This is a genomic window from Oscillatoria nigro-viridis PCC 7112, from assembly GCF_000317475.1.
Lineage (GTDB): Bacteria > Cyanobacteriota > Cyanobacteriia > Cyanobacteriales > Microcoleaceae > Microcoleus > Microcoleus nigroviridis.
This window is the reverse complement of sequence record NC_019729.1, coordinates 7088628-7146298: the sequence shown is the minus strand read 5'-3', so window position 1 is coordinate 7146298 and position 57671 is coordinate 7088628. Positions and strand designations below refer to the sequence as shown.

Genomic DNA, 57671 nt, shown 5'->3' with positions numbered 1-57671 from the left:
CGGCATTTAATTCTATTTCGCCTGCTGAAACAATCATTTCTCCTGGAATCATCTTTTCCTCCTATGAGTATCTGCGGTTGATTTTTTTAACGGATCGGATCGTGCACTGTTACCAACTTAGTGCCGTCTGGAAAAGTCGCCTCAACCTGGACTTCATGCACCATTTCTGGTATCCCTTCCATCACATCTTCCCGCGTCAGGAGAGTTGTTCCGTAACTCATTAAATCGGCGACTGTGAGGCCATCTCTTGCTCCTTCTAAGATGGCTGCAGAAATGTAGGCTAGTGCTTCTGGATAGTTGAGTTTTAAACCTCTTTGTTTCCGGCGCTCTGCTACCAGGGCGGCGGTGAAAATCAGCAGCTTGTCTTTTTCTTGGGGGGTGAGTTGCATTTTTATTCGGGTAAGGGCGATCGCATTATTTGGTTATGATATCGTTTACGGTTGTTTCTGAATGATTAAACCGCAAAGGGCGCAGAGGGCGCCCAGGAAGAGCAGAGAGAGATGAATAATCTAGTTAGGAGGGCAACTATACATTGAAACTCAAAGATCGTCCTATTTTATCCAAACTCTGGGCAAACAGCAAGGGCGTTGTGAAAAAGACAAGCGCAGCAACTGCCAAATGTTGACAAACCAGTCTCTAGCTGCGGTTGTGGATGTACCGCGATATCGGCACAGCAAACCGTTAGGAATACGAGTCACGCCGACGGTGGAATTACCAGGATAAATTGTTGCCTCAGATGGCAAATCTCGCACTTTTTCCACGAATTCAGCGGTTACGGGTTCGCCTACCCAAGCGAGGGTGGCGACTACGGGTTTTCCTGCGAGACCGTGAGGACTTTCGAGCATTTTTTCTCCACCTTTGAGCAATTGTCTGTCAATCCATAAAGGGCTGTTTTCTTGCCAGACTTCGGTGTGCGATCGCCATTCTCCAGACAAGAAGTTTTCGCCCCTAGCACTGCGTCCAAATCGGGTGATTTCCCACAGTAAAATTCTCGCTGTTGGTGCTAATTCTACCCGCAAATTTTGCCGATATATTGCGCCGTCAAAAACTATTGTTTCCTGTGGCAGCCATTCTAAATTAGCACCAGTATCTAACTGAATGTCAATATTTTGTTGTGATTCTAGTCCGCTGCTGCGATAGATTTTACCAGCGGCGGCCGTGGTAATCAAGGCTTTGGCGTTGGGTTGGAGGTGAAAATGGCCCGAAAGTCGATCGCCCCCGACAACTCCACCAGCCGTGTGCAAGATGACGCTGTGACAAACGTCTTTCCCTTCAGGATAAAACGGGCGCTGCACCTTGAGGGGTGCTTGCATTTGATTGTGAATGATTTGAGTTGCACCGGATCGGTTGGCGTAGGCTAAATTCAGGCGACCGTGCCATGCAGTTTGAATGTTGTTTGTAGGTGTTTCAGTCGAGTTTTGAATCACAATTTTTTTGGATTTAATAATAAAGATTATTAACAATATAGTATTACTATCCGCTACCCAACATTCCGCCAGGGAATGAATTCCCTGGCTCACAGCTAAAGTCCTCTGAAAGAGGACTAAATACATAGCATAACAGAAAATTTTAGTTCAACACTTAAAAAAAATAACATTTTCTTTTCAGTCCTCGACCGAGGACTTTAGCTATTAGACAGGGACTTCAGTCCCTGGCGGGCCGGGCGCAGGACGTAGAAATCAATTCTACTCTCTTGAAAATTAAAAGCTGCAGCAACCTATGAGAAACGCATAGAAAAAAGCAGCAAACAAGGTCAAACTTAATCTCAAAAACAATTAATTATTTTTTGAGTTTTTGGCTAGAATGACATAATCATCAAGTGCATAACTTAAGTCATAATGTAACTTAAAATGCTCGCGGAAAAGTGGACTGATAAATTTCTGGACAGGTAGATTTTCTCTAGCAAACTTTCCAAAGTTATGATGGGATGTCCTGCTTCCGGTTGAACTTAAATATTTATACCAAACCAAGTTTAATCCCAGGTTAGCAACAAATTGTTTAACTACACTTAGCTCCTGTTGGCAATCATCAACTAGACGAACATTGTACGGTGCAAGCAACTTCTTTTCTTGAATAATTAGCAAAGCGTAACCCGAATCATTCAGGCTGTTTGTAAATATATCCTTGTAAATCTGAAGGGATTTTTCTCTTCTATCCTCATCGTTAAAAAAACAGTGAGAAATCACTATAAAATCAAAGAATTTTTTCGGCACTCTTTTAGATTGACTTTCCCCATCAAAGATGCTAGAAGTGTCAAAACGAAAGTAAGCATTCATCGCCTGCGGTTCCATGTACTGCCGCCAAAACTGGAGGCCGCGATATTGAAAAGCTTTTTGCTGTTCCAGAGAGTAGTAGGATATGTGCATTGGTGGCATTGAAAAAAAGTTGCTACTGCTTTGCAACAACAAACCGAGTCCGTAAGCAACAGTACCCGGCCCAGCAGCAATATCGAGGATATTAACTTTAGTTGGCAATAATCCTGCTTTGTAAATCAGGAACCAAGCTAAATATGTACAATAGACGTTATCTAGGAAATACCTGATTAAATAGATGTGAGGACTGAGTTCAAAATTGTATTGAGGATCTTCTCCTTCTTTCAGCTTTTGAATATCGTCAATAGCTTGCTGAAGTAAATAATCTAAATTATTTTGTTGGCGACCAAAATTATTAATCTCGTTCTTGATGAAGCCAGCCAAATGTTGTTCAAATCCATTAAATACTTGGTCGTCAATGCCTGTGCATTGAATCATACTTGCATCGCATTCTGTCATTGTAAAACGATTTTCAATATATTCAATAAACTTGGTGTCTGGAAACAAGGTTAATCGATCGCTCCGCGCCAGCGAATCGTCAAGTTGCCCGAAGCTTAGTTGCATTTCTAATTCTTCTAAATGACGCTCGGCTTCTTTGATGCGGTCATTTTTTTTATGCAATAACTTCTCAAGCTGTACGCGCTCTTTAAATAGCTTCTGCTGCCATGAGAGTTTTGCCCCGGAATTTTCTATTTGTTTTAACAGTTGTTTGGCAACTAGATTATTTTGACTCTTAACGGCTTCGTTAAACTTATGGGAACGCCACCAATTTACTAGCGGATTACTCATAGCCAAATCCCTCTTTACCTTCCATGATTTCAACCCCCGGAAGCATCGCCTTTAGTTTATTTTTAAACTTGCGATAACTCTGCTGTTCGGTATTGTACCACCAAGCGTACTTTTGTTTAAGAGCTAATGCTTCCGATCGCGTTGACGCAATTAGCGATCGATCGTTGCTGGCATGAAAATCCTGAATCACCACCCGATCTGCAACTTCCAGCTTGCTAATAAAATTAGCTTCATCTTCGGGTAAGGTAGGGAGTAGTGGCGTCACAGTTATAGAAAATCTGACTTCGCAATTTTCTTGGTAAGGAAAGCTGTATTTCAGTTTGGCAATAGCTTTGAGTCTCGCAGGAATACTAGGCGATTTAGGCTCAAAATCTTTCCTCACTTTTTCGCTACCTGTGGGAATACTCATGTTAATTCGCAATCGTTGAAATTGCTGTAAAATATCGATATCTCTAGTTATCATAGGACTGCGAGTTTGGATAACTAATGTCGGTTGATAGGGAATCATCACTTCTAACAAGTGCCTAGTTAGTTGTTCTTTAGATTCAATTGGCTGATACGGATCGGTGACACTACTCATGTAAATGCTAGGCGGTCTATCGGGTTGCTTTTTGTACCATCTTTGCAACTCTTTATTTAGAAGTTCCGCTGCATTTTGCTTAATGATTACCCAATTTCCCCAATCCTGCCGCATCTGTGAATTCGGGCTAAAAGCAGCAGCATAACAATAGCTGCATCCGTACTGACAGCCGCGATAAGGATTCAGCGTGAAATCGTAAGCACTGATAAATCCAGTAGCTTTGTTAAGCACTGACTGTGCATTTTGTGCATACACTTTGGCACTTCCAAAGTTTTCTCGGAGTAAAACAGTGTGTTTTCCGGCGGAATATCCCTCATACTGATACTTTACCATGATTGAACCTGCTACTGTATTAAAATGGCAAACGTTTAGGAATGAAAAATGCGATCGCGCTTCGATCTTGCTACTTCACTGTACCGCACTCAACAAATGTCAGCCAAGCAGTGGGGAATTACTCAACTTTACAATAAATTTTTTGAAGAGCCAACAAGTCAGCTATTTAAACTCCACGCTAAGCTCGATCGCGAAGTAATGCAAGCTTACGGATTGACTGACAGCGACGATATTTTAGCAAAATTGCTGGAACTAAACCGAGAACTGGCAGAAAAAGAAAAACGGGGAGAACCGGTAGTTGGGCCTTGTGTCCCAACTGACTGCAAATACTAATCGCTGTTATCAGAAATTTTGTAAATTTGGGTATAATCACATAGATTGTTGATGGAGATCACAAACACTCTAGTCTAAAAAGAGAGATACTAGGGGGAGGGTTGAGTATTGAGGGGTGAGTTTTGAGCTAAAAAATTCAAAATTCAAAATTCAACACTCAAAACTGCTTTCGACCTTCAGCATAAGTGCATTCTGCTTTTCTTCGCTGCTCAATTACTCCTGATTGTTTTGGGAGGAACTTTCAATGTTATTATTTACCCACACTCAGTCCAAGAATAGCAAGGTAGAGCAAGAGCACTATTCTCAAAAACATTTGTTAAAAACTTCAACTATTAATCTAACTGCACTCAAGCCCGAATCAAAATATTTGCGTATCGGTCAAAAGATTAGCTATGGCTATGCTTTAGCTATTGGAATAGCGATTTTGGGAACTGGTGCGGGACTGAAATTGGGAGACTACTTTCGCAAGCAAGCTTTAGTTCAGGTAAATGTTGCTGGGCAGCAGCAGCAAATGCTGCAAAATTTGCAAAATACGGTATTTGAAGCCCGATCGCACGCGGCGAGATTGCCAGTCGTTTTGGGAAACTCTGTGGCGCTGAAATACGAACACGATCGGTTTTTAGGGCAAATCACTCAGGCGAAAATCCTGATTTCAGAAATTGAATCTTTCGCACGAGAACATCCCAAGAGACTAGCAACAGAAGATGCAGCATTGCACGCTATATTGAAGAAATCTGCCCTGGTCATTGATTACTACGCTCAGCTAATTAAATTGCAGTTAAAAGAAGCGCAAGTTTGGAATTTGCCGCCCAAGAGCATCGAGTCCGCACAGCTACAAATGTTGAGGACTAGCAGCGGCCAAGAGGCGATCGTACTAGATAACCTTGCTCAAAGTTTAACTGACCTAATTTCTACCGTAGAAATTCACAAACAGGAAGGAACCCAAGCATTAGAAGAATCTGAAAATTTGCGAAACCGAATTATTCTCGGGAGTATGCTAATTTCAGCACTCATCGCCGCCATGCTAGCGGACAAAACCAGCCGCGCGATCGCCGAACCCCTCGAAACCGTTACTAATGTGGCTCAGCAAGTTGCTCGCGAATCGAATTTTAACCTGCAAGTACCAGTCACAACCGACGACGAAATCGGAGTTTTAGCTGTCTCTTTCAATCAATTGATTCAGCGAGTTAGCGAGTATACAAAAGAACTCAAAGAAACTCAATCCCAATTAATTCAAACCGAAAAAATGTCATCTCTCGGTCAAATGGTTGCAGGGATAGCCCACGAAATCAACAATCCTGTCAACTTCATCGGGGGCAACATTGACTATGCCAACCAATACATCGAAGATTTGGCAGGTTTGGTAACTCTCTATCAAGAATATTATCCCAACCCACCAGATGCCATTGTAGAGCGCATCGAAGACATTGAACTCGAATTTCTCAGAGAAGATTTACCAAAAACCCTCTCTTCGATGAAAATGGGAGCCGATCGCATTCGCGAAATTGTCGTATCCATGCGGAATTTTTCGCGATCGGACGACGGAAAAATGAAATCAGCCGACATTCACGAAGGAATTGATAGCACCCTCGTAATTCTCAATCATCGGCTCAAACAAGGTATTCAAGTTATTAAACAATACGGCAAGTTGCCTGCGGTTGAGTGCTATCTGGCGCAACTCAATCAAGTATTTATGAACGTGATCTGCAATGCAATAGATGCGCTGGAGGAGGTGAAGAAGGAAGACAAAGGCTATTCTCCAACGATTTGGATTAGCACGGAAATTACGGCCGAGAATACTGTCACCGTCAAGATTCGGGATAACGGGCCCGGAATTGCGTCCGCCAGTGTCCAACACATATTTGACCCATTTTTTACCACAAAGTCGATCGGCAAAGGTACTGGATTGGGATTGGCTATTTCCTATCAAATCCTTGCCAAGCATCAAGGCAAAATTGAGGTAAATTCTCAAATAGGACAGGGCACGGAATTTGTGATTACTTTGCCAGTTGCTGCGTAATATCACGCGGGGCGATCGGGATGAACATAAAAAATGGGTTCCCACCGTCGCCCAATTTCCCAAACCAACCGACTTGCTCAACCAGTTGAAGACCCGACGTAAAAAGTCGGGGGCGAACTTGGCAGAGATAGAGGCGCTTTTGGACATAGTAGAAAACCATTAGCGCGAAAATAGAGCGGAAAACAGAACTATTGGTGACAATAAATCTGAAACCGTTGGATCGCAAATGGATCGCAAATGATTGAAATGGATGGGGGCGGAGGGACTTGAACCCACACGACCGTTTCGGGTCAACGGATTTTAAGTCCGTAGCGTCTACCATTCCGCCACGCCCCCCTTTGGTTAAGCTGCTGTGGTTTTGAGCCACTAACAGCAACAGCCTTTTATTCTACAGCCAAAACCCCAATTTACGCAACCCCTAATCAAAAAATTCCCAAAAGTCGCGCTGGATCTCCCCAAGCGGTACAATAGTTAACCAGCTAACGGAGCGTGTCAACTGACTTACCCGTGTTATTATTCCCCTAAAGCAAATCTATGTATATTACCTTACTGCTTTACGCCGTCTTGGCAGGAACCTACCTCCTGGTAGTACCCGCGGCCACCTACGCTTACCTGAACAGCCGCTGGTACGTCGCCACCTCTTTTGAGCGCGGCTTCATGTACTTCTTGATGTTCTTCTTCTTCCCAGGTATGTTTCTCCTAGCTCCTTTTTTGAATTTTCGGCCCAAACGGCGGCAGATTGAAGCCTAAATGCGACGTATTGACGTAATTGGAATCAGTGTCGGCTTTTTTGTAGCAGGTGGGTTGGTCTACTTGCTACTGCAATTTGCCGGACTCGACAGTATGAATGCAGGGATTTGGAGTCAGTTATTTTTGGTCGCCGGCTTGATTGGCTGGCTGGTGACTTATTTATTTCGAGCGCTGACTCAAAAGATGACCTACAGCCAGCAATTGCAAGACTACAAAGAAGCTGTCTTGCAGAAGCAGCTCGATGAACTCACTCCTGAAGAATTAGCCAAACTTCAAGCCGAAATAGAGCAGGAAAAAGATAATTAGTCAGTGGTTAGTTGTCAGTTGTCAGTTGTCAGTTGTTAGTTGTTATATCATATCCGGTCGAGCGACCGAGATTTTTGTAAGGGCGGGTTCACCAACAATACATCCCAACAATCTCCAAGCTCAAAAACCCGCCCCGACCGGGATATTATGGTTAATCGATCGGACATGATATTAGTTGTTATTAGCTAATACAAACTGCTAACAACCAACTGCCAACAACCAACAACCAACTGCCAACAACCAACTGCCAACAACCAACTGCCAACAACCAATGACTGATGACTAATAACTAATGACTATTTCTAATTGTTTTGAAACGTTACGCAAGAACCACCAATGTGCATTGATTCCTTTTATTACTGCAGGCGACCCAGATTTGGAGACAACGGCTAAAGCACTGCAAATTTTGGATGATAACGGTGCAGACGCGATCGAGCTTGGCGTTCCCTATTCTGACCCGCTAGCTGACGGGCCGGTGATTCAAGCCGCTGCTACAAGGGCTCTACAGCGGGGAACGCGGTTAGATGCGGTGCTGGAAATGGTAGCGAAAGTTAGTCCGAATTTGCGATCGCCCATCATTCTCTTCACATACTACAACCCGATTTTGTACCGAGGTATAGAAACGTTCTTGCAGCAAATCAAAAGTGCTGGAGTTCAGGGATTGGTTGTACCAGACTTGCCCTTAGAAGAAGCAGACAGTCTCATCCAACCTGCCAACAAATTAGGGATTGAACTAACATTATTAGTTGCTCCCACCAGTCCCAAAAGTCGTATAGAAGCGATCGCTCGTCAATCTCAAGGATTTATTTACTTAGTCAGTGTGACGGGGGTGACGGGAGTGCGCGAAGGCTTAGAAACGAGAGCAAAAGAATTGCTGCAAGAACTTCGCGCCGTCACCGACAAACCCATCGGCGTCGGGTTTGGTATATCGCAACCCGAACACGCTCGCCAGGTGAAAGAATGGGGTGCAGATGCTGCGATTGTTGGCAGTGCTTTTGTCAAACGCTTGGCCCAAGGAACTCCAGAACAGGGTTTAGAGGCGATCGGCGAATTCTGCAAAAGTCTAAAAACAGCGATTCAAAATGCTTAGCAACTTTACAGATACTTTCAGCCATTAGACAGATGTGTGCGATCGGGATGTGCCTGCACAATTGCGATTAAAGACCTTGTTGTACTTGAGATCATACACCACTTTCCTTCTAGTTCCTGACTAGAAGGTTTTTTTTGACCCCAACACGCACAACATTTCAACATAGTGCGCGCATGGAGAACCAAACAGCTATCTAGGGAAACGACATTGCCTTGTCCGGTGCGGGGTGCTGCGAATTTTAATAATTGGTAGAAGATTGAGGATTATCCATTCCTTCTTCCTGATTGCTGATTTCTATCCGCTCGCAAAGCCTTATTCCTTATTCCTTATTCCTTATTCCTTCTACTATAACTTAAGGAATGTAACTTGGGATAGATGAAAAGCTACGGTTTCTATTCGTATAGTTAAAAAAGTGTTTAAGTGCCTAATTTGGTTATGCAAGACATCTACAAAGCCACAAGGCATTTGAGCACAAGGCATTTGAGCATTTCACAATAGAAAGGAGCATTTTTATGAACAGACTAACTGCATTTGTGAAAAAAATTCGAGCTGTACAAATCTTAACAGTGTTTCTGGCTGGCATTTTAGTATTTGTGAGTACGGCCTGCAGCCGCCCTGATATGATGGCAGGAAAAACTGATGTAACGGCAGGAAAAACTGATGCGAGGATAGGAAAAACTGCCGACCAAATTAGAGAAGAAGTTCCTTCGGGGGCTGTAACTTCCGAATACAAAGGCGGCATGAACAACTACAGCGATGACGACCCCAGAAACCAAAAGATCACATCAGCAGAAGCAAAAGCTCAGCTTCTCAAAGAGCAAGCGCAGCACCGCATCGATACTAAATCTAGCAACAATGTAGGGGAAAACGTGCGGCGAGTAGCGGACGACGCGCCTAACAAACTCGACCAAATTGGCGAAAAGGTGAAGGAAGATGCTCGCACCGCTCAGCGCAAAGCTGATGACTTTGGCGACAAAACCAAACAAGGCTTTGCTAATCTTAAAGAAAACACTCGCGAAGGCTTGAAGGGAGCAAAAGATATTGTTAAAGAAGCCACGCAGGGAGCAAAAGAAAGAGCAGCAGAGGGTACTGAGTCTCTGAGATATAATACCAGCGGCGGCCAAGAAAATATCAATGATGCAGCACGAGATGCAAGATAGAACGCTGAAGCTGCCTCGGACAATATTTGCTAGAAAGTGAATCGAGATATTGACAGAACTCAACGAGGGCCAGAAAGAGCGGCAGACGCGATCGACTAATCTCAAATAACGCTGTTTCCCGATCGGGAAGCTAGATTCCGACAGGGGTTTTAACCTCTGTCGGAATTTAGGTAAGGAATGAGAATTAAATAACTTCCACTCTTGAAAGTGGGACGGGCGGGACGCCCATCCCACAATAACAATTAAAATTGTAAGTTATTTAATTCGCGATCCTAAAGTCAATCTATTTTAGATTTGAGATTAAAGATTAAAGAATTGAAGCATTGACTCAGCCCAAAAAAGGATACCGTGCCACGTACTCTTATCGTGGAAAGATCAAAATTTTAGATCCTAGTTCAAGATCCCAGATTTATCTGTGGGGTAAATCTAAAATCTAAAATCTAAAATCTAAAATCTAAAATCGACTGACTTGCGCGAGATCGAGTCGGGGGCTCCTTTATCGGATACAGGTTTTTTATTTGTGGACGGATGAATTCGGGGGCTGGTATCCTGGATGCTTGATTGTCATGTGAAGACTACTGCCTATTACTATTTGATTTGGTTTTAACCCCTGGGAGGGCTATTAGCCCGGAAGTACAGTGCAGGGGGGAGTTTCAGCACAATGCAACGGCCCTGTCCTTTTCTAGGGGGGACTAGAGTGGCACTCCTTTCACGATGGATTCTTTATAATTTCTATAGATTGTATTTGGACTTTTTAAGGTAATAACTTTTTTACCGGCGTAGCGGAAATTTGGGCGATCGAGCTACAGCGGTTCTCAAAAAAGTGAGGTATGCCCTACGCGGGCCGATGCCCTACGCGGGCCCATGCCCTACGCGGGCCCATGCCCCATGCCCACGGAGGCCGATGCCCGCGGAGTACCTCATATGAGAGCTCGAAAGGCTATATATTAAATTCAATTAATTACCCATTGTATTTTTTAAGACATGATACGGCAGTGTTTATACGTGTATTTTGCGTTCATTGAATCGTATTTGAGATTAACCCCAGAAACTTATACGTAAGTAATAAGCTTTAATCACGCTCGCCAAAGTATAAAATGTTGTTTTTTAATAGATAATTGGATTTTTTGATCGACAGCTCGAAAATTATGGTGTTTATGCCCTAAGATAGATAGACTAAGTTTTGTCAAGTTAATGTCTGGGTTGAGGTCAGCCGATATGGACACAATAATAAATGCAGTATATTTGACTGGGGTAATACCTGGATATCGCCCGATCGCGCAATTGTACACAGATTCTCGATCGGCTATCGATCGGTTCCTGCGCGAGAAAGACCAACCACCCGCCGCTAAAATTCTCAAACCTACCTCGTTGTGGTTGAGGATTTCCGGAAGGCGGTAATGCTAAAATTTAAAAAAGTTGCATTAGCGACCGTTAATTGGGTCGGTAGAAATAGTCCTCAACCGAACAGACATTCTTGACGAACTCGAACGCAGATCGGTTATTTACAAATATATTAAACCTTCCAATCTTTTAATTAATCTAGACTGTTATCTGCCAGATGGAGGTGTATAAAATTTAGCAAAAAGAGGCTGCGGATTCGGGATATATTCGAGCCGTAATCCGTAGCCCATCGACAGGGGAAATGGAGGCAAACCTTATCTTGGGAATTCTGTTTTGATGCTAGTAACGATGATGCACGACTTTTATGATGCGCTGGCAGATTTGGCAATCTATGCAGATGCCGCACCGACGGAGCGCCAACAAATCCTTAAGCGCGTTGGGGCTAGTCAGAAAAAACTCAAAGAATTCGCGCACCATACGCCGCTCAATTACCAACACAAGTTCGATCTGGTTGAGGCAGAATTGCTCGGCGTTTTGGGACAGACAGCAGAAGCAATGGAACTGTACGATCGAGCTATTACCGGAGCTAAAGCTAACGAATATGTCTATGAAGAAGCTCTTGCCTGCGAACTTGCTGCTAAGTTTTACCTGTCGTTGGGAAGAGAAAAAATTGCCAGACTCTACATGATAGATGCCTATGATTGCTATGTCCGCTGGGGAGATAGAGCCAAGATTGACGACTTAGAAAAACGTTATCCTCAATTGTTAAAACCGATTTTAGAACCCGCAAAAGTCCCTGCAAATCCATTAGCAAATTTTGCAACACCTGCTGGGCACAATCAATCGCTTCATCCATCCATTCATCCATCCATTCATCCGTCTGTTTCGGCGAGCGTCTCAGATTTCGGGAATTTTTCAACACTGTTAAAAGCTTGTCAAGCGCTCTCTAGTGAAAGAGAACTCGATCGACTGATTGCCAAACTGATGCAACTGGCGATGAAAAATACAGGAGCTGACAAAGGAGCGCTGATTTTGCCAAACGGCAATCAATGGGAAATCGCGGCTACAAGCGCGCTCGACAATTCTGGACTCGAGTGGGCGATTGACTTATCATCGGCAAAACTCGATGAAAACAGCGATATCTTGCCCCTCAAAATTGTTGACTGCGTTAAAAATTTATTGAAACCTGTGATTGTTCGGGATCTGGCCCAACAACGCGATTGGGATTCCGACTCGTACATTCTCCAATACCAACCGCAGAGCCTGTTGTGTTGGCCGATTCTCGATCGAGGCAACTTAGTCGGCATTTTGTATCTGGAAAATCGCTTAACCGCAAAAGTTTTTACCCGAGATCGCCTGCAACTTCTCAATCTCCTGTGCTCCCAGGCAGCCATCTGTTTGCAAAATGCTCTGCTCTATAAAAACTATCAGGATTACAACCAACAATTAGAGCGATCGCTAGTACAAATTAGCAGAACCGAAGCTCAGCTTGCCGATCAGAAAAAAATGCTCCAAGCGATTCTTGATGTCGCTCCGATTTGGATTTGGATGGTGAATCTCAGTGGTAAAGTACAGTTTTTGAACAAGACATTTTCTCAAGATGTGGGCGTGCCTCTGAGCGATTTCCTAGCTGTCGATCATTATCAAGATATACTGGGGGAGAATGCAGCGGGCTGTATGGTTTCAGATGCCGCCTGCCTTGCTCAAGATTTGCCGCATTACTCCAGCGAAACTCTCAGATTGGTGGACGGGCAACTACACGATTTAGAAATCACGAAAGTGCAGTTAAAAAATTCCCAGGGCGAGACAATCGGGATTATTGGTTTGGGTGTGGATGCCACTGAGCGCAAGCGAGCAGCCGAACTTTTGCAAGAGCAAAATCAACAGCTAGAACGAACTTTAAAAAATTTACAACAAGCACAACTGCAAATCGTGCAAAGCGAAAAAATGTCGGCATTGGGTAATTTAGTCGCCGGAGTTGCCCACGAAATTAACAATCCGATTGGGTTTATTTCTGGCAATTTAAGCGAAGGTAAAAGAAGTTTGGAAGATGTTATCGAACACTTAGAATTGTATCGCTCCGGTGCATCGCAATCGGAAATAGCCGACCACGCCCAAGAGATAGACCTCGATTATCTTTTGGAAGATTTACCGAAGATGGTTGATTCAATGCAACTCGGGTGCGAGCGCATTTGCAGCATCAGCAATAGTTTGCGTACCTTCTCCCGAGGTGACAAAGACTACAAAGTTCCTTTTAATATTCACGAAGGCATTGATAGCGCTATTTTAATTTTGAAACACCGCCTCAAAGCAAACGAACACCGCCCGCAGATCGAAGTGATAACTAAATACGGCAATCTCCCTAAAATCCAATGTTTTCCCGGTCAATTGAATCAAGTTTTCATGAACTTGCTTGCCAATGCGATCGATGCCTTAGAAGAGTCAAATATAGGACGCAGTTTTAGCGAAATTACCGCCAATCCCAACCGCATTACGATTTGCACGGATACAGTCGGCGAAGGGTACATTAAAATTAAAATTGCTGATAACGGCACCGGGATAAAAGAGGAAGTTAAACAGCAGATATTCGACCATTTGTTCACGACGAAAGGTGTCGGAAAGGGAACTGGATTGGGGTTGGCAATTGTCCACCAGATTGCGGTAGAAAAACATGGCGGAAGCATTGAGGTGAATGGAGAGCCAGGAGTTGGCACTGAGTTTGCGATCGTTTTGCCTGTGAAGGGATAAATTTGAATTAATAATCAATGTTTTTTGGGCGATCGCGTAATAAGATATACTGACTTTGATTCGGATATTTTTTTGAAAGCCTTGGCATAACTCTTTTAAAGTAGCATCAATTTTTTGATCGAGCAGTCTGGTTTACAAGCTGTTGCTCCTTTACTTGATGAACCGGGAATTAGTTGTATTTTAGACACCCTATAAGTGAGCACGTAACCCATTTTTAGTTGGGAGATGTCTATTATACAAAAAAATCACCAAGGCTTCGCCATACAAAAAATTATCTTAAATTTAACCAATCTTGAATTTCTTGCGCTAACCAAGCCGCCTCAACCTCTTTCAACTTTTTTGCTAAAATATAAAAGTAATTTCCCCTATCGTTACCTGAACGAATCCTGATTTGATTTCCCTCACTCATGCTATATATAAAAGTACCCAAAATTTCCGAAATTTTCCCAGTTTGTTGTGAATAAGTCCACCCAAATATCTGATGTTCCAGTTTAAAGTAGTTCCGGTTAAATGTAATTTTATTACCCTGACCCAAAAAATGTACTAAGCTACTTGCTATAATCGTAAACAATCCTAATCCAATACTAAAATTTAATTGCCAGAATACTAAGATTATCGGCACAAATAGCAGTATAATTAATATTCCCATAAAACCAACTGAAAAAGGAGCTCTGACTAAATCAGAGGGAATTTTAATGTTTAACTCCGTCGCTGATTTGCTAACTTGAATGCGACTGTGACGCGGTTTAGCAATTTTCCTCACAGTCTCAATTTGAAGATTAGCCCCTTGTATGTTTCCCGATTTCAAAGCTGCTAAAGCCTCTCTAGCCTCGCTGAAACGCTTTTCTAACGCGATTTCCGTCATCTTCTCAATCCAGCTTACCAAACTGGGACTCACACTCACGCGATCGCTAAACTGAATCCGAGAATCTTTCTGTGGCAAATCCGCAGGAGTCGCCCCCGTTAACAAATGGATTAAAGTAGCTCCCAAAGCATACAAATCGGAACCCGGAACCGCCCGGCCCCAAAACTGTTCTAAGGGTGCATAGCCACTCGTTCCTACAACTGTAAACGTTACGCCTGTCACCGCCGCTTGAGCTTGCACAGCGCCAAAATCTACTAGATAAACGTGCTTATCTTTGCCCCAAATTAAATTACTCGGCTTAATATCTCGGTGCAAAACCGGGGGACTTAATCCATGCAAATAAATTAAAATTTCCAGCACTTCAGTGGCAATTTTTTGCACGTTTTTCTCGGAAAATTGCTTGCCTTTTTCTAACAATTCCTGAAGCGAACACCCCGGAATATAATCTTGCACTAATCCAAACCAAGGCAATCCTGCTCCGGCTTCCCGCTCCAGGGAAAAATAATCTCGATAGCAAGGAATGCGGGGATGATTTAGCGCCTGCAAAACTTGTGCTTCTCTTTCAAAAAGCTTGAGTTCTTCCCACTGCATTTCCGGGCTAAAAGCTAACATTTTCAGCGTCACCTGTTCTTGAGACGCTAAATCTACTGCTAGCCAAGTTTGATGACCGGCCGCTGTGCGTCCTAAACGCTGTTGCAATTGATAACGTTCTTGTAAAATTTTTCCGGGAGCTAACACAGCATTGCCCTCTTTTTTTTAATTATAGGAAATTGCCTTAACTATTAAATGAACTATTTGGCCGAGAGCGTTAAATTGCTAGTACAAGTAATTATCCGTGCATTTCTCCATTCGGCATAATTGTACCGCGCCACTGAGCACCCGTTAAATTAGCAGTGCTCAAATCTGCCCTAATCAAAGCTGTGCGGTGCAAAATTGCCTCCCGCAAATCTGTTCTAGCCAGGTAAGCATCAGTCAAATCAGCTTCACTCAAATTTGCCTGATTCAAATTAGCTCGACTCAAATCAGCCCTTACCAAATTAGCTCGACTCAAGTCAGCCATAACTAAATTAGCATTGCTCAACTTAACATCAGGAAGAAATGCACCGCGCAAGTTAGCGCCAGCCAATTCAGCATCAATTAACACAGCTCTTTCCAACTTAGCATTTGTCATTACAGCCCAGGAAAAATTTGTTTCTACCAAAGTTGCTTCAGTCAAAAATATGCCATTTAAAATAGCTTCGCTCAAATTCGCCTGAGTCAAATTTGCTTCTCCCAGAAATGCTTCAGTCAAATTAGCGTGACTGAGATTAGCTTTAGTCAAATCTGCACCTTGCAAATTGACGCCCCGCAAATCTGCACCTTGCAAATTTGCACCCCGCAAATTTGCACCTTCAAAAATCCGCACCTCCTTCCGCAAATTTGCACCCCGCAAGCACGCCCCGCGCAAATCTGCACCTTGCAAATTCACACCTCGCATATCTGCATCGCTCAAATTTGCATCAATAAAAACTGCTAAAGAGATGTTGGCTTTGCGAAAGTCTGCACCTTGCAAAGTCGCTCCGTGAAAGTCGGCATCGGACAAATTTGCTCCGCTCAAGTTTGCTTGATTTAAGTTAGCACCGCACAGCTTTGCATTAGTTAAATTTGCGCGCTGAAGGTTAATTCTGCTCAGGTACGACATCGCTAAATTTGCACCCCAGAGGTCAGCACTGCTTAAATTGACGCCAATTAAATCTGCACCGCTCAGGTATATCCCTCTGAGATTCATACCTTGAAAATCTAGTTCTCCTGATGTATATCGCCTTAAAATTTCGCTGGCATTCATATTTGTTTTTGTGGTGAATTAGATACAATCTGCTATTTCTAGCCTTGTTAAGTTTCTGTTCGCGCGGGCGGATTTAGTTTTTGTAGCGCCAGACTTGAGTCTGAGAAATTTGATTGAATTTCTTGAATTTCAGTTGACGCAGACAGACTTAGTTTGTGTTGCCCCAGACTTGAGTCGAGCATTGAATGAGTTTAATTGACAAATTCTTGAGTCCACAAGACTGTTTTGCTACCTAACTGTCGCCCGTGAATTTTCACATGAGTAAGATATTTTGATTTTAAAGTACACAGTTTTTTGTGAATGTATGTAGCTGTAGCCTGTTGGTTTGGTACTTCAGCAGACTCCAGAATCACATGGAGCCAACCGTCTTTAAATCCTACTGTAGCAGCAATTCCTTTAGGCTGTAGCAATTGATTGATCAATTGGGCGATCGCCTTTGGTTTGCCTTGTTTTGCCATTTCCAGAAGCTGATACTGATTTGCTTTATGGCTAGAGTTTTCCTGCGGTATTTCAGAAGAAATATTGTCGGTCATGTTTTCGGGTACTTCAGAAGGATATTTCCCGCTTTCTTTTGACTCCAATTCGATCAAAAATTCCAGCAATTTATCGGTAAATTTCTGAACTTTTCCTACATACTCTCTGAGATTTTTATATTTCCAGTACAAACGCTCCTCTGCACTTCCCGTAGAAAATTTTCCGTTCAAAGCAGCTTCTAACTGGGTGAATATATTTTCTATTTGCGCCGTTGCGGAGTTAGCACTTTGACTGACTAATTCTGTCATTTCTTCTTCCAATTCCAACTTGCGTTTGATGGAATCGCTAATATTTATAATAACAGGAGCCGCTGGTTCTAAAGTTTCGATAATAGTCGGCATTTCTGCAACTGGGAATGTTTCTACCATTTCCTGTCTGAAATCTGTAGCATAATTATTGCTGGTTTCGGGTTCTTTAAACTGTACATTTTCTGCCGTGTCCGGCACTAAGTAACTCTTCTGGGGGTCATAATGATAGTGAGGGGGAGCAGCTTGAAGGAGGTGAGTAATCTCGCCTGGATCGAAATAATCGGTGCGCCTGTCCACCAGCTCGCTCTCTTCATAAACACTGTTGTGTAAATGTGTCTGATCGTAATCTTCACTAGCCGAAGATTCGGCTTCATGGGGTTCTTCCTCTTGCCTTTTTGCGTAACAAGGATTCATCGCTTTGATAATTACGCTCGCAGCTTGGTCGTTTTCATCTCTGTTGTCGAGATTGCTAGCAGTTCTGTACAACTGAGATTCCAGTTCGGCTAGGCTGCCACAGACATTAAACAGTTGTCGCAGTAGATTGTCAAGTTCTTGAGTTTTCAGCAGTAGCCAGTCGCGATCGCTAAAAGTAAACTGGTGATAAAGAGTAGAAAAAATTAGGATTTTCGCCCTCAGCGGATTGGTTTGCTGCAAAATTTTTTGTCTGACATCAAATAAATTGCCTGGGTTTATGGCCCTTTCTTCGCTGCTGGGTACTTCCGAACTAAAGTGCTCTTCAAATGCGGGAGCTTCCTGACCCCCAAAACTAGATATGTTTAATTCTAATTTGGTGAAATCTTCAAATTCATACAGCCTGCTAAGTTGACAGATTATGAGGTCTGCTACTAAAGCATACTCGGTTTTTTTATTAACCTTAGAGACTATACTATTTAAAACTGCTTCAATATCTTCTAACCTGCTGTATTTGGCGCACAGTTCTTCAATTAAAATCCTTACATCTGCGCTGGCGAGTTGGGCGGGGTCATTTTCCCAGAACTCTTTACAAGCAAAAAATATTATTTTTTTAATGCGCGAGATATTGACGTCTTGTTCTAATTCGCGAACAACTTCATCTAAAATAGATAAAGCTTTCATAGTTTTCCTCCCATAAAAATACCCTGTCAACACTCAGCAAGAAATAATACAATTATACCACATTTGATAAATGCAAGACTTTGATTCGATCGTAATTGGCAGCGGTATTGGCGGCTTAGTCGCCGGCTCGATGCTAGCTCGCTACGGCAAGCGGGTGCTCGTCTGCGAGAGCCACATCATAGCGGGCGGGGCAGCTCACAGCTTTTCGCGCCGGGGATTTCACTTTGATTCGGGGCCTTCTTTTTATTGCGGTTTGACTGACCCCCGGTCGTTCAATCCTTTGCGGCAAGTTTTTGATGTTTTGGAGGAATCGATCGCAGCAATTTCCTACGATCCGCTGGGGCATTACCACTTTCCGGAGGGAAGTTTGCCGGTTTATGCTGATGCGAGAAGTTACTTAGATGCTGTAGCTAAGTTCGCACCGCAAGGAGCTGTAGAATTACAGGAATTTCAACAAAATTTATTAGTTTTGTATGAAGCTTTGCGTGGAATTCCGGCTTTAGCGCTGAGATCCGACTGGCAGTTGATACCTGTTTTGCTATCTCGGTACTCGCCTGCTTTGCTGAAGCTGTTGCCGTTAGTAGGTGCGATCGCGGGTTCAGCAGGTTCCTTGATGGATCGGGACGTGCGTGACCCTTGGGTGCGGCGTTTGATAGATTTGGAGTGCTTTTTGCTGTCTGGTTTGAAAGCCCACGGAACTGTCGCGCCGGAAATAGCTTTTATGATTGGCGAACGATCGCGCTGTGCGATCGAATATCCTGCAGGTGGCAGCGGTGCGATCGTGGATGCTTTAGTTCGAGGTTTGCAGCGCTGGGGAGGAAAATTGCGCCTGGGAGCTCCCGTCGAGCAAATATTAGTTGAATCCGGCAAAACCACCGGCGTTCGCTTGAAAAATAGCGAAGTTATCCGCGCCCCAATTGTCATTTCAAATGCCACAATCTGGGATACTTATACAAAGTTACTGCGCCCTGAAGATTTGCCGGAAAGCTACCGAAAAAGCGCTTTGTCGATGCCTGCTGTAGACAGTTTCATGCACCTGCATTTAGGAATTAAAGCTGAAGGACTCGAAGGTTTGACCGGCCACCACGTCGTCGTTCACGACAGCAAGATTGACATTACAGTACCCGGAAATACTTGCATGATTTCGATTCCTACAGTGTGGGACGCAACTCTCGCGCCGCCAGGACATCACGCCGTTCACGCTTATACATTAGAACCTTACGAAGGTTGGGAATATGGCGAATTGTATCAGCAGAAAAAGCAAGAGCGATCGCAATCTCTGTTTCAAGCTTTAGAAAGAATTATACCGGATTTGCGATCGCGGATAGTCTTAGAGTCGATCGGCACACCGCTAACCCACGCCCGATTTTTGCGCCGATATCAAGGAACTTACGGGCCTGCAATCGCCGCCGGCAAAGGCACATTTCCCGGGCCGCAAACACCAGTCAAAGGCTTGTATCGGGTGGGAGACAGCACCATGCCGGGAATTGGCGTCCCCGCCGTCGCAGCATCGGGTATTTTGTGCGCGAATACTTTGGTAAATTCCGATGTGACAGCACAATTTTTGTAAATTGGTAGAGAAAATGGGCGGGTTTTGCCAAAGATATTTTCGGCAACTCAAAAAATCGATCTACCCGCCCTTTTTGAACCAGTAAATTGCTTGCTGGAGCGCTGATGAGTTAAAAACTGATTATCCACCAGCGGCAAAAGCGCCCATAATTGCGATCGACAAAGCCAAACCTGGCAACAGCAGCAATCCTAACATCAAAGCATCGTGTCCGCTCATCACTTTCTCCTGATATTGACGTTAAACATTATACTCTATAAACCGCCATCTTGCCTCGACCTTAATAATTAATTAAAACCTGCAGATTGATTCAGGATTGACAGGGCAAATTTTATTAACAATGGGATTCCCGCGCAAGTCCAGGGTAGTTAACTTGTGCAAAGATTCCAGGGAACTGATATCAGAGATTTGATTGTTGTACAAGTCTAGTAAAAATAAATTATTTAAAGCTTGTAGCGCGCTGCTATCCGAAATCGGATTGTTGAACAAATAAAGTTCTGTCAAATTAGTTAACGATTTCAGCGGACTGATGTCTGATATTTGATTGTTACCGAGGTTGAGTTCAATTAAATTAGTAAGCGATGTCAAAGGACTAATATCTGATATTTTATTTTGGAATAAAACCAATTTATTTAAGTTAGTTAGAGCTTCCAGCGGAGTCAGGTCAGATATTTCATTTCCGAATAGAAACAGCGTAGTCAGATTTTTTAAGGAAGCCAGCGGGGTGATATCCGATATTTTATTATTGTAAAGGTAGAGTGTCTGAAGTTCAGTTAAATTTTCCAGAGGAGCGATATCTGAAATTTGATTGTTGTAGAGAATCAGCGCATTTAAGTTAGTTAAATTTTTTACCGGAGTGATGTCGGAAATTTTGTTGTCAAACAAGACAAGTGCGGTAAGATCGGTTAGACCTGCTAGGGGACTGATGTCTGAGATTTGATTGGTATCGAGAACGAGTACAGTCAGATTTATTAGAGATGAAAGCGGACTGATATCTAATATTTGATTGACATCTATAACCAGAGTTTTCAGGTTAGTTAGAGATTGCAGGGGAGCGATGTCAGATATTTGATTGCTGCCGAGGATGAGATTAGTAAGTTGAGTGAAAGATGAGAGGGGGCTGATATCGATAATTTGAAGATTTTTGAGGTTAAGTTCTTTTGTATTAGAAAGCAGTTCGTTGGCTCGATCGCACTCAGAAGTGTCTGAGATTTGCAACAGTATTTCTAGGGTATGTTTGGCGCTGGGCGAGAGACTTTCTTTGTGCTTGCACCACTCGGAAAAGTTATTATAAGTTGTCATGGGCTGTGCTGCCTTAATCGATTTTCGATGGGAAATTTGAAATTTTAGATAAGTATAGCAATTCTCTTTCATTTGTGAATGAGATTTTTTTCGGGTTTTGAGAACTTTTAGCAAAAATTGTGTAAAGTAATCTTAATATCCTTAATTGCATTGCCTTCGCAGGAGCCAAGAGCCAACTATGACACCAGAACTAATTTTTAATGCCGGTAATCTGTTCGTTGTGCCTTTCTGGGCAATTATGATTTTATTACCAAACTGGGGAATTACCCGAAAAGTGATGAATTCCTTCATTCCGTTTGCAGTGCTCGCCGCTTTATACATATATTTGTTTGGTAGCAGTCTAACTGCGGAAAATGCGGCAGCTTTGTCGAATCCCAAGCTAGCAGATATTGCTAAGTTTCTGGGGGAGGAAACGGCGGCTGCTACGGGATGGATACATTTTTTAGTGATGGACTTGTTTGTCGGGCGCTGGATTTATTTGGAAGGACAGCGGACAGGAGTTTGGACGGTTCATTCTTTGGCTTTGTGTTTTTTTGCTGGGCCGATGGGATTGCTTTCTCATATTGTAACTGCTTGGATTACTCAAAGGTTTTTCCCGAGTTCTGAAAGTCTTTCAGGGGCGGGTTCTGGGGCCCAGCCACAAGAAAATTGATGTATTGGGGAACGGGTTCTCTGGCCCGTTCGTGCCTGAGAATGGCGCAAGATATCAATAACAATATCGATCGCAGCTAAACCAGTCCCTTGTATTTTGAAAGAGGTGGATGGCGGTTTAGCGTTGAGTGGGGCGGGTTTATGAGATTGTCGGTTTTAGGCAATTATTGTTGGTGAAACCCGCCCCTACAATCCTCCCTCGCAGCTTGGAACTTTTACAAAATTTTGCAATATTAAGAATTGGCTAGGGGCAGCACTAAACGAGCCACAATTAAATTGTTTTCTAACATTTCTATAGAAAAGTTTCCCCCCATTAAGCGTACTGCTCGCTGACAAATTAAGAGATTTTGCACGATCGACCTATGTGAACTAGAAACCGCTAATATATCGGGTTCGGAACCGCCTTTGAAGGCAGCAATTAACTGTCGATCGCACGCGCCGCTATCGACCACAGACAATTCTAACAAATCTTCCCCCAACAACTGAGAGCGAATCTCAATCTTGGCGCCAACTGCAGAGCGCCTGCAAGCCGTCGCCAGCAATTCGCACAGTATCAAATCCAGCTTGATGCTGTCGCCGCGAACGCTCAAAGTCTGGCCCGCAGGCATCGACACAGCAGTTTCTCTGTGCACTTCCAGCGAGACTTTCGACTGTTTGACCAGGGGGGCCGTTCGATCGAGCGATCGCCTCAGCCAAGCGCTCACAGGCACCGCATCTTGTCCGAATTGCAGCCGCCAATGTTCCTGTTTCAGCAGCAAATGAGTTGACCCCAAAGCATTGCCAATTTGCCGCAAAACCTGTTGGTAGCGCAAAATTTTCAGAGCATCCTTTTGTTCCTTCGCCGACTGCAAAATCGACTGACTCAACTCCCCCAACTCCTTCACCCCCGCTGCCAGAGTTCGGTAAAAATCCTCAAAACGGCGCTGTTTGTACCAGTTGAGCAACTCCAGATCCAATCGCTGCGACTCCTGGATCGATTGCACCGCCAAATACCTGCGCCACCAAGCCAACTGAGACGCCATCGAGCTGAGTAAACTCACCGACAACTCCGACCACTGGCGGCCCGGAGCGTCCGCAGCCACCACAATGCCCGCCGGAGCGTGTTCTGGGGCAGTCCGCAGCGCCACCGTCAGAATCTCGCCAATTCCCGGACTGCGGAGCCACCGCTTTGTCGCCAGTGGCAGTTGGCTCGTGCTCTGTTGCACCACGCAGTTAGCAGCCAGGGTTTGTTGGATCAAAGCATCTGTTTGGACAGGAATCACCGCCTCGGGATTGAGGGCAAATACGGGGTTGGCAGCTACCGCCGCCACGATGGAACCTTGCTCCTCACCGGGATTCCAAGTAATTACGGCTACTAAAGGACAGGAAATTGTCTGGGAAACGTGTTGAGCAAAGTTACGATCGAGCTTTTGTAGCGGCAACTCTGGGAACATCGTCGGTGAAGCAGCAGATATCTCTTGTTCAGATTGCTCATCAGGAGAATGGTGCAAAACCGCCAAACCAGATTTGAGCGAGCGCTCAAATTGCTGATATTTGTCGATTGCCGAACTCTGCTGCCACGAGTGCAGGATCAATCCGAGTTGTTCGCCCACTAGCCGAACTAATTCTTGCTCAGATCGCCTCCAAGTGCGAGTTGCACTGTGCCCGACAACCAGCAAACCCTCGATCGATTTGCGATTGGCGATTTTCGATTTTAGATTGGGGTTTTCTCCCTCTTCCTTTTTCGCCCTAGTGCTCGATGCCAAAAGCGATCGCACCCCCGCCTCCCCCAACACTTCCCGCCAAGCCCCCAACCGCCCGTCTTCCTCCCAATTTTCAATAGCCAGAGGTGCGATTTCTTGCAGCAGCCCCACGTCAGCCACATCGAGGGCGTTGAGCGGCGACGGCACTGCCCTGCGATTGCGGGGCAAATTTTGGCAGACAATTTCAAAGCGATTTTGTTCGTCGCCGTACAGCAGCAGCAAAAAGTATTCGCATTTGAGCCTCTCGCACAACTGTTCGGCGGTATTTTTCAAAGTCGCCTCCCAGTCAGCATCGCTGTAGATGGCGTGAGCTATTCCGGCCGTTAAATCTCGATCGATCTCAATTTGCTGAATTTTCTCCTCCATCTCCGACACAGGAGCCGTCAGAGCTACTAACTGCGCCACTCCCTGCAGGTAATGTTTTTCATTGTCTTGCCAAATCCGCGCTTCGCTGGCTTCCACTGCCAAAAATCCCAACAATTCCCCTTCCGAAACAATCGGCGCAGCCAACAGAGAGCGAGCGCGGATTTGCTGCATCAACCGCCCCGTCAGCTCAGTTTTCAGAGAACTTTGAGATTCACCGATCCAAACTATTTCTTCTCTGCCCAAAGCCTGATAAAATTCGCCCAAGTCTTGGACGGTGATGCCCGAAGCCGCTCGGACTGGCCCGCCCAAACCCGGAGTAACTTCGCGGTTGCTGACTCGGCGCCAAAAATAGCGCCGCTCTCGCTCGAACCAATAAACATTGGTGCGCGTCGGCTCGATAAATTCATGAGTTTGCTCGACAACCGCTTGCAAGTATTGGTCGAGCGATCGCAATTCCCCCAACTGCGAAATCAGCGCTAAAAGAGACTCATCTGGGTGTTTGATTTGTTGTCGCTGCCAGTCTTTTTCTATTTGGTAAAGAGCAGTTGCCAGCGCTCCAAATACGATCGCCAACTGCGTTTTTTCCCCCGACTTGGGCGACGATCCCCACACGTCTGTGCCGAGCAAAATCACGCCGTAGCAGCGGTCTTTGTAGCGCAGCGGAAACAGAGTCGTGCCTTGAATATTGAAAGTTTGAGCTGCCTTGCGCCATTCTCCGGCTCTGTTTTCCGATCGCAAATCCGGGACTCCCACCGGGCGGAGCTGAATCACCACTTGTTCCAGCAAATCCCCCGGACTGAGAGCAAACCGCTGTTTGAGAAAAGACAGGTCGCCGTTAGGAGTTATGCCGCCTTTCCCGAACAATCTGTGGGCCTGTCGATCGTACAACCCGATCCAAATCAACCGCCAGTCAAATTCCGATTGCAAGTAACCGAGTGTGGTCGAAAGTAGCACTTCAACATTCTCCTCTTCTCGGAGAGTCTGGAGAACGCGCTCTAGGGTCGCGATTTGTTCGTCTAAATCCTTTGGTCTTTGCTGCTGCCCCATTTCCAAGCTTCCCCGCACCTTTGTCTAATTTAAAATTACTAACTTAAAAATTCAAAAAATTAAAATGCAAAAGAGTCAACTTATAATATAATCGTCTCACTTATCCTTCAATCTCAAACATTGGATAAAGTCGATCGAAGTTGAAGTAAAAACTTCGCCTTCGCTGTCTGCTCGTGAATATTTTTATTCCCCTTCTCCTTTCTAATTTGTAAATTGCCCCAGTACAAATCATTGGATATTTATCAATCAGGTGTACGGCCGCTGTTGTTTTCCGTATTGAAAACCGATGCCGAGTGGCTGCACAACCGCACTCTCCAAATTCTCGAACTCGCAGCCAGAACCCAGTCAAACCCGGCAACCAGCCAAATGCTCTCTCGATTGCAGAAATCTTTGGGAGTCCAAGATTCTCGCGTCGAACAATCTTTGTGGGGACTGAGCTTTAACAATCCTGTCGGCTTAGCCGCCGGATTTGATAAAAACGGCGTAGCTGCTGACATTTGGGCAAATTTTGGCTTTGGCTTTGCCGAACTCGGCACTGTCACTTGTCAACCACAGCCGGGAAACCCCCAACCTCGCTTGTTTCGCTTGACGGAGGACAGTGCAGTCCTCAACCGCATGGGATTTAACAATCAAGGAGCCGCGGCAATGGCAGCCCGGTTTCAGGCAGCACAGAAACAGTCACAATTCGATGCCTCGCGCCCCATGGCTCAGTCCCCATTCCCCTTGGGCATCAATCTCGGTAAATCTAAGGTAACACCGTTAGAGCAAGCAGCAGCCGACTATTTGGAGAGTTTTAAGCTGCTGAAAGATTGGGGCGACTATTTTGTAGTGAATGTTTCCTCTCCGAATACGCCGGGGTTGCGATCGCTCCAAGATGCTGCTGGGCTTAGCACAATTTTGGAAATTTTGCAACAAGAAAATCGGGGAATCAAGCCAATTTTAGTCAAGATTGCGCCGGATTTGGAGTCAGAGGCGATCGCATCAATCCTCGACATAGCAAAAACCTACCAACTAGCAGGAATTATCGCCACCAATACCACCATCCGCCGCGACGGACTGAAAACACAAATATTGCGAGAAACAGGCAAACCCATCGCCGAAGAAGCCGGGGGAATTAGCGGGCTTCCAGTGCGGGAGCGATCGACAGAAGTAATCCGATTTATCTGGCAATATACAAAAGGCGAATTACCCATAATTGGAGTTGGCGGCATTTTCACCGCCGAAGATGCTTGGGAAAAAATAGCAGCCGGTGCCAGTTTAATTCAAGTTTACACCGGTTGGGTTTACGAAGGGCCTTGGATGGTGCGTCGGATTCTCCAAGGTTTGCTGCAAAAGTTAGAAGAAAAAGGATTTAATTCGATTTCTGAGGCAGTAGGTTCGGAAAATATTAAATAGCAGATCCGGACAACAATATTGTGTCTTTGGGGCGGATTTATAGCAACCGCCAAAACGGTCGATCTAAATAAAAGTTTGATATTGGGAATTGGGCGAAGCCCAGGGATGAAGCATGGAGTCCCATCCGATTGGGAAATGGGCAAGCCTGTACTATAAAAAGCACAGGCGAGAGATTAGGAATTGGATATTAAAACTTAAAGATTCATGGCACTCTGGCAAAATACCAGTCTTGATTACCAATAACCAATAATATCAATTCCGGTTACACTCATACATGATGGGGAGTAGTCCGTGGGGGAATGTGGAATTGTGCGACCTTGACTCGATCGTGCCCATCCAACCGGAAACGATATAACCAATAACCCAAAAATTTACTTGCGTTTAGAAAGTCCTGCCAGCGACCAAGTTAGACTCACCATCATTAAGCGTCCTAGAGCCTTCAAACCATCTTCACCGTGATTTTCAAATGCTTGAGACTCGGTTTGAGAATTATCATTTTCTGACAAGTCTTGAGTGGCTGATGCTGGTTTTTTCAACTCCGCTTTGTCACAAGATACCTCAAGACCGACTTGTGACTGATGATTTTCTTTTTCTCTCATTTTATGAGTCACCTCCTTGAGTTATCGCATACATAACCCATACTACAAATATAAATTGTTTGTTTCCGGGATTTGGCGATAGAAGTTTTCTTACGTGACGATCGTAATCAGCAAGTGAGGTGATCCCCATCACTTAATTGTTATTTTTACTTGCTAGCGATGTTTTCACAAATCTGCTACAGTTAAGACCTAACAATCAATTTGACGCTCTGTGAGATCGAATTGAAACTAAGCCTCGGAAAACTCAGAATAAACTCAAAAAATAAAGGTGTAGAGCTGATGGGAATTTATCTCGATACTGCAATTGTAGCCGAAGCCGCATGGGCGAGCAAGTTCGGCTGGCTCTCGGGTATTACTACTAATCCAACCCTCCTGGGAAAAAGCGATTTATCTCCAGATGTGACGCTCAAACAACTGGCAAAACTGATTCCGGGGGAAGTGTATTATCAGCTAACTGCATCTGATTTTGATGGCATGGTAGCAGAAGGAAAAGCGGCTTTTGAATTAATTGGACAGCAAACAGTGTTGAAAGTTCCCGCAACCGCGACTGGTTTCCAAGCAGTAGCGCATTTGTCACCGTCCATTCCTTGCGCGGTGACGGCGATATACAGCGCATCACAAGCAGTTGTCTCAGCAGAAGCGGGTGCAAAATATGCGATCGCCTACGTGAATCGCGCCACCAGATTGTTGGGAGACGGTTTTTCCTTAGTGCAAGATATGGCAAATGTGTTGAAGCAAACTAATACGGAGATTTTGGCAGCTAGCATTAAATCGCCGGAAGAAGCGGTAAAGACTTTATTAGCTGGCGCCGATCATTTGACATTGCCTTTTGATGTATTGCAAGCGATGGCTGTTCACGAATTATCGCAGCAAACTGTTGATGAATTTGCGAAAAACGGGCGAGGAATATGAGCTTGCCTATCTTGTGTACTGTGAGTAACATTAGGAAATCTCCTTCCTTGTACTCTTAAATATGAGAGCTTATGACTATTACTCGCGTCTCTGTAGACTCAGCAGGCAATCCGGGGAACAGCTACTCGCTGTTCCCCTCCATCTCAGCCGACGGGCAGTTTGTGGCGTTTGGATCTATTTCCACCAACCTCGTGCCGGGGGACACTAACAATAGCGAGGACATCTTCGTGCGGGACTTGTTAACCAATACCACCACCCGCGTCTCTGTAGACTCAGCAGGCAACCAGGCGAACCGCTACTCTTTCCCTCCCTCCATCTCAGCCGACGGGCGGTTTGTGGCGTTTTCTTCTGATGCCGCTAACCTCGTGCCGGGGGATACTAGCAATACCGGAGACATCTTCGTGCGGGACTTGTTAACCAATACCACCACCCGCGTCTCTGTAGACTCAGCAGGCAATCCGGGGAACAGCAACTCCTTCTCTCCCTCCATCTCAGCCGACGGGAGGTTTGTGGCGTTTTTATCTGATGCCGCTAACCTCGTGCCGGGGGATACTAACAATCAAACCGACATCTTCGTGCGCGACTTGTTAACCAATACCACCACCCGCGCCTTTGTTGACTCAGCAGGCAATCAGGGGAACAACTTCTCCAATTACCCCTCTATCTCGGCCAACGGGCAGAAAGTGGCGTTTTCATCTTTGGCCGCCAATCTCGTGCCGGGAGATACCAACAACGGCCCAGACGTATTCGTTGCTGACATCGGCAACACTCCAGGCGGCATCAATAACTCTCCAAACGCCATCAACGGCACTCCCGGCAACGACAACCTGACAGGCACTCCAGGCAACGATCTCATCAACGGTTTGGCAGGCGATGACCTGCTGACTGGTTTGCGGGGCAATGATATCCTTAATGGTGGCGACGGCAGCGACTACCTGTCTGGTGGCAAAGGTTTTGACACCCTCAACGGCGGTTTGGGCGACGATAATCTTGTCGGCGGCGCGGGCAACGATGTATTTGTTTTAGGTGCGGGGTTGGGAGTTGATACAATCTCTGATTTCGGCAACGGTCAAGATACCATTCAATTAATTAATGGCTTGACTTTCGGACAACTATCAATTTCCGCTGGAACTAACGGCACATTAATTGGATTAGCTAGCAGCGGTGAAGTTTTAGCTGCTTTGACAGGCGTTGCTCCCAATCTCATGGGCACTGAAGATTTCATCTCTGTTTAGAGATAGGAGGAAATTTGAGAATACCCTTCGATTATATGATGGTTAAGTCACCGGAGATGATATAATTGCTACTTGGTTATTAGTTATTTCCACTCTTCTAATCACAAATAACCAATAACCAATAACTAATAATTATGGCATTCGCCAAATCTTAATAGTCCGATCGGGACTGCCGCTCACAAAAGTCTTGCTATCTCTGGCAATAGCAACAGAACTCACAAACTGACTGTGACCAGAAAGAGTGTTTCTTTCTTTTCCCGTCTTCAAATCCCAAACTATAATATCTCCGCCCCCGCTAATCAAAGTGCGGCTGTCCGGGCTAAAGGCGATCGTCCTCACCCGACCCGAATGCCCTTTAAAAGTGCGAGTGCGCTTCCCGTCTTGCACGTTGGACAAACGGATCGTATTGTCGGTGCTAGCACTAGCCACAGTTTTCCCGTTGGGGCTAAAAGCCACAGCATTAACCGGGCCCCCGTGACCTGTGATAATTCTTCTGACTTCTCCGGTATTGAGATTCCACAAACGCACAGTTTTGTCATCGCTGCCGCTAGCGAGAGTTTGACCGTCCCTGCTAAAAGCGATCGCGTTTACTCCTCCGGCGTGGCCGCTCAAAGTCCGCAACCTGCTGCCGGTTTTGACATCCCACAAGCGAACAGTTTTGTCATCGCTGCCGCTAGCGAGAGTTTGACCGTCCCTGCTAAAAGCGATGGCGTTGACGGGGGCTGTGTGAGCGGGAATCGTCCGCATCCGTCGCCCCGTCTTCAAATCCCAGAGAATCACATTCTTGTCGCCGCCCCCGCTGGCCAAAATCGAGCCGTCCGGGCTCACCGCCAGCGTGTTGACCGATTTTTTAGAATGCACCGAATTGAGAGTCCGCACCAGGCGTCCCGTCCTCACATTCCAAATTCTAATCGTCCCAAAGCTAGCGCTGACCAAAGTTTTACCGTCAGGCGACAGGGCGATCGCATTTACACTCCCGACATTATCCAAACTTCTTTGCAAAAACTGAGTGCTAGGTAAAGTAGACAGCAGCCACACCGGGTTTGCTGGAAACACCCCGTAACGCAGCGAACCGTAAATTTGAGACGCGCCAATACTCACCATCAAAACAGCCGTGCCCGCCAGCAACTTCTTTTTCCAATCAAAAACATTTTTCTCTGTCTTGTTCAATCCCGAATTCAGAGGTCTGAGGCGGTTTACAGAAGTCTGCTTCTTCGCCCCAGCCTCCCCGGCAGTGGCGCGAATTTTAGTTTGCCCCGTCGTCGGCAACTGAGTGGGCAACTGAGTTTCCGCGCCGTCGAGATTAATTTCCTCCAAGCACTGCAAAACCATCTGGGGACTTTGAGGTCGATTGCCCGGAAAAGGCGCCATCAGGTAATCGATGACATTAGCCACGGCGTCGGAAACCTGAGGAGCTCCTTTGCGCCACATTAATCTGCCCGTGCGCGGGTTCTCTGGAAAGGCAGTCGGCGGCTTTCCAGTCAGCAAATAAACAAAAGTGCGCCCCAAAGCAAAAAAATCCGACTGGGGAACAGCCTTGCCATTAGTTTGTTCCGGCGGCGTGTAGCCCGGGGAAACAATACCAGTCACATTTTGCCCCTGGCCCACCTTAGCGAAATAAGTCGCCGACACTTCCCGAGCAGTCCCGAAGTCAATCAGCACTAACTGCCCGTTTGGCTTGCACATAATATTGTGCGGCTTGATATCCCGATGGAAATAGTTGAGGCGGTGAACTTGGTCTAAAATTTCCGACAGTTGTTTGAGCCAGTTTACAGCTTGTTCTTGACTGATCGGGCGACCCCGATGTTTCAGCCAGTCTTGCAAATTGGCACCAGCAATTTTCTCCATCACCAGACAGTGAAAAGACTCTGTGCTGTGAGCTGGCGAAAATGTAAAATAACCGTCGCGATCGACTTTTGGAATACCTGGGTGTCTCAGCCTGACCAATACGTCGGCTTCTTGCTTAAAAAGTTCTACAGCTTTGGGATGTTCTTTGAGCAGGACTTTGAGCACTTTTCGGGAGCCGTTGTCGTCCACTTCAAATGTTCTGCCAAAGCCACCGCCTCCGAGAGGCGCGACTAGCCGATATCTACCTTGCAACAAAAGTTCAGACCCGCAGTGGATACACGCGGATTTGCCAGAGTTGGCTGGATCGGAGGGATTCGGGCATTTGGGATTGAGGCAATAACTCACAGAAGCCACATAACCCTGATTGAGGTTGCTCTATCAAGTTTTACTTTGACACTGCTATACAAAACTTGGCTAAACTTATCTAAGCTTCACCATTCAACTAGAAGTATTTTCTAGAGGGTCTGATTCCTGCTTCTGCCAAGAGAGTCGGCTCTTACTTGTCCACAGGCGTAAATTCGGGTGGAGCAGCACCCTATTTTTTTTGAAGTCTGTACAACTATTTATTATTGTGGAAGCTTTTAGCCATTGTTTAACCATTATTTTCAACCAATTTAACGAATCGTGGTATCCCGTTCGACCTTTTTACAGGCTGGTCAGTTTTAAATCGACCGTCGTTTACTCTTCCAGAAAATTTTTCCTGCCGATTTTGGGCATTATTCTGAGAATTTTGCACACAACTGCGCCTCTGTCAATATGCTTGTCATCAGCAGCTCGGAGGAAGTTTAATCAAGTATTAAGCGATTAGATTAACCTCTGTGCACTCTTGGTGAGTGAGATTTTTGATTCAGCTTGCGTTACTTGCCTTGACAAGATTACTCAAGCCGCATTAGAGGTGTCTTCTCTAAAATCGTTAATTCCGGTATGGCATACCGTATTTGATTAGTCCTCTTTATCTAGTTCGGCTTTTGTTCAAATACGAGTTTTCCTAGACGGCAACACCGTGTTTGCGGGACGACGTACTCAACAATAAGAGTACGAGGTTTTACTTTCTCTAGTTAGACTCAATTTTCAACTTATGACGATCGTAGCACACCTAGTAAAAGACTCATGAGCACCCTTGATGGAAATGTTGCAGGGTCTCTGAAGTCAAGGGAGGCTTTAGTCTCGCTTGACTTCAGCATCCCGTGTTTTTGTATAACCGGGGGCACTGCGATCTAACGATCGGGTTGAGGCCAAAGGTTTTGTGGTTTGTCACAGCCGATCGAGGTCACAAATCCCTGATGAGGGCACATAATGTACAAACAGACCAGAACTAATAACGAGAAAGCAGCCACATTTCAATTGTACGATCGCAACCACCACTCTCGAAGAAAGAAGTGAGAGTAGGGGAGTGGGGGACTGGGGGAGTAAAAAAATCTGCCTTCTGCCTTCTTCCTTCAGCAGAAGAAAGCCTGTTAAACAAGTCCCTCAATTACCGGATGGAAGTAGAACGCCAGCGCCAAAACAGTATAAGCTGCCAACAGCAAAGTACCTTCGAGCCAGTTAGAGTTGCCGTCAGAACTGATAGAATTGGCGATCAGCACCGACACCGCAACCGCTACAAGTTCAAACGGGTTGAAATTCAAGTCCATCGGTTTGCCCAAGGCAAAACCTGCCAAAACCAACACCGGGGCAACAAACAAAGCAATTTGCAAACTCGAACCCACGGCCACAGAAACCGACAAATCCATTTTATTTTTCATCGCCACCGTCACCGCCGTCGTATGTTCGGCCGCATTGCCAATAATCGGCACTAAAATCACCCCGGTAAACAGTGATGTCAGCCCCAAACGCGCCGTCGCTTCTTCCAGACTACCCACCAGCAGTTCCGACTCGACAGCTACCATCAAGGTACAGGCCAACAGCACCCCAACCCACAGCGGCAGATTGACTTTGTGGTCAGGACTGTCTGGTGCTAAGTTACTTTCGGCTAATTCTTCGAGCATTTCTATTTCTGCTACCCCTGCATCGTACAGATAACTGTGGGTTTTCATCGAAAACAGCAGCGTCAGCACGTAGACGACAATCAGGACTACAGCAACAGCGCTAGAGAGGTTCTGCATAGTTGCCGGAGGGATGCCAATAGAGGTGGCATTAACTGCAGTCGGCACCAAAATGGCAATCACGGCTAAGTTCATCGCTGAAGCATTCAACCGGGCGACTGTCGGCTGAAATTCTTGTTCTTTGTAGCGCAAGCCTCCCAGCAGCATCGCAAATCCCATCACCAACAGCAGGTTGCTCATAATTGAACCGGTGAGGCTGGCCTTGACAACATCTATTAGTCCAGCGTTGAGGGCGACGATGCCGATAATCAGTTCCGTGGCATTTCCGAAGGTAGCGTTCAGCAAACCCCCCAAATTGGCACCGAGGACGACGGCGATTTCTTCAGTGGCAGTGCCCATCCAGGCCGCTAGAGGGACGATGGCTAAAGCCGAGGTGATAAAGATTGTGGAGGATTCCCAGCCGAGAAAGTGTCCGGCGATGGAAACTGGGATAAATAACAGCAGGCTGGAAATTATTGTATTGGTGTTTAGCATTTAGATTCTCAAAAGCTGCCAACCGTCAATCATAGCCTGCCACAAAGTTTAATAAACGGGGAGGGTTGGGGATTTGGGTGTTCGCTTAAAGTTGGGGTGGGCGATCGGGCGATCACTGCATTGCCGCATTCACGGATGTGACAAACTAAGAGAGCGATTTGTTTAGCCGATCGGTTCAATGGATTTTTGTATTCGATTAGCTTCCTTAGAAGACATTCCTAAGCTGACAACTTTAATTCCTGATTCTGCTAGAGCTTTGCAAGCAGGCTACTATACTTCAGAGCAGATTGAAGGCGCACTGGGCACAGTTTTTGGGGTTGACAGTCAACTGATTCAAGACCAAACATACTTTGTTGCTCAGAACAATCACCAAACAATTGTCGGTTGCGGTGGTTGGAGTAAGCGTAAAACGCTTTATGGAGGTGATTCAGGCAAAAATAATCCAGAAGATAGCCTCCTCAACCCAGACAGCGACTCGGCAAAGATTCGTGCATTCTTTGTTGATCCAGCATGGGCACGTCGAGGAATTGGAAGTGAGATTATGCGAGTATGCGAACTGGCTGCTGAGCGTGCTGGATTTAAGGAAGTTGAGATGATTGCGACGCTAGCGGGAGAGCCATTTTACACAAAATTTGACTATCAGGTGATTGAGCGGTTTGAAATTTCTCTCCCAAACAGTCAGTTTCTCCCCGTTGTCCGTATGTTTAAGAGCTTTGGGCGCAGCCCGTAAAATATGAGGCATAATAAAATCAGTTTCGCTTAAATGCGATGGTAAATCAATGAGATGACAAAAAAAAGCAAATAATTATCAGCCATGTCAATAAAAGTAGAAGTCGTCCCGCACGATCCCAATTGGTGCAGCGCCTTTGAAACTGAGTCGAAACTGATTGCACTTGCACTTAGGGACAATGTAGTTGCTATACATCACATTGGTAGCACAGCGATTCCACAAATTTATGCAAAGCCGATCGTCGATATGTTAGTTGAGGTTAAAGATATTCTTAAAATCGATACACATAGTTCAGAAATAGAGGCATTAGGTTATCAAGCAATGGGTGAGTTTGGGATACCCGGTCGTCGTTTTTTTCGCAAGGGTAATGAAGCAGGGATTAGAACACACCACCTTCACGGGTTTGAAGTGAACTCACCGCAGATAGAGCGCCACTTAGCGTTTCGAGATTATATGATTACCCATTCTGAAGCCGCGCAGGAATACAGCGAACTAAAGAGAAAACTTGCCAAAAAATACCCTGATAATATTCAGGGGTACATGGACGGAAAAGATGGGTTCATTAAAGCAATGGATCTGAAAGCTGCAAAGTGGCGATCGTCTCATTAAATTTATGAGATTGGAAGTGGCAATTCTTGACGTTAAGCCTAATAGGACTGGAGCAACATAACATATGAGTGATATCGGTCTCACACACATCGCACTGCCGGTTTCTGATGTCGGTCGCACTATCGAATTCTACTCCAAGTATGCTGGAATGCAGGTCGTTCACCGCCGCATCGATGCCAAAGCAGGTGTTGCTGTGGTCTGGCTTTCTGACCGCACTCGCCCTTTTGTAATTGTGCTAATTCAAACACACTCCGTACATCCCGTTCTGTCTCCCTTTGCACACCTGGGAGTAGGCTGCAAAAGCCGCGAATATATGGACGAACTCTGCGACAAAGCACGTCAAGAAGGCGTGCTGCTTGAGGAACCAAAAGATGCTGGATATCCGATCGGCTACTGGGCTTTTTTGCGAGACCCGGACGGTCACACGCTGGAACTATCCTACGGGCAAGAAATCGGATTTACAGTGGAGGATGCTACTTAAAGTTATAATAAACAAATCGCCCTCCAAACCCGATCGTTTCTCATCTGGAAATAGACTGGAGAATCAAATGACCGCAGCAATCATCGCACCACCCAGAAAAGAATCACCACTTCTGTTTGAAGGACTCACTTGGAGAGAGTTCAAAGCAGTTGAGCAATTGTTAGACCGTCCCGGATATCGACTTTCTTTCCTGGATGGAATTCTGGAGATACGACGAATGCCTGGAGAACCACACGAAACCGTTAAGAAGAGAATTGCCGCATTGGTGGAACTGTACCTGCTGATGGCGGGGTTTGACTTTACTCCCACTGGCTCAATGACTCTGGAAAGTGAAACGGGAAAAGTCAAGCGAGAGGCGGATGAATCTTATAAACTTGCTCCTGGTCGCAGGCTACCCGATTTGGCGATCGAGATCGTGTTTTCCAGTGGTGGCATCAACCAACTGGAGGCATACAAGCGGCTGAAGATAAAGGAAGTGTGGTTCTGGGAAGATGGATTGTTAGAGGTTTATCACCTCCGGGGAGAGGGCAATACACTTTATTATGAAAAGGTTTCCAGTAGTGAGGAGGTGAAAGGGATCGATTTGGATTTGTTGTTGCGCTGCATCAATATGGTGAATCATGTTGATGCAGTTAAGACTTTTCAACAGGCACTCCAGAAATAGCTGGGAATAGGGGATTGCGCCTCCTTTTACCCTCTTTGTTGACCTCTAAATATCGGCAAAAAGCAATGGGGAATGGCAATGATGCAAGTTGTAATTGTGGGCTCGGGGCCGACTGGTGCGGCACTTGCCTTACTGCTGGTGAAACGAGGTATTGCTGTTACCTTGGTTGAGGCTGCAAAAGATTCCTACCGAGTGTTTCGCGGTGAAGGGTTAATGCCTAGCGGATTGGATGCGATCGCCCAATTGGGTTTATCCACTATGCTAGAAGGTGTTCCACACCGACAAATTGATGCCTGGGAGTTCATTGTGGGCGATCGGCAACTATTTCGAGTTGATGAGCCAATGGGGTCAAATCGACCTTGTACGCTGGTATCGCAACCGCCCTTGCTAGAAACACTAATTTCAGAAGCTCAGTTGCATCCAGAGTTTGAATTTATCCCAGGTGTTCCCGTAAAAGATTTACTCTACAGCAACGATCGCATTGCGGGTGTAAAGCTAGGAGATGGGCGAGAGATTCCTGCTGCACTTGTGATTGGTACAGATGGTAGAAACTCGGTTGTACGACAGCGTGCAGAATTAGAGTTAGTAAAACAGCAGAATAGTATAGATGTTCTGTGGTTTAAACTTGCCGCTCATCCTCGGTTTGTGGCTGATAATGTATTTTATTCCATCCTGAATAGCGGTAGCGGATTCAGTGTCTTTCACGGGGCAGAATCAGGAAAACTTCATCTGGCTTGGGTGCTATCGGCAGATGACAAAACCGATTGGAAACATACAGACTGGGCAGAAACTTTCGCATCGCGATCGCCTGCGTGGATGGCAGAACATTTCCGCAACTGTGCCGATACGATCGAATCTCCGATGCGATTATCTGTTGTGGTTGGTCGCTGTCCGCGCTGGCATCGACCGGGAATCATACTTTTGGGGGATGCGGCACATCCCATGTCTCCTGTTCGCGCTCAAGGAATTAACATGGCGTTACGCGATGTAATTGTTGCCGCCAATCACCTTGTACCTTTATTGAAAGCAGGGGCTAATTCCGAGGATATTGACTTAGCATTATCGCGGATTCAGGCAGAACGCGAACCAGAAATTATTCGCGCCCAACAACTTCAAGCACAAGAAGCCTGGAAAGGCGAACAACTGCGAAAAAATGGATTATTGCGTTTATTGATGATGCAAACTGCTCCGTTTTTGGGTGCAAAAATTAAACAATTTTGGGTAAAAGGACAGTATGAATTGCGCCAAGGAGTAACAAAGGTAAAATTGGTTGTGTGAAAACAGGAAATTAAAATAGCCACCCCTAGCCCCTTTATGATTCGGCGGTTGAAACCGCGGCTACATAAACAAAGTCCGCCGACGCGGACTAAGAAATAAAGGCGTCCAAGACTATAAAACTTAGGAGGAGATTTTATGCGATCGACAAATATCAAAGGACCGATCGGCACTATTCACATCATCGAAGCCAGCCCCCCTGTCACCGCTGCGGAATCCGACTCACTGCCGGTGGTGTTCGTGCACGGTATGGCGGTTTCCGCGAGCATCTGGGAGGCGCAGCTTGCCCGTGTCGCCCGTACCCGACGCGCGATCGCCCTTGACATGCGGGGACACGGCGATTCTGCACCGCCGGAGGACGGCAACTATGCGCCCGCCTCCTGTGCAGCGGATGTTGTGGCGGTACTAGATGGGCTGGGACTCGATCGAGCGGCGATCGTCGGGCACAGTTTCGGTGCTTGTATCGCCCTCGCCACAGCAGCCAGCGCACCGCACCGCATCGCGCAGTTGATTCTAGTAGACCCACCTGGAGACTTTACCAGAGTTCCCGCAGACGTTTACGAGGCAAGGATCGTCCCCTACCAGAGGGCTCTGGAGACGGAGGATTGGCGGGCTGCTGTGGAAACCAGCTTCAACGAGGCGCTGACAGGAAGCAGGGCCCAGACGCGCGATCGGATACTCGCTTGCTTGGCGGCGACTCCGCAGGATTGCCTGTCTGGAATGTCTCGCGGGATGTTTGCCTTTGAAGCAGTTGATGCTCTCGATCGCTACCTAGCAGCCCCTGGAACACGGGCCCACGCGATTATTGCTACCTCAAACACTTTTCCGTTCAGCCTCCACATCCTCCGTCCCACACTGACGACAACTACGATCGCCGATACTGGACACTGGCTGATGCTGGATGCGCCAGAGGCCTTTGCTAGGGAACTTGATATCTGTTTGGAAGGTGTTTCATAGAGATATTCGACAAAATCTGTTAGTTTTACCGCAATTCATCGAGGGTTAAGTTGTGGGGGTTTTTGAGGATGAAGGCGTTGTTGTCTTTGATTAAGTCACCGCTACAGAGAATCGGTAAGCGTTCTTGATAAGCTTTAATCGCCAGGATGTAATCTTTGTCTGCGAGTGAAGTTTTAATTTTCCGCAATTTGTCAGCAATGACGCCTATTAAGGTTATTTCGCCAGTTAATTTGTCGGTGTTGGGGGTGTAAACTTGCATGACAATTCCCTGTAAGGTCATATTGGGGAGTGAGGTAATCAAGTCTGCTAATATTTCAATTTGAGAGCGATTTTCGACAATTTCTAGGGTTTCCATGACTTCGTACATCCGCAGAGCAAAACCGCTGAATTCTGGTTTTAGAGCTAACAAAATTTCGTACTCTTCGCCTGCTTCATTCTTGCGAGTCCAGATGGATGATTTGTCACCGTCTCGGCTTTGTTCGTGCCATCCGTGTTTTTGTAAATAAGCAGCGACTTGAGGCGGTTCTAATGTTTTGAGAATATCGGGGTCGCGGACTGTTACTATCATAGGAGTTCTCCTGATTCAATGCGCTGCATGAGAGTTTTTAAAGCGTCTGTGTTGAAAATGTTTTGTATGGATATTTGAACAGTGACAGTGTTTTGATTTTGGGTGGGCGGTAGCCCTCGCAATGATGCCCAGTAGCCACAATAGCGCAGGGAGAGTTCTTGTTGAGATTGGCGCAACCAATCCTCTTGGCTGTCGGGTACTAAAACGATAATCAGAATGCGGGGGACGAAAGGGTTTTCTAGCCTTAATTCTTCATAGTTTTTAACTTCTAGGGGATATCGGATAATTTCATTATCCAGTAATTTTCTGGAGGTGCATTTTATTTGGACATCTAGGCGAGGGCGGCGCGTTGATTGTGATGCTCCCAAACCTGTAATAATTACGTCAACTCCTTCTGCATCTAAGGGACGCGGGGCTATTTGGAATGAGTAGCCTGCTGCGGCTGCTACGGCATAAACATAAGCATAGCTGAATTCCTCTTTTTGGGTGTTGGCGTTCATCTGAAGGAAGCTTTTTCATAGGTTGATATTATTTGATTGGTGACAATGCAGTAGAGAACATCGGGGTCTAAATCCGCTCCATTTTCCCAGTAAATTGTCCCCCATTCGGGATTGAGTTTGACTTGGTTAAAGTAAGTCAAGTCTTGCAGGGGGGCGAAGATTCCGGTAAATTCGATTAATTGGCTGATGTCAACTACTCCCTCTTGGTTATCTTCAAACTTGAGGTGAAGTTGATAGTTTTCTAATGGTTGAACAGAGGTAATATCTTTGAGCATTGTTTATTCCAAAGGGGCAATAGGTTCTAATGGTGTTTGAAGTCTGGCAAGTTGCCAGTTTTGCATGAGCTCTGTTTGATGAAGGGCAGCCCATTCTACAACTAATCCTAAGAGGCGAGGGGAAAGTTTGCCTTCTATGATTTAGAGGGTTTGGATATCAATGATGGCTTTTTGTTGGGAGCATCTCATATTTGTAAAAACACTGATTCTGGCTCCTGACTTTTTCCTTCTGACTCTTTTCTCCTGGCTTATGACTCCTGACTCCTGACTCCTAACTCCTATTTCTAGCGGAGGGCTGCTTTCATTGAGATGCTCCCTTTTTGTTGATTGTAGCGGACATGAAAGTGCGGGGGCGGGTGGTCGTTATAGTACATCGTGATGATGATGCCTAAAAATCTGCTGAGTTCGGGCATTATATTTTCTCCTGTACAATTATTTCGGCGTCTTTTACCCGGTTTCGTAAGACTAAATCCGCTCCATACATTCTTTAATATTGCTTAAAACGTGCGTTTTGATTCCAATTATACTAAAAAATCTACCTCACTATCTGCTGTTGATTCACCCCTGGCAATTTAACCAAAAACGCGCACATTTAACGCGCCTGGGTGAGTAGCAATTCTCAGGATATCGGAGGGCTTGGACTTCAGCAATTCCTCAATTCCCATAATTCCACCTCTGCCGATTTTCCTGCATCATCGCCTCTAACTTCGCACTCTCGGCAAATTGCCTCTCCCACTTCGCCGTCAAATGCAGCATCTTCTCGTCCAAACCCTCCTTCTCCCATGCCTCCGCCCCCACATACCTCTCAGGCGTTAAAATATAACACTTACCATTTTGCTTTTTTGTTACCTTTTGACTCCGCACCAGTGTTACAACTCTTCTGGAAAGTACATTTGCAGCAAATCTGCCCCGCCCGAACCCAACTGGCGCAACTCCTCCTGGACTTAGGTAACAAGCACCTCAAGTATGATGCGAAACTCGGCAAAAACTCTTATTCTATAAATCGATCGGGCGTTAAACCGCTCTCGATAACCGCCAAGATTTATCGCCAAACATTAAATTTTTCCGGCGAAAAGTTGCTATTTAATGAATAAGACTTTAAGATCCAGCAATGTAAATCAAAATCTCAACGAGCAGTGCTGCAAGCACGAACCCGAAATGGGTCGCAAGTGCCAAAAAGCAGCAAAAGCTACATTTTTTAACTCTTTCAACAGCAAAGCATTGGCAAACAAACCAGGGATCGACGGTTGGCATCTTGGAACGAATGCTTTGCTCGCAATACTACAAATGTATCAAAACTTATCTGCCAAAATTTAGCTCCAACAGATGCCTAGCTGTAACTCTTGCTGCGTAAGGTTTCAGTTTCTAATTAGGCTGGTTTTATTGTCTTTAACTACTTGAGGATTCGATCGCATGGTTTCGATTTCTACAACTCAATCCGATGTGCTGCCTTTGTCTTCGCCAACCGTTACGGCTGCAACCCAAAGCAGTGTGGCTGCTGCAACTGGGGTGTGCGTGACGGTTCACGGTCACTTTTACCAGCCGCCCCGGGAAAACCCTTATCTGGACGCGATCGAACGCCAAGCCAGCGCCTCTCCAGCCCACGACTGGAACGAACGCATTGACATCGAGTGCTACCGCCCGAACGCCTTTGCCCGCATACTCAACGATCGCGGCGAAGTCGCGGGGATCGTCAACAACTACGAGTATATGAGCTTCAACATCGGGCCCACCCTGATGAGCTGGCTGGAACGCTACGACACGGAAGTCTACCAGCGGATTCTGGAGGCCGATCGCAAAAGCTGTCAGCGGCTCAACGGTCACGGCAACGCGATCGCCCAAGTCTACAATCACATCATCATGCCGCTGGCTAACGAGCGAGACAAATACACCCAAATTCGCTGGGGGATCGCTGATTTTCGCTCCCGGTTCGATCGCGAGCCCGAAGGAATGTGGCTCGCCGAAACCGCAGTAGACTACGCCACTCTGGAAGTTTTGGTCGCTGAAGGCATCCGCTTCATTGTCTTAGCCCCCTCCCAAGCCGAACGCTGCCGCCCGCTAATCGGGCAAAACCACGAAGGGGAACCAGCCGAAAATTCCGAATGGCACGAAGTCGGCGGCGGCCAAATCGATCCGACTCGCCCCTACCGCTGCTATTTGAAGCCGGAAATGCGGTTAATGGCTGACCACCAACTCTCCCCACTGAGCACTCACCATTTTGGCCGCAGACACTTCCAAAATTCCGAAGCCACACCTGCCAACACTCCCTACATTGATATCTTTTTCTACGACGGCCCGATCTCGCGGGATATGGGCTTCAACGACGTTCTCAGCAGCAGCCACCACTTGGTGGGGCGCTTGGGTCAAGCAGTGCGGGGAGACCACCGACCGGCTCAATTAATCTGCGTGGCGACGGACGGCGAAACTTTCGGCCACCACAAAAACGGTACCGAAAAATGCCTCGCCTACGCCTTCACAGAAGAGTTTCCCCGCCGCGGCTGGACGGTGACTAATTTTGCTCATTATTTAAGTCAAAATCCGAGCGCTTGGGAAGTGGAACTCAAACCCGTGACGGCCTGGAGTTGCTCTCACGGGGTCGATCGCTGGCAAGATGATTGCGGCTGCGGCGGCGGCGGCGAGTGGAACCAAAAATGGCGCCGCCCTTTGCGGGATACTCTCAATTGGCTGCGCGATCGGCTGATTCCGATTTACGAAGAAGCGGGGCGCAAGCTGTTGAGCGATCCCTGGAAAGCCAGAGATGAATATATTGAGGTCATCCGCGATCGATCGCCCGCTAACGTTGACAGTTTCCTCGAACGCCATCAAGTCCGCCCCCTCGATGCCGGAGAACAGGTGGACGCCCTGCGACTGCTGGAAATGCAGCGCCACACCTTGTTAATGTTCACTAGCTGCGGCTGGTTTTTTGAAGAAATCTCGCGGCCAGAAGGCGTGCAAATTCTGCGCTACGCGGCCCGGGCGCTGGAATTGGCGGGCGAAGTTACCGGCGTCCAGCTAGAAAAGGATTTTGTCGCTCAACTAGCCCTCGTACCCAGCAACGTTGACTATTTCACAACAGGGGCCGAAGTTTACCGCAAACTGGTGGTGACAGCCCAAATTAGTCTCAGACAAGTGGCCGCCCACTACGCCATCAGTTCTCTGTTTGCCAAATATCCCCGCGAACAGCGAGTTTACTGCTATCAGGCCGGGCAGCAAGATTTCCAAATTCAGCGCATGGGCTCGATGACTCTGGCTGTGGGTCAATTGCAGTTAACCTCGGAAATTACGCGGGAAACAGAGGTTTTTGTGTTTGCTGCGCTCCACCTCGGCGGCTGGGACTTCCACTGCTGCATTCAGCCTTTTGGCAGCCGCCGGTCTTACACTATGCTCAAAGAGCGGTTGTTTGGAGTTATGCAAGAAGCTTCGGCGGCCCACGCCATTCTGGAAATGGTGCGGCTGTTTGGGGATCAGTCCTTTAGCTTGCGGGATTTATTCGCTGAGGAACGCCACCGGATCGTGCAGTTGCTGAGTCAGGAAAATTTGACTCGGTTGGATCAGCTTTACACTCAGGTTTACCGCGAAAATTACGGGGTGATGATGGCGTTCCACCGAGACGAGTTGCCGGTGCCGGTAGAGTTGCAGGTGGCTGCGGAGGTGGCTTTGGGACACCGCTGTTTGACGGCGGCCAAGGCCCTGGAAGTGGAAACGGAGGATGTGGAACCGCTGCTGGCCGAAATTGAGGCGATCGCCACTGAAAGCGGCCACCTCCGCTGTCGGTTGAACGTTCCCGAAGTCAAGCAAATTTTGGAAAAGATGGTTTGGCGATCGCTAGACGCGCTGCTGCAAGCAGGATCGGGCGTGGAGGACCGCTCGCCTGTCCAGTTAGAAGCTGAGATCCGCACGATCGAGCGTTTGATCGCTGTGGGCGATCGGCTGAGTCTGGGTTTGTGTTTGGACAAATCGCAGGAACTGTATTTCGATTCTCTGTACAGTCAAATTGTGCCTTTGTGTTTGGGCTGGCTGCAACGGCAAGATGCCTCGGCGGGCGAAACTGCGGGGGCTGCTGTTGCCTTGGAGATTGCGCGTTCAGGCGGCGGCTGGGAGTTGTCTTCGATCCGGCAGTTGCTGGAGTTGGGTCAAACCTTGGCTGTTGATGTTGAGTGTTGGTTAAATCAGTTAAGTAAATAGTTTCCCGATTAGCCTGCATCAATTCCCGCCCTTGAGAATCCGCCCGATCGAGCTTTAAAGGCCGATCGGGCCTGCAGGATCGACCGAGGATCATCGACATTTCGGTTTATGCCGATCGCGGCGGGCGATCGAAGCACCGACAGGGAACCGTCAACTTTGTTTAAGTTTTCGCTCTACTTGTGGGAAGATAAGAAGACTGTCCGCAAAGCGTACAAGTGTTAAGCACCGTAGGCTTTGCAGAGTTTTGAAGAAAGAACACTAAATATAAGTCTATGAAAGTTGGCGATCGCGTTTGCATTAAAAACTCTGTTGTTGTCTACCACCACCCTCAAAATCGCAGTCAACCATTTGATATTAAGGGTATGGAAGGAGAAGTCGTGGCGATCGTTCACGAATGGCACGGCCGACCTGTCAGTGCTAATTGGCCGATTCTAGTACAATTTGACAAAAAATTTCGAGCTCACCTCAAAGAGGATGAGGTCGAATTGATATCTTCGGAAGTCTAGCTGTCTCAAAAGTTAAAGCCGGAGCCCAAAGACAATATCAAATCCGGGCAGTCGATTTTAGATTTTAGATTTTAGATTTTAGATTTTAGATTTACTTGCAGCTTTGAATCTGGAAGCTTGAACTAGGGTCTAAAATTTTGGGTGGCTAACGATTCCTGCCGGAAAGCAAGTATGAGTTTTCGGGCGCTGGTCTTATGGCAGTTCTCAATCTTTGTGAGGTATGCCCTATCCCCTTATGCCCACGGAGGCCACTCCAGGCCTATGCCCGCTTATCGAGCGTGTACCTCATGTTACGCTCGAAAGGCTATATAACTGTTGTAGAGTTTGTAGTGAGGAGTTCAGTTTTTTCTGTGGCTTTTAGTCGATCGGCGGGGCTAAAGTCCTTACTACAAACCATCTTTTTTATTTAACGCTTAATTTTTCTACCGTCTGCGGCTAAACCAACCTAAAATATTCCAATCTCCCTGCATTTTCTGCAATTCCTGCTGATGCTGCTTCGCTGTAGCGTAATACCACTGGCAGTGAAGTTCTAGTTCTTGACGGTACTTAATTTCGTCGTAAAACTCGCGGACAATTTGGTGTCTCTGAAAAATTTCGGCCGCGGGAGTCGGTTCTGGGGCAATGTTTTGCAACTCGTGGGGCAGCATGATTGTTTGGGGGCGACGGTGGCTAATATTGGCTTTAATGACTTTAAGCTAGCACACTCAATCGATTTTAGATTTTAGATTTTAGATTTTAGATTTTAGGTTTTAGATTTTAGGTTTTAGATTTTGGATCGTATCCGTTTGATTTGGAATTTTATCTGATGAAGTTTTGTCGGGGCGGGTTCGCCCAGATATTTGATAAGTACAGACAAATTATACAAACCCGCCCCGCCCCTATAATTGGGATGCAACTGGATTTGATATTAGTTTAAATTCTTCAATCTCAAATCCAAAATTTAAAATCTAAAATTCTGTTACAGCCATCCCCGCAGCCGATAAACGATTAAGCCGATGTATTCTTTCAAAGCTTTAGTTGACTGGTTTAACTCATAAGTATCCGGCAATAAATCCAAGGCGACTGCTTGCCAATTGTTTTGGGATGCTGCGATATCCTGCTGCGTAATCTGGAAGTCTGTTGGTGCGGCAATTGCTTTTATTCCTTGACGCTGGAAAATTAAGAGCGATCGAGTCATGTGCATCGCCGATGTCACTAGCAAAACTGGCCCTTTTATAGCTTTAGCATCTAAAATTTTCCGCACGTTGACAGCATTTTGATAAGTGTTATTTGAATCGGGGTCTTGCAGAATTGCTGATGCCGGTACACCCATTGTTTGGGCAATTTCTGCCATGTCTGCCGATTCGGGAGGCCCCCCGCCTTTCCAATCTACTCTACCGCCGCTGAGAATGAGCAGCGGAGCTTTGCCTTGCTTGTAAAGTCGGGAACCGTAGATTATTCGATCGCCCGCTTCCGCTAATTCTACCCAAGGACGGGGAGGTAAAGCTGCTTTGACACCGCCGCCCAAGACGATAATCGCTTCAGCTTGGGGGAGTTCGGCGGTTGGTAAGTTTTGCCATTCGAGCGATCGAACTAACGATTTTGAAACCCAACCGCTACTTCCGAGTAATAAAATAATTAGAGCCGCAGCAATTGGCGCCGCCGCCCATTTCGGACGCTTCCAAAGTGTGATTAAAGCCGCCATCATTAACAGGCAACTCAACCCCAAAGGATAAATAAACAGCGGCAGGAGTTTCGATAAAAATACAAACATTCAATTGGGAATTTGGCATTGGAAGTACGCTCGCGTAGCCGAAGAAGTATTGGGTATTGGGACGAAGGGCATTAGTGAATGTTAACTGTTAACTGTTAGCTAATGACTGATGACTGATGACTAATTACTAATGACTCAAGCTAGCGACGATCCTCTGGTCCAGATAACCAGCCGAACAATGTAGCAGCATCACCCCTAGAGGTTTTGCTATATTTATGGCCATCCCTTTGCACTACTTCTTTATTGACTATAGCATCCGAGGTTTTATCCTTGGAATTTAAATTCGGGTTGAGTAGTAATTCGTTGTGCCACCAAGCGACAATTAAACCTGCTGCCACGCCACCGATGACACCAAGGCCAAGACTCAGGGGCAGCGTACATCCTACTAAGCGAAACCCAACGGTAAACAACACAAACCATATCAGCGCGGGGCTAAACCCCTTGGAGTCTCCGGTAAATTTTGGCATGAGCTGCAACTTTTTTTTGTAATAACACAGAAAGATATTTACAATATTAGCAGACAATCAAATTGCCAAGGGCGATCGAACTGCAACTACTCCCCACAAATTAAGTTTAATTGTACCTCTAAGTCTTGCAGGGTATCTACAATGTTTACAGAAATTTGCTCTAATTCTGTAAAAGGTTCAAAAGCTGCTTGCTGCGAACTCAATAGTTCTGCCGTCGCGTCCGCAATATCGCCCCGGCGCTGTTGCAGCCGTTCTCGCAATACTTCAATTGGTGCGGTGCAGTAAATGATTTGCAGGGGCAAGCCGTGGGATTGAGCCTGATTAATCGCATCGGTTCTCAAGTTTTGGCGATCGAACTTTGCATCTAAAATCACATCCCAACCTCGGTCAGCCAAAATTATACCCAACTCTAACAATCTACCATAAGTCTGCGCGGTCATTTCATCCGAGTACAAATCTTGCCCCCCGCTTTCATTTAAAGGAATTCCGCCTAAATGTTTGCGAACCGCATCCGAGCGAATGTGAATTGCCCCAGTGCGGCGCGCCAAATATCGAGCTGCTGTACTCTTGCCAGAACCGGACAAACCGGACATCAAAGTTAACTTTCCCCGGTGCGGTTGTGTGTATTCCCAAGCCAGTTTATAGTAATGAGCGGCAGTATGTGAAATCTCTGCTTTTTGGGCTGTGGAAATAGCGGCATCGTCCAACATGAACGAAGTTACTTTCGCTCTAACATAAGCTTGACGGCTCAAATACAGAGGCAACAGTTGCAGTCCTTCCCAATCCCCTGTTTGTTCGATGTAAGTATTGAGAAAAGCATTGCCTAAGTCTCTGCGCCCCCGCGATTCCAAATCCATTACTGTAAAAGCCACATCGTACATGACATCAACAAAGCGAAAAGGCTCGTTAAATTCAATGCAGTCGAATAGCAATATTTTATCTTGCCACAATGCTATATTCCGCAAGTGCATATCTCCGTGGCACTCGCGAATTTTATTATTGGCAATCCGCAGGTTAAATAACTCTTGATTTTCCGCAAAAAACGCATCAGTATAATCTTTAGTTTCCTGATATTGTGCCTGAGTCTGCGGCCCGCCGATATATTTTTGCGAAATCAGGTAATTGTTGTCTATTGCGACCCGAATCTGACTGACTTCGCCAAATGTGCGAATGTAGCTATTACTAATTGCCGTGCTGTGAAACTTGGCAACTTCCCTGCCTAAGTCTGCCATAATTTGCTCGGTCAACAGTCCGTTTTCCAACAAACTAAGCAACAGCGAATCTTGAGGAAACTCCCGCATTTTCAGTGCGTATTCTACAGCAACTTCAGCCGGAGTTGTAGCAGGTAAGTTGCTGCCAAATTGAAATGAATCCCCAATTTGAACGATTGGCAAAACTTCTAGATAAATTTCCGGTGCAGTGCGTCGGTTCAGCAGCAATTCTTCGTTGCAGAAATGCTGCCGTTTCTCCAATGTTGAATAGTCCAAAAAGCCAAAGTTGACGGGTTTCTTGATTTTGTAAGTATAATATCCTGTCAGCAGGACAAAGGAAGCGTGAGTCTGAATTAGCTGCACTGGTTCTATCACCCCGTGCGGGTAAAAACCGGGCTGCAACATTTGCTGAATCAGAGGTGGGAGAGAAGTCATAGCGATTTTAGATTTTGGATTTTAGATTTTAGATTGGGGATTTTGGATGTTGGATTTGAGATTGTGGATTGTGGATGTTGGATTTGAGATTGTGGATTGTGAATTGTGGATTTTGGATTGTGGATTGTGGATTAGATCGATTTGGGCTTGGGGATTTAGATAAAGATAACTTAAAGAAAATAGATGTTGAGTAGAAGTCGATTTATTATAGAGTTGAGAGTTAGTGTAAACCCAAAAGCAGCGATGACAGAAAATAATCAAGCAAAAAACAATCAAGATTCCCGTTCCGTGGATGTGTTTGGCGTAGGCAATGCCCTTGTAGACATCCTAGCATTGGTGGAAGATGAATTTGTACTCGGCCACGGGCTGAATCGCGGCGGGATGACGCTGATGAATTCGGAAAGGCAGGGGGGGATTTTGCACGATTTAGAGCACAATTCGCTGCAAATGCGATCGGGGGGTTCGGCGGCAAATACGATGATTGGTTTGGCTCAGAGTGGCGGTAAAGCGTATTATTCGGGGAAGGTTGCTAAGGATACTAACGGGGAATTTTACCGCCAAGATTTGCTGGCGGCGGGGATTGATTTTAACGTGCATCCTGCTGCTGAGTCGAACGGGCCTACGGGTACTTGTGTAGTGCTGACTACGCCGGATGCGGAACGCACGATGTGTACTAATCTGGGGGTTTCTACTACTCTGGCTGCGACTGATATCGATGTCGATCGACTGGCTCACTGCAAGTACAGTTATGTTGAGGGCTATCTTTGGGATGCTCCAGACCCTAGAAAGGCTAGCATTGAGACGATGGAACAGTCTAAGCGCCTGGGTGTGAAGGTGGCTTTTACTTTTTCGGATGGCTTTTTAGTCGATCGATTTGCTGATGATTTTCACAAGGTGGTTTCGGAATATTGCGATGTGATTTTTTGCAATTCTGATGAAGTTCGGAGCTTTTTTAAGGAGGAATCTCTGGAAGAGTGCGCTCGGAAAATGAGCGAGATTTCCGATTTGGCTTTTATCACTAATGGGGAAAAAGGCTGCATGGTGGTGGAGAACAAACAGATTGTTGATGTGGCTGGATTTCCGGTAAAGGCGATCGATACTGTGGGTGCTGGGGATGCTTTTGCGGGGGGTGTTTTGTTTGGAATTACTAATGGTTTGAGTTCTACACAAGCGGCTCGTTGGGGCAATTTCTTGGCTTCTCTGGTGGTGCAGATTCACGGGCCTCGACTTGAGGGTTCTCAGGCTCATCTTTTGAGTGAGGTGATTTCTGGTTAGGGCTTGCTGAATCAGTGAGAAAAGTAAACAGTGTATGGGTTTTCCGAACAAAAAAGTAGTAAGGGTCGCCGTGAAAAACAGGTATAATCAGTCAAAACCCGTGCATCACCACCTGCGATCGTGTATAGAAAAGCTGAGCTTGCCCCAAGCTCCCCATCCGACTTTGAACTCCCCTTTGAAGGAAGATTGTCAGAAGATAACCGTTGGGTAAAAATGACCCAACTAATTCCTTGGTTAGAATTTGAATCAGAATATGCTGCAAATTTTCCGACCGAAATGGGAGCACCCGCTTGCATCATTTAGGATGGCATTAGGGGCATTAATTATCAAAGAAAAGCTGGGAATCAGCGACATAGAAACAGTAGAACAGATCCGAGAAAACCCATACCTGCAATACTTTATAGGTCAATCAACATACAGTAATGAACCCCCATTTGATCCATCATTATTAGTCCACTTTCGGCAGCGAATCAGTGCAAACTTAATCAAGAAAGTGAACGAACGGATGGTGGAAAAAATGCGCGAAACCACCCCAAAACCGCCCGAAAAAAAAAAGGATTCGGACGCAAAAAATGAATTAACCAATCAAGGAAAATTAGTCATAGATGCGACCTGTGCTCCAGCAGATATTAGCTATCCCACCGACTTAGGGCTATTAAACCGAGCCAGAGTTCATACCGAAAAAATCATCGATATTCTCTATAAATCCCTCAAAGTAAAAATCAATAAAAAACCCAGAACCTACCGGAAAATAGCCAGGAAAGACTACTTAGCAGTAGCAAAACAACGACGACCTAAACGAAACAAAAAAATCCAAGCCCTTAAAAAACAACTGCAATATATCAAAAGAAACCTCGCTAATATTGAACAGCTAATCGAATCAGGTGCCACCCTACAAAGTTTGACCAAAAAGCAATATAAAACCTTGCTAGTTCTCACAGAAGTCTATCGCCAACAACTCTGGTTATTGGAAAATAAAAAACAGAGTATATCGGACAGTTGGGGTAAGTTTAAGCCAACCGCACATCCGTCCCATTGTTAGAGGAAAAGCAGGAAAACCCGTAGAGTTTGGAGCTAAACTGTCAGCGAGTTGCAGTGAAGGATATGTATTTTTAGACCGGATAAGTTGGGATAACTTTAACGAATCAGGAGACTTAAAAGCACTCATTTGAAGCATTTAAAATTTACACAGGATGCTATCCAGAATCAGTCCATGCCGATCGCATTTATCGAACCAGGGAAAATCGAGCCTGGTGTAAAGAAAGAGGAATTAGAATTAGTGGCCCCCCTTTAGGAAGGCCACCAGCAATTGTTAGTAAGGAAACCAAGAAACAAGCCTGGGAAGATGAAAGAATTCGTAACTCTATTGAGGGCAAATTTGGACAAGGTAAAAGAAGATTTAGCTTGAATCGAGTGATGGCAAAGCTTGATAATACTTCGGAAACAGCTATTGCTATTACTTTTTTAGTGATGAACCTTGCTACCTGGTTAAGACGGGTTTTTTGTGTGTTTTTATGTCAAAAACCAAAAATCACACCTATTTATGGTTCAATGATTATTAAAAGCTATAACTGGGCAAGTTATAGTCAACAAAAAGTTATGTTTTGCCGAGCTTGAATTGCCCATTAATTGCGATCGCGATTTTTCCTAACTTATTCAGTAAGCCCTGGTTAGGAATTGAAAGGGGCGATCGCACTTTTTGTGTTAAGGGCGATCGCTCTTTTTTTAACTGCTTCCATAGCACAGGCGAGACGCCCGTGCCACAGTGGACATGACTCACTTCGGAACCACAGGCTTTTGGGCCCGTGCCACAGTGGATGCAGATGAGAAAAGGGCGTGTTAAAATCAATCAAAGCTTAACTAATTATACCTCCTATGGTAACAACCACATTGACTCCTCCTCAACAAAGTAGCGAGGAAAAATTAATTACTTTGACAGGCATTAAATGGTCAACATTTAAAGCGATAATATCTGATGTCGGCGACGGTAGAGCGTGGAGAATTGCTTATGCTGAAGGAGTTTTAGAAATCAGAATGCCCTTACCTAAACATGAAAGACCTAAAGTCATGCTGGAACTATTTATTGGAGCTTTAGCAGATGAATTAGAAATTGAAGCTATGAGCCTCGGTGCGTTGACTCTGGAACGGGAAGATTTAACTCGTGCTATTGAACCGGATACTTGTTTTTACATTCAAAATGAATCTTTAGTTAGAGATAAAGATGAAATTAATTTAGCGGCCGATCCGCCACCGGATTTAGTAGTAGAATCAGACTACACAAGTTCTTCTTTGAATAAGTTCTCAATTTATGGTGCTCTGGGTGTGCCTGAAATCTGGAGATATCGCAATCAATGTCTTCAAGTGTATCAATTGGTTGAGGGTAATTACGAAGAGAGGGAGAACAGTTGGGCTTTTCCGTTTTTGCCGATCGCCGAAATTCCGGGTTTGATAGAGCAAAGTAAAAGTATTGGACAAAGGGCGGCTGTGCGTTTATTTCGGGACAGGGTGAGGGAAGTTTTGGCGCAGTGAGTTTTGGAAAGAGTAGGAATGGGCGATCGCTCTTTTTTTACCGCAGATGAATGCGGATGAACGGGGATGGAATAAGGGCGATCGCTCTTTTTAGCACCGCAGATGATGGTGGATGGATGTAGTGGGGATTAAGGGCGATCGCTCTTTTTAGCACCGCAGATGATGGTGGATGGATGTAGTGGGGATTAAGGGCGATCTCACTTTTTGTGTTAGGGGCGATCGCACTTTTTTAACCGCAGATGAATGCTTTTGTTTACGCTAGTTGATAGCGTGAGTCACTATTTTATCGCTACTCAATATTGCGTTTTTTAATTTCTTCCTGACTGCGTTTAGTTTCTTCTGGCGACATAGTTCCTTGAACTTTAATTGTTGTACTTACTTTCTGCCCGGTGGGAACAAAAATACCCGTCACACTTAGAATCCCACTAGCATCGTAAGCAAAGGTAATTTCTACTTCTGAACCGCTCGGTGAAGGTGGAAGATTTTCTATCCGCGCAATCCCTAATTGCGTGCAATATTCTGGATCTCTGTCCTCTCCTTGCAAAATTTGAATATCGACACCAGGCTGATTGTCTCTAACTGTTCCGTAGCTTTCTGAAAATTTGCAAGGAATTGTACTATTTTTGGGAATAATTACCGAGTTTTCCGGCACTCCACGCTCATTGAGACTCACAACTCCCAAGCTATGAGAGCAAACATCCGAAAATTGAGGCAAAACTGTATTGGGAGTAGGAACTGCCTGACCCGATTCAATCGCCAAGCTTTGAGCTAAAATTGCTGCACCTTGAGCTACAACCTCATCAGGGTTAACTGTTTTCAATGGCTCTTTGCCAAATATTTTTGTGAGCCGTTTGCTAACTGCTGGGATACGACTTGAACCTCCTACTAAGAGAACCTCATCAATTTGCTGGGGAGTTAAATTAGCATCATCTAGAACTAACTCAACATTCATTTCGGCGCGAACAAGCAACTCATCAATTAAGTCTTCAAACTTAGCTTGAGTAATTTTAAAATTGGCTTGACGACCTTCTACATCAAGAGCAACCCGTGTAGTAGAATTAGAAGATAGCCGTTTTTTAGCTTCTTCTGCCTCATTTCGGAGCCTCTGCTGACCCGCTAAAGATTTTAAAGGATCGGCTCGCGTGGCTTTTTGGAACTCTTCCTGAAAGTAAGCAATCGTACAATCGTCAATATCTTTTCCACCGAGTTGATGGTCACCACCCGTAGCAATTACATCAATTTTTTTGCCATCAACTCGCATGATCGTAACATCAAATGTGCCACCACCCAAATCGTAAACGAGTATCGTTTTGTTTTGCACTTCTTGGCTAGCAGTAAATTCCATAGCCGCCGCAGTAGGCTCGTTAATAATTTGGAGTACGTTGAGTCCCGCAATTTCTCCAGCCGTTTTAGTCGCCATCCTTTTTCGATCGTCGAAATAGGCGGGAACTGTAATTACTGCATCCCGAATAGGGGTATTGAGATAAGATTCTGCATCTTGTTTGAGTTTTTTCAGAATTAAAGCAGAAATGTCTTCAGGTCGCCATTCGCGTCCCTGTCGATCGAGCGCATAGTCATCACCCATGCGGCGCTTGATAAATTGCACGACTCGATCGCCCTCTGAGACAGCAACGTTTTTCGCAAAAGTACCGACAGGTATGCTGTTATCATCATCAAAAAATACAACCGATGGGGTAATTCTCTCGCCTTCACTATTAGGAATAATTTCAGACTTGCCATCTTTCATGTAAGCCATCGCTGAAAATGTTGTTCCTAGATCGATGCCAATAACAATGCTCATCACATAGCCTCCTATTGAGAATAAATTAGACAAAAATTACCAGTTTAGCTCTTCAGATTCCTCTTCAAAGCCAGTTGCAGCATCCAATGCTTTAATAATCAATTCGTCAATTGTTTTTAAAAAAATGTTGTTTTTAAAATCATCACTGACGACTTGTTGTAAAGTGTCTACTCTGAGATTTTCCAGATAAACATTTCGGAGACGTTGTTTCGCCTGCACCATTGCTTGAGCGATATGACTCTGGAAATCTAGCTTGAGTTTATTAGCAAGAAATTCATCGGCAATTAGTTGCATCACCTCCCGGTTTTTGTTCTTAAACGTTGTTTTGTAACCCTCTAATAAATTGTTGAGGAGATGGGAGGGAAGCGGACATATACAGACTAATTTTCTGATATATGCCAGTTTACCTTCTTGGGTTACTTCTAATAAAGCTGTAACTTCTGGTCGTTCCCTTTGGATCTGACGAGTGAAGAATAAAATTGCAGGTTTATCAAAGGTATTTCCTTCATCTAATAAGACCTGCATAAATCCTATGCGGTTCTCTAAACCAATATCAGTAATTTTGCGCTCTATTTCCTGAAATATTTTTTCTATATCTACGGAAATTGAGACTTGCACTGGGTTTTCGATCGCCTGACCAAAGTCACTAATTCCTAGTAACATACCATCTGTAGTTAGCTGGTTCAGCAATTCTTCATTATTACTACCATATTTTTCTAGTTTTTCGACAACCAATCGATAAGAATTTTGAACGGGCAAAAAAATATCCTGACTTGCTAAGTTTAATTGCTCCAACGTAAACTTTACTGGAGATTCTAAACTATCTAAAGTTTCTGTTCTGAGGCTTAAATACTGACGCTCTACTTCAGCTAAATCATTGACTTGGTGATGATGTTCCTGTTCTATTAACTCAATATTGTGCTGAATAGATAGTAAATCATTTGATTCTCTAATGGCGTCGCTAATACCTCTTAAAGCTATCTGCTGTTTCACTTCTGCGACATCTTGAAAAAATTCTAATCGAGTCGAATTAGCAAAACTTTGAATTGCTTCACGTGCTTTTCTTTCAGCATTCTCTACTGATTGCATTTGCTTTAATTCATCCCATACTAAGGTAAACTCCCGATCGAGATCGCCTCGCATTAATTCTAATTGTTCGGGGTGTCTGTCTTGCAAGTCTGTTAGATGTTCGATTAGGCGCGATCGCAACTCTTGACCTCTAAAATTAAAAGTTTTTAATCGGTCGCAAATAGGATCGATTTCTTGAGTAATTCGCAAGCGATAATCCATAAAAAATTGGGCATACTCAGATTGAGTAGCTCGCTCTTTACCGAGAAATTTTTCTATTTCTGATGATAGGCTTTGTTTAGCTTGTTGCAAACTTTCAACCGTTTGCAAAGAGTAACGATTGAACTCATCTCGCAAGCCCTCGATTTGAGTGTAATAACGAGACATTAACAACTGACTCTCAGCAGCTAAATATTGCAATCCTTTGAGCAATTTAGCTCTAGAATTACCAACATTAACTGCTTCATCATAAGTTTTGGCAATTTCTGCAACTAATTTAACTTCTTTAGCTAAAATATCGGTAGCATGGACAATTCCTTGATAGCGACGTTGAAAGATAGTTTCAACCGCTTTATAAAAATCATGGTTATCGATTAAAACAGTCAAAGTTTTAAAGAAACCACACCATTTTGGTTGTATCTCATTTTTGACATCTTCTTTTATAGAATCTTCGGGAAATGCCAAAGGCTTGAAGGTTACTTGATAACGGTTATGAAAAGATTGCACTAGATTTTGTGCGTGTTGGGTAGGAATAGAAAAGCCATAATTAGCGATCGCATCAACCGACGGTTGGATATCCCTGATATGGATTTTACCCACAGACTTTTTATGTTCTGGTAGTAATGCGGAGGATATTTGGTCGTAGTATTTGTTGAATAGTACTGCAAAAAACATAAAACTCCCAAAAAAGTGAATATTGAAATGAAGTTTATCTGAGCAAGGCAATTTTATTATTCAGAAATTCGCAGATGAAAGTCAGTCAATTGGTGGCCATAACTCTTCCTTCCTTAGTTCTCCTGTTAATCGCTCCCACATCCGATCTAAATGCTCTCCCATGTTGTAGTCAGCTACCTCTTGGAATTCGAGATTCTTTTCAATATTTTTCTCACCTGGATTACCTGAGCGGTCGAATAAATGACCCTTTTTATCTACAGCAAAGGGGTTGTCTTGACTTGCTTTAATCTGAACATACCACTTTCCATTTTTCTTGAAATAATGGTCGTGACCCACACTCTTGCCATCCCTTATATTTTCTTTGTTTTCAGATAACAAAATATTTGGGTTTCCTGACTTGTCTACCTTGACTTTGTACCAGAGACCGGGAGGACATTGCTTTGCTTCAGTATATTGGTCTATTTCCGGTCTCTGGGAATCTACTTTTTTTCAGTTCCACCCAGAGTATTTCTAGACTGATGCTTGAACCGAGCATTTTGCTTCCGCTGCCTGGATAGCTTGGCTTCTTGTTCCAGTTCAGCTTGGGTTTTTTCTATGTCTTGCGTTTGATCGCTAAGAAAATCGATTTCACTTTTCTTGGCTTCCTCAGCTTTTTCAATAGCTGTCCCATCAGATCCCACGGCTTTAGCTTCTTTGCTCAGAGGCTTCAGCTTTTCTAAATCTTGCTGGTCTGCGGCAATTGCTCCTTCAAAATCCTCCTGCTTTTCCTCAAGTTTTTCCTCAACTTCCTGAAGATATTCCTCTGCTTCTTTGTATTTACGCTCTATACTAGCCTGGATTTCCAGTACAGCACGTTCACTAGCTTTATCTCCCTCTTCTGTGGCTGAGCCTTTTAGTTCTTCAAACGCCACTTTTGTGCGCTCAGCAAACTTGGCTAACGCCTCAAGGTTTTCACTGGCATCGTCTCCCTCTTTCTTGAGACCTGCTATATCTTTTTTAATCTCGCTCTGCTTCTTGATACCCATTTTTACTTTCTCCCACTGAAATCATTGATTAGATTGATACTTTGCTTGGTATGCCCGGTTTATTTCTTCATTCAGTAGACCGATTTGGTCGCTCATTTCATAAACCTCATCTTCTAGTCTTAACACTCTCTCCTTGAGATAGGGTAATTTTTTTTCTTTCAAATATGCAATCATTTCGGTTATTTCATCAAAATACTTGCCAAAATTCATTCTGATATTTTCTAGAGCGTCGTAAAACGAGATCGCAGCACTTTCGGCAATGTATTGCTCTATGCTTTCTTTGAGCCTTTCAGCTTGTTGTGAGTAGTCGTAAAAATACTCCTTGACTTGAATGAACAATTTTTGTAGCAGGCTGGCTTGCCCAGCATCAAACTTTTGTAAACCGTCGATTTTGGCTAGACAATCAACCTTGACTTGCTCCAATTGCTGCTGAAAAATTTGCATCTGCAACTGACCAGATTGTATATTTTGGTTAGCCAGAACATCGCTATATATGCCTTGCAGTCGCAAGGAATTCCAAAGTCTTTGGACTTGGGTGTTGAGAGAATGAATTGTAGCAGTTAGATTGTATTCTAACTCCTCTAGTCCTTCGGACATTAGAGTAACTTGTTTAATGATATCAGCTTCAAATGAAAGCGCAAATGATTGTAAAAGTGACTTGTTGGCGTTAACCGCTACCGAACATTTTTGAGTCAGCTTGTCTAACTGATTTTGTACATCCCCCACATACTTGCTCACCTTCTGCCGATGCAAGGATTCTTTAGCGAAGATCGCCACCTGATAAAACCCTCTCTCTTTCACACACTCTACTAACTCCTCATCCGTAGGCGGTTCCTCAATTCCATAAATTAACTTAGTATTAGGTTCCTGAATACGGACTGGTTTGTA

Annotated in this window: 55 protein-coding genes, 1 tRNA gene and 1 pseudogene (2 of these 57 cut by a window edge); 27 read left to right on the top strand and 30 right to left on the bottom strand. The window is 45.2% G+C overall.

Annotation, left to right across the window (positions count from 1 at the left end; translation table 11 throughout):
- From OSC7112_RS29625 to OSC7112_RS29605, 5 genes are all read right to left on the bottom strand, one after another.
- Positions 1 to 52: the 5' end (the start) of an urease subunit beta gene (locus OSC7112_RS29625; RefSeq protein WP_006635320.1), read on the bottom strand. Its footprint begins 266 nt before the window's first position; only the first 52 of its 318 coding nucleotides appear in the window; it begins with the start codon at positions 50 to 52; the stop codon falls past the left edge of the window.
- A 34-nt stretch (positions 53 to 86) separates the two neighbouring features.
- The gene (gene ureA, locus OSC7112_RS29620) at positions 87 to 389 is read right to left on the bottom strand and encodes an urease subunit gamma (RefSeq protein WP_015179363.1); all 303 of its coding nucleotides are present in this window, start codon (positions 387 to 389) and stop codon (positions 87 to 89) included.
- A gap of 162 nt (positions 390 to 551) precedes the next feature.
- Entirely contained in the window at positions 552 to 1553 is a 1002-nt protein-coding gene (locus tag OSC7112_RS29615; protein WP_015179362.1) for an urease accessory protein UreD, read from the bottom strand.
- A gap of 222 nt (positions 1554 to 1775) precedes the next feature.
- A complete protein-coding gene (locus OSC7112_RS29610) occupies positions 1776 to 3101 on the bottom strand; it encodes a hypothetical protein (RefSeq protein WP_015179361.1) in 1326 nt (441 codons plus the stop codon).
- A complete protein-coding gene (locus tag OSC7112_RS29605; protein WP_015179360.1) occupies positions 3094 to 4014 on the bottom strand; it encodes an SPL family radical SAM protein in 921 nt (306 codons plus the stop codon). Before OSC7112_RS29605 ends, OSC7112_RS29610 begins: the two co-directional genes overlap by 8 nt.
- A gap of 48 nt (positions 4015 to 4062) precedes the next feature.
- Here OSC7112_RS29605 and OSC7112_RS29600 point away from each other — a divergent pair, with 48 nt between their 5' ends.
- The 3 genes from OSC7112_RS29600 (at position 4063) to OSC7112_RS40335 (ending at position 6530) form a co-directional block, all read left to right on the top strand.
- On the top strand, positions 4063 to 4347 hold the full coding sequence (locus tag OSC7112_RS29600) for a hypothetical protein (protein WP_071884010.1): 285 nt from the start codon (positions 4063 to 4065) through the stop codon (positions 4345 to 4347).
- A gap of 244 nt (positions 4348 to 4591) precedes the next feature.
- Positions 4592 to 6367: a sensor histidine kinase gene (locus OSC7112_RS29595; protein ID WP_015179359.1), complete on the top strand. Its 1776-nt coding sequence runs from the start codon at positions 4592 to 4594 to the stop codon at positions 6365 to 6367.
- A complete protein-coding gene (locus OSC7112_RS40335) occupies positions 6357 to 6530 on the top strand; it encodes a hypothetical protein (protein ID WP_190274296.1) in 174 nt (57 codons plus the stop codon). The genes OSC7112_RS29595 and OSC7112_RS40335 overlap by 11 nt, the downstream gene beginning before the upstream one ends.
- Positions 6531 to 6618: 88 nt before the next feature.
- On the opposite strand, the gene OSC7112_RS29590 is transcribed toward OSC7112_RS40335, so the two are convergent.
- Positions 6619 to 6703 (bottom strand) — tRNA-Leu (locus OSC7112_RS29590).
- A gap of 198 nt (positions 6704 to 6901) precedes the next feature.
- On the opposite strand from OSC7112_RS29590, the gene ndhL reads away from it, so the two are divergent.
- The 6 genes from ndhL (at position 6902) to OSC7112_RS29565 (ending at position 13765) form a co-directional block, all read left to right on the top strand.
- Positions 6902 to 7117, top strand: coding sequence for an NAD(P)H-quinone oxidoreductase subunit L (ndhL, locus tag OSC7112_RS29585; protein WP_015179358.1), 216 nt, complete (start codon positions 6902 to 6904; stop codon positions 7115 to 7117).
- Positions 7118 to 7423 carry a DUF3007 family protein gene (locus OSC7112_RS29580; RefSeq protein ID WP_015179357.1) on the top strand — a complete coding sequence of 102 codons (306 nt, stop codon included), beginning with the start codon at positions 7118 to 7120 and terminating at the stop codon, positions 7421 to 7423.
- Between the two features lie 292 nt (positions 7424 to 7715).
- The gene (gene trpA / locus OSC7112_RS29575; protein ID WP_015179356.1) at positions 7716 to 8513 is read left to right on the top strand and encodes a tryptophan synthase subunit alpha; all 798 of its coding nucleotides are present in this window, start codon (positions 7716 to 7718) and stop codon (positions 8511 to 8513) included.
- A 512-nt stretch (positions 8514 to 9025) separates the two neighbouring features.
- Entirely contained in the window at positions 9026 to 9673 is a 648-nt protein-coding gene (locus tag OSC7112_RS29570; RefSeq protein ID WP_015179355.1) for a DUF6658 family protein, read from the top strand.
- A 1218-nt stretch (positions 9674 to 10891) separates the two neighbouring features.
- Positions 10892 to 11074, top strand: coding sequence for a hypothetical protein (locus tag OSC7112_RS36420; protein ID WP_015179354.1), 183 nt, complete (start codon positions 10892 to 10894; stop codon positions 11072 to 11074).
- Between the two features lie 279 nt (positions 11075 to 11353).
- The gene (locus OSC7112_RS29565) at positions 11354 to 13765 is read left to right on the top strand and encodes an ATP-binding protein (protein ID WP_015179353.1); all 2412 of its coding nucleotides are present in this window, start codon (positions 11354 to 11356) and stop codon (positions 13763 to 13765) included.
- Positions 13766 to 14036: 271 nt separating this feature from the next.
- On the opposite strand, the gene OSC7112_RS29560 is transcribed toward OSC7112_RS29565, so the two are convergent.
- The 3 genes from OSC7112_RS29560 to OSC7112_RS29550 form a co-directional block, all read right to left on the bottom strand.
- Complete coding sequence (locus tag OSC7112_RS29560; RefSeq protein WP_015179352.1) at positions 14037 to 15368, bottom strand: serine/threonine protein kinase; 1332 nt, start codon at positions 15366 to 15368, stop codon at positions 14037 to 14039.
- Positions 15369 to 15459: 91 nt separating this feature from the next.
- Positions 15460 to 16455, bottom strand: a complete 996-nt coding sequence (locus OSC7112_RS29555; RefSeq protein ID WP_015179351.1) for a pentapeptide repeat-containing protein — start codon at positions 16453 to 16455, stop codon at positions 15460 to 15462.
- A 191-nt stretch (positions 16456 to 16646) separates the two neighbouring features.
- A complete protein-coding gene (locus OSC7112_RS29550) occupies positions 16647 to 18332 on the bottom strand; it encodes a hypothetical protein (protein WP_015179350.1) in 1686 nt (561 codons plus the stop codon).
- Between the two features lie 70 nt (positions 18333 to 18402).
- Between OSC7112_RS29550 and OSC7112_RS29545 the strand changes: the two genes are divergently transcribed.
- Entirely contained in the window at positions 18403 to 19902 is a 1500-nt protein-coding gene (locus OSC7112_RS29545) for a phytoene desaturase family protein (protein WP_015179349.1), read from the top strand.
- A gap of 288 nt (positions 19903 to 20190) precedes the next feature.
- Here the strand turns inward: OSC7112_RS29545 and OSC7112_RS29540 are convergent, their stop codons facing one another.
- Entirely contained in the window at positions 20191 to 21201 is a 1011-nt protein-coding gene (locus OSC7112_RS29540) for a leucine-rich repeat domain-containing protein (RefSeq protein WP_150111630.1), read from the bottom strand.
- A gap of 178 nt (positions 21202 to 21379) precedes the next feature.
- On the opposite strand from OSC7112_RS29540, the gene OSC7112_RS29535 reads away from it, so the two are divergent.
- On the top strand, positions 21380 to 21853 hold the full coding sequence (locus OSC7112_RS29535) for an ABA4-like family protein (RefSeq protein WP_015179346.1): 474 nt from the start codon (positions 21380 to 21382) through the stop codon (positions 21851 to 21853).
- Positions 21854 to 22085: 232 nt separating this feature from the next.
- Here OSC7112_RS29535 and OSC7112_RS29530 read toward each other — a convergent pair whose 3' ends face one another.
- Positions 22086 to 25007 (bottom strand): sensor histidine kinase, encoded by a 2922-nt coding sequence (locus tag OSC7112_RS29530; RefSeq protein ID WP_015179345.1) that lies wholly within the window; start codon positions 25005 to 25007, stop codon positions 22086 to 22088.
- A 231-nt stretch (positions 25008 to 25238) separates the two neighbouring features.
- Between OSC7112_RS29530 and OSC7112_RS29525 the strand changes: the two genes are divergently transcribed.
- Positions 25239 to 26402, top strand: coding sequence for a quinone-dependent dihydroorotate dehydrogenase (locus OSC7112_RS29525; RefSeq protein ID WP_015179344.1), 1164 nt, complete (start codon positions 25239 to 25241; stop codon positions 26400 to 26402).
- A gap of 371 nt (positions 26403 to 26773) precedes the next feature.
- Here the strand turns inward: OSC7112_RS29525 and OSC7112_RS29520 are convergent, their stop codons facing one another.
- Positions 26774 to 27001: a hypothetical protein gene (locus tag OSC7112_RS29520; RefSeq protein ID WP_015179343.1), complete on the bottom strand. Its 228-nt coding sequence runs from the start codon at positions 26999 to 27001 to the stop codon at positions 26774 to 26776.
- A gap of 279 nt (positions 27002 to 27280) precedes the next feature.
- Between OSC7112_RS29520 and OSC7112_RS29515 the strand changes: the two genes are divergently transcribed.
- Both OSC7112_RS29515 and OSC7112_RS34840 read left to right on the top strand, forming a co-directional pair.
- On the top strand, positions 27281 to 27913 hold the full coding sequence (locus tag OSC7112_RS29515; protein WP_015179342.1) for a transaldolase family protein: 633 nt from the start codon (positions 27281 to 27283) through the stop codon (positions 27911 to 27913).
- Between the two features lie 71 nt (positions 27914 to 27984).
- Complete coding sequence (locus tag OSC7112_RS34840; RefSeq protein WP_015179341.1) at positions 27985 to 29148, top strand: PD40 domain-containing protein; 1164 nt, start codon at positions 27985 to 27987, stop codon at positions 29146 to 29148.
- Positions 29149 to 29280: 132 nt separating this feature from the next.
- Here OSC7112_RS34840 and OSC7112_RS29500 read toward each other — a convergent pair whose 3' ends face one another.
- Complete coding sequence (locus OSC7112_RS29500; protein ID WP_015179340.1) at positions 29281 to 31350, bottom strand: serine/threonine-protein kinase; 2070 nt, start codon at positions 31348 to 31350, stop codon at positions 29281 to 29283.
- 1103 nt (positions 31351 to 32453) lie between these two features.
- Positions 32454 to 33575, bottom strand: coding sequence for a calcium/proton exchanger (cax, locus tag OSC7112_RS29495; RefSeq protein ID WP_015179339.1), 1122 nt, complete (start codon positions 33573 to 33575; stop codon positions 32454 to 32456).
- 178 nt (positions 33576 to 33753) lie between these two features.
- Here cax and OSC7112_RS29490 point away from each other — a divergent pair, with 178 nt between their 5' ends.
- From OSC7112_RS29490 to OSC7112_RS29465, 6 genes are all read left to right on the top strand, one after another.
- A complete protein-coding gene (locus OSC7112_RS29490; protein ID WP_015179338.1) occupies positions 33754 to 34305 on the top strand; it encodes a GNAT family N-acetyltransferase in 552 nt (183 codons plus the stop codon).
- Between the two features lie 84 nt (positions 34306 to 34389).
- On the top strand, positions 34390 to 34914 hold the full coding sequence (locus OSC7112_RS29485) for a GrpB family protein (protein WP_015179337.1): 525 nt from the start codon (positions 34390 to 34392) through the stop codon (positions 34912 to 34914).
- A 64-nt stretch (positions 34915 to 34978) separates the two neighbouring features.
- On the top strand, positions 34979 to 35395 hold the full coding sequence (locus OSC7112_RS29480) for a VOC family protein (RefSeq protein ID WP_015179336.1): 417 nt from the start codon (positions 34979 to 34981) through the stop codon (positions 35393 to 35395).
- A gap of 67 nt (positions 35396 to 35462) precedes the next feature.
- Entirely contained in the window at positions 35463 to 36059 is a 597-nt protein-coding gene (locus tag OSC7112_RS29475; protein ID WP_015179335.1) for a Uma2 family endonuclease, read from the top strand.
- A 78-nt stretch (positions 36060 to 36137) separates the two neighbouring features.
- A complete protein-coding gene (locus OSC7112_RS29470; protein ID WP_015179334.1) occupies positions 36138 to 37337 on the top strand; it encodes an FAD-dependent monooxygenase in 1200 nt (399 codons plus the stop codon).
- 135 nt (positions 37338 to 37472) lie between these two features.
- On the top strand, positions 37473 to 38291 hold the full coding sequence (locus OSC7112_RS29465) for an alpha/beta fold hydrolase (protein WP_015179333.1): 819 nt from the start codon (positions 37473 to 37475) through the stop codon (positions 38289 to 38291).
- 25 nt (positions 38292 to 38316) lie between these two features.
- On the opposite strand, the gene OSC7112_RS29460 is transcribed toward OSC7112_RS29465, so the two are convergent.
- From OSC7112_RS29460 to OSC7112_RS40330, 6 genes are all read right to left on the bottom strand, one after another.
- Positions 38317 to 38859: a hypothetical protein gene (locus OSC7112_RS29460; RefSeq protein WP_015179332.1), complete on the bottom strand. Its 543-nt coding sequence runs from the start codon at positions 38857 to 38859 to the stop codon at positions 38317 to 38319.
- Positions 38856 to 39359: a DUF4365 domain-containing protein gene (locus tag OSC7112_RS29455; protein ID WP_015179331.1), complete on the bottom strand. Its 504-nt coding sequence runs from the start codon at positions 39357 to 39359 to the stop codon at positions 38856 to 38858. The genes OSC7112_RS29460 and OSC7112_RS29455 overlap by 4 nt, the downstream gene beginning before the upstream one ends.
- Positions 39356 to 39634: a DUF2442 domain-containing protein gene (locus tag OSC7112_RS29450; RefSeq protein ID WP_015179330.1), complete on the bottom strand. Its 279-nt coding sequence runs from the start codon at positions 39632 to 39634 to the stop codon at positions 39356 to 39358. The genes OSC7112_RS29455 and OSC7112_RS29450 overlap by 4 nt, the downstream gene beginning before the upstream one ends.
- Positions 39635 to 39637: 3 nt before the next feature.
- Positions 39638 to 39772 (bottom strand): DUF4160 domain-containing protein, encoded by a 135-nt coding sequence (locus tag OSC7112_RS37405; RefSeq protein ID WP_223300915.1) that lies wholly within the window; start codon positions 39770 to 39772, stop codon positions 39638 to 39640.
- Positions 39773 to 39918: 146 nt separating this feature from the next.
- The gene (locus OSC7112_RS29445; protein WP_083888217.1) at positions 39919 to 40047 is read right to left on the bottom strand and encodes a DUF4160 domain-containing protein; all 129 of its coding nucleotides are present in this window, start codon (positions 40045 to 40047) and stop codon (positions 39919 to 39921) included.
- 230 nt (positions 40048 to 40277) lie between these two features.
- Positions 40278 to 40418, bottom strand: coding sequence for a hypothetical protein (locus OSC7112_RS40330; RefSeq protein WP_190274295.1), 141 nt, complete (start codon positions 40416 to 40418; stop codon positions 40278 to 40280).
- An 82-nt stretch (positions 40419 to 40500) separates the two neighbouring features.
- Here OSC7112_RS40330 and OSC7112_RS40325 point away from each other — a divergent pair, with 82 nt between their 5' ends.
- The 4 genes from OSC7112_RS40325 (at position 40501) to OSC7112_RS29420 (ending at position 44325) form a co-directional block, all read left to right on the top strand.
- Complete coding sequence (locus OSC7112_RS40325) at positions 40501 to 40728, top strand: hypothetical protein (RefSeq protein WP_190274294.1); 228 nt, start codon at positions 40501 to 40503, stop codon at positions 40726 to 40728.
- On the top strand, positions 40721 to 40951 hold the full coding sequence (locus tag OSC7112_RS29430) for a hypothetical protein (protein WP_015179329.1): 231 nt from the start codon (positions 40721 to 40723) through the stop codon (positions 40949 to 40951). The genes OSC7112_RS40325 and OSC7112_RS29430 overlap by 8 nt, the downstream gene beginning before the upstream one ends.
- Positions 40952 to 41047: 96 nt before the next feature.
- Entirely contained in the window at positions 41048 to 43819 is a 2772-nt protein-coding gene (locus OSC7112_RS29425; protein ID WP_015179328.1) for a DUF3536 domain-containing protein, read from the top strand.
- Between the two features lie 272 nt (positions 43820 to 44091).
- On the top strand, positions 44092 to 44325 hold the full coding sequence (locus OSC7112_RS29420; protein ID WP_015179327.1) for a ferredoxin-thioredoxin reductase variable chain: 234 nt from the start codon (positions 44092 to 44094) through the stop codon (positions 44323 to 44325).
- Positions 44326 to 44747: 422 nt separating this feature from the next.
- On the opposite strand, the gene OSC7112_RS29415 is transcribed toward OSC7112_RS29420, so the two are convergent.
- The 4 genes from OSC7112_RS29415 to OSC7112_RS29400 form a co-directional block, all read right to left on the bottom strand.
- The gene (locus OSC7112_RS29415; protein ID WP_015179326.1) at positions 44748 to 44972 is read right to left on the bottom strand and encodes a hypothetical protein; all 225 of its coding nucleotides are present in this window, start codon (positions 44970 to 44972) and stop codon (positions 44748 to 44750) included.
- A 311-nt stretch (positions 44973 to 45283) separates the two neighbouring features.
- The gene (locus tag OSC7112_RS29410) at positions 45284 to 46078 is read right to left on the bottom strand and encodes a YdcF family protein (protein ID WP_015179325.1); all 795 of its coding nucleotides are present in this window, start codon (positions 46076 to 46078) and stop codon (positions 45284 to 45286) included.
- A 140-nt stretch (positions 46079 to 46218) separates the two neighbouring features.
- A complete protein-coding gene (locus OSC7112_RS29405; protein WP_223300714.1) occupies positions 46219 to 46602 on the bottom strand; it encodes a hypothetical protein in 384 nt (127 codons plus the stop codon).
- Between the two features lie 29 nt (positions 46603 to 46631).
- Positions 46632 to 48191: a bifunctional aminoglycoside phosphotransferase/ATP-binding protein gene (locus tag OSC7112_RS29400; RefSeq protein WP_015179323.1), complete on the bottom strand. Its 1560-nt coding sequence runs from the start codon at positions 48189 to 48191 to the stop codon at positions 46632 to 46634.
- Positions 48192 to 48434: 243 nt separating this feature from the next.
- Between OSC7112_RS29400 and OSC7112_RS29395 the strand changes: the two genes are divergently transcribed.
- Both OSC7112_RS29395 and OSC7112_RS29390 read left to right on the top strand, forming a co-directional pair.
- On the top strand, positions 48435 to 49466 hold the full coding sequence (locus OSC7112_RS29395) for an adenosine kinase (RefSeq protein WP_041623625.1): 1032 nt from the start codon (positions 48435 to 48437) through the stop codon (positions 49464 to 49466).
- A gap of 120 nt (positions 49467 to 49586) precedes the next feature.
- A pseudogene (locus tag OSC7112_RS29390) lies at positions 49587 to 51083 on the top strand (IS5 family transposase).
- A 53-nt stretch (positions 51084 to 51136) separates the two neighbouring features.
- On the opposite strand, the gene OSC7112_RS38750 reads toward OSC7112_RS29390, so the two are convergent.
- Positions 51137 to 51319, bottom strand: a complete 183-nt coding sequence (locus OSC7112_RS38750; protein WP_190274293.1) for a hypothetical protein — start codon at positions 51317 to 51319, stop codon at positions 51137 to 51139.
- A gap of 22 nt (positions 51320 to 51341) precedes the next feature.
- Between OSC7112_RS38750 and OSC7112_RS29385 the strand changes: the two genes are divergently transcribed.
- Complete coding sequence (locus OSC7112_RS29385) at positions 51342 to 51995, top strand: Uma2 family endonuclease (RefSeq protein ID WP_015179321.1); 654 nt, start codon at positions 51342 to 51344, stop codon at positions 51993 to 51995.
- 289 nt (positions 51996 to 52284) lie between these two features.
- Here the strand turns inward: OSC7112_RS29385 and OSC7112_RS29380 are convergent, their stop codons facing one another.
- The 5 genes from OSC7112_RS29380 to OSC7112_RS29360 all read right to left on the bottom strand — a co-directional run.
- Complete coding sequence (locus OSC7112_RS29380) at positions 52285 to 53796, bottom strand: Hsp70 family protein (RefSeq protein ID WP_015179320.1); 1512 nt, start codon at positions 53794 to 53796, stop codon at positions 52285 to 52287.
- A gap of 36 nt (positions 53797 to 53832) precedes the next feature.
- Positions 53833 to 55758, bottom strand: a complete 1926-nt coding sequence (locus OSC7112_RS29375; RefSeq protein WP_015179319.1) for a hypothetical protein — start codon at positions 55756 to 55758, stop codon at positions 53833 to 53835.
- A gap of 81 nt (positions 55759 to 55839) precedes the next feature.
- Positions 55840 to 56136, bottom strand: coding sequence for a hypothetical protein (locus OSC7112_RS29370; protein WP_041622796.1), 297 nt, complete (start codon positions 56134 to 56136; stop codon positions 55840 to 55842).
- Positions 56137 to 56237: 101 nt separating this feature from the next.
- A complete protein-coding gene (locus OSC7112_RS29365) occupies positions 56238 to 56783 on the bottom strand; it encodes a hypothetical protein (protein ID WP_015179317.1) in 546 nt (181 codons plus the stop codon).
- A gap of 21 nt (positions 56784 to 56804) precedes the next feature.
- Positions 56805 to 57671 carry the 3' portion of an ATP-binding protein gene (locus OSC7112_RS29360; protein ID WP_015179316.1) on the bottom strand. Its footprint extends 2319 nt past the window's final position, so the window shows 867 of its 3186 coding nt (coding positions 2320-3186); the start codon falls outside the window, past its right edge; its stop codon occupies positions 56805 to 56807.

Excerpts from the sequence above, each read along its gene's own strand:
- ureA (WP_015179363.1), bottom strand. The coding sequence starts at position 389 with ATGCAACTCACCCCCCAAGAAAAAGACAAGCTGCTGATTTTCACCGCC.
- OSC7112_RS29615 (WP_015179362.1), bottom strand. The coding sequence starts at position 1,553 with ATGTATTTAGTCCTCTTTCAGAGGACTTTAGCTGTGAGCCAGGGAATT.
- OSC7112_RS29610 (WP_015179361.1), bottom strand. The coding sequence starts at position 3,101 with ATGAGTAATCCGCTAGTAAATTGGTGGCGTTCCCATAAGTTTAACGAA.
- OSC7112_RS29605 (WP_015179360.1), bottom strand. The coding sequence starts at position 4,014 with ATGGTAAAGTATCAGTATGAGGGATATTCCGCCGGAAAACACACTGTT.
- OSC7112_RS29600 (WP_071884010.1), top strand. The coding sequence starts at position 4,063 with ATGCGATCGCGCTTCGATCTTGCTACTTCACTGTACCGCACTCAACAA.
- OSC7112_RS29595 (WP_015179359.1), top strand. The coding sequence starts at position 4,592 with ATGTTATTATTTACCCACACTCAGTCCAAGAATAGCAAGGTAGAGCAA.
- ndhL (WP_015179358.1), top strand. The coding sequence starts at position 6,902 with ATGTATATTACCTTACTGCTTTACGCCGTCTTGGCAGGAACCTACCTC.
- OSC7112_RS29580 (WP_015179357.1), top strand. The coding sequence starts at position 7,118 with ATGCGACGTATTGACGTAATTGGAATCAGTGTCGGCTTTTTTGTAGCA.
- trpA (WP_015179356.1), top strand. The coding sequence starts at position 7,716 with ATGACTATTTCTAATTGTTTTGAAACGTTACGCAAGAACCACCAATGT.
- OSC7112_RS29570 (WP_015179355.1), top strand. The coding sequence starts at position 9,026 with ATGAACAGACTAACTGCATTTGTGAAAAAAATTCGAGCTGTACAAATC.
- OSC7112_RS36420 (WP_015179354.1), top strand. The coding sequence starts at position 10,892 with ATGGACACAATAATAAATGCAGTATATTTGACTGGGGTAATACCTGGA.
- OSC7112_RS29565 (WP_015179353.1), top strand. The coding sequence starts at position 11,354 with ATGCTAGTAACGATGATGCACGACTTTTATGATGCGCTGGCAGATTTG.
- OSC7112_RS29555 (WP_015179351.1), bottom strand. The coding sequence starts at position 16,455 with ATGAATGCCAGCGAAATTTTAAGGCGATATACATCAGGAGAACTAGAT.
- OSC7112_RS29550 (WP_015179350.1), bottom strand. The coding sequence starts at position 18,332 with ATGAAAGCTTTATCTATTTTAGATGAAGTTGTTCGCGAATTAGAACAA.
- OSC7112_RS29545 (WP_015179349.1), top strand. The coding sequence starts at position 18,403 with ATGCAAGACTTTGATTCGATCGTAATTGGCAGCGGTATTGGCGGCTTA.
- OSC7112_RS29540 (WP_150111630.1), bottom strand. The coding sequence starts at position 21,201 with ATGACAACTTATAATAACTTTTCCGAGTGGTGCAAGCACAAAGAAAGT.
- OSC7112_RS29535 (WP_015179346.1), top strand. The coding sequence starts at position 21,380 with ATGACACCAGAACTAATTTTTAATGCCGGTAATCTGTTCGTTGTGCCT.
- OSC7112_RS29530 (WP_015179345.1), bottom strand. The coding sequence starts at position 25,007 with ATGGGGCAGCAGCAAAGACCAAAGGATTTAGACGAACAAATCGCGACC.
- OSC7112_RS29520 (WP_015179343.1), bottom strand. The coding sequence starts at position 27,001 with ATGAGAGAAAAAGAAAATCATCAGTCACAAGTCGGTCTTGAGGTATCT.
- OSC7112_RS29515 (WP_015179342.1), top strand. The coding sequence starts at position 27,281 with ATGGGAATTTATCTCGATACTGCAATTGTAGCCGAAGCCGCATGGGCG.
- OSC7112_RS34840 (WP_015179341.1), top strand. The coding sequence starts at position 27,985 with ATGACTATTACTCGCGTCTCTGTAGACTCAGCAGGCAATCCGGGGAAC.
- cax (WP_015179339.1), bottom strand. The coding sequence starts at position 33,575 with ATGCTAAACACCAATACAATAATTTCCAGCCTGCTGTTATTTATCCCA.
- OSC7112_RS29490 (WP_015179338.1), top strand. The coding sequence starts at position 33,754 with ATGGATTTTTGTATTCGATTAGCTTCCTTAGAAGACATTCCTAAGCTG.
- OSC7112_RS29485 (WP_015179337.1), top strand. The coding sequence starts at position 34,390 with ATGTCAATAAAAGTAGAAGTCGTCCCGCACGATCCCAATTGGTGCAGC.
- OSC7112_RS29480 (WP_015179336.1), top strand. The coding sequence starts at position 34,979 with ATGAGTGATATCGGTCTCACACACATCGCACTGCCGGTTTCTGATGTC.
- OSC7112_RS29475 (WP_015179335.1), top strand. The coding sequence starts at position 35,463 with ATGACCGCAGCAATCATCGCACCACCCAGAAAAGAATCACCACTTCTG.
- OSC7112_RS29470 (WP_015179334.1), top strand. The coding sequence starts at position 36,138 with ATGATGCAAGTTGTAATTGTGGGCTCGGGGCCGACTGGTGCGGCACTT.
- OSC7112_RS29465 (WP_015179333.1), top strand. The coding sequence starts at position 37,473 with ATGCGATCGACAAATATCAAAGGACCGATCGGCACTATTCACATCATC.
- OSC7112_RS29460 (WP_015179332.1), bottom strand. The coding sequence starts at position 38,859 with ATGATAGTAACAGTCCGCGACCCCGATATTCTCAAAACATTAGAACCG.
- OSC7112_RS29455 (WP_015179331.1), bottom strand. The coding sequence starts at position 39,359 with ATGAACGCCAACACCCAAAAAGAGGAATTCAGCTATGCTTATGTTTAT.
- OSC7112_RS29450 (WP_015179330.1), bottom strand. The coding sequence starts at position 39,634 with ATGCTCAAAGATATTACCTCTGTTCAACCATTAGAAAACTATCAACTT.
- OSC7112_RS29445 (WP_083888217.1), bottom strand. The coding sequence starts at position 40,047 with ATGCCCGAACTCAGCAGATTTTTAGGCATCATCATCACGATGTACTAT.
- OSC7112_RS40330 (WP_190274295.1), bottom strand. The coding sequence starts at position 40,418 with ATGGGAGAAGGAGGGTTTGGACGAGAAGATGCTGCATTTGACGGCGAA.
- OSC7112_RS29430 (WP_015179329.1), top strand. The coding sequence starts at position 40,721 with ATGAATAAGACTTTAAGATCCAGCAATGTAAATCAAAATCTCAACGAG.
- OSC7112_RS29425 (WP_015179328.1), top strand. The coding sequence starts at position 41,048 with ATGGTTTCGATTTCTACAACTCAATCCGATGTGCTGCCTTTGTCTTCG.
- OSC7112_RS29420 (WP_015179327.1), top strand. The coding sequence starts at position 44,092 with ATGAAAGTTGGCGATCGCGTTTGCATTAAAAACTCTGTTGTTGTCTAC.
- OSC7112_RS29415 (WP_015179326.1), bottom strand. The coding sequence starts at position 44,972 with ATGCTGCCCCACGAGTTGCAAAACATTGCCCCAGAACCGACTCCCGCG.
- OSC7112_RS29410 (WP_015179325.1), bottom strand. The coding sequence starts at position 46,078 with ATGTTTGTATTTTTATCGAAACTCCTGCCGCTGTTTATTTATCCTTTG.
- OSC7112_RS29400 (WP_015179323.1), bottom strand. The coding sequence starts at position 48,191 with ATGACTTCTCTCCCACCTCTGATTCAGCAAATGTTGCAGCCCGGTTTT.
- OSC7112_RS29395 (WP_041623625.1), top strand. The coding sequence starts at position 48,435 with ATGACAGAAAATAATCAAGCAAAAAACAATCAAGATTCCCGTTCCGTG.
- OSC7112_RS29385 (WP_015179321.1), top strand. The coding sequence starts at position 51,342 with ATGGTAACAACCACATTGACTCCTCCTCAACAAAGTAGCGAGGAAAAA.
- OSC7112_RS29380 (WP_015179320.1), bottom strand. The coding sequence starts at position 53,796 with ATGAGCATTGTTATTGGCATCGATCTAGGAACAACATTTTCAGCGATG.
- OSC7112_RS29375 (WP_015179319.1), bottom strand. The coding sequence starts at position 55,758 with ATGTTTTTTGCAGTACTATTCAACAAATACTACGACCAAATATCCTCC.
- OSC7112_RS29365 (WP_015179317.1), bottom strand. The coding sequence starts at position 56,783 with ATGGGTATCAAGAAGCAGAGCGAGATTAAAAAAGATATAGCAGGTCTC.